General features: G+C 60.5%; 59 protein-coding genes (2 of these 59 only partly in view). 21 read left to right on the top strand and 38 right to left on the bottom strand.

The features are described from left to right. The 10 genes from hisC to INT12_RS07715 form a co-directional block, all read right to left on the bottom strand. Positions 1-981: the 5' portion of a histidinol-phosphate transaminase gene (gene hisC, locus INT12_RS07760; RefSeq protein ID WP_046384673.1), read on the bottom strand. 72 nt of this gene lie to the left of the window's left edge; only the first 981 of its 1,053 coding nucleotides appear in the window; it begins with the start codon at positions 979-981; its stop codon lies off the left edge, out of view. Positions 982-984: 3 nt separating this feature from the next. Then, a complete protein-coding gene (hisD, locus tag INT12_RS07755; protein WP_017845969.1) occupies positions 985-2,310 on the bottom strand; it encodes a histidinol dehydrogenase in 1,326 nt (441 codons plus the stop codon). 378 nt (positions 2,311-2,688) lie between these two features. Continuing rightward, positions 2,689-3,324, bottom strand: a complete 636-nt coding sequence (gene hisG, locus INT12_RS07750) for an ATP phosphoribosyltransferase (RefSeq protein ID WP_017845970.1) — start codon at positions 3,322-3,324, stop codon at positions 2,689-2,691. Positions 3,325-3,480: 156 nt separating this feature from the next. Further along, positions 3,481-4,746 (bottom strand): UDP-N-acetylglucosamine 1-carboxyvinyltransferase, encoded by a 1,266-nt coding sequence (gene murA / locus INT12_RS07745; protein ID WP_017845971.1) that lies wholly within the window; start codon positions 4,744-4,746, stop codon positions 3,481-3,483. Positions 4,747-4,769: 23 nt separating this feature from the next. Beyond that, positions 4,770-5,009 (bottom strand): BolA family protein, encoded by a 240-nt coding sequence (locus tag INT12_RS07740; protein WP_017845972.1) that lies wholly within the window; start codon positions 5,007-5,009, stop codon positions 4,770-4,772. Between the two features lie 114 nt (positions 5,010-5,123). Beyond that, on the bottom strand, positions 5,124-5,429 hold the full coding sequence (locus INT12_RS07735; protein ID WP_102617130.1) for a lipid asymmetry maintenance protein MlaB: 306 nt from the start codon (positions 5,427-5,429) through the stop codon (positions 5,124-5,126). Next, positions 5,426-6,073 carry a phospholipid-binding protein MlaC gene (locus INT12_RS07730; protein ID WP_046484638.1) on the bottom strand — a complete coding sequence of 216 codons (648 nt, stop codon included), beginning with the start codon at positions 6,071-6,073 and terminating at the stop codon, positions 5,426-5,428. Before INT12_RS07730 ends, INT12_RS07735 begins: the two co-directional genes overlap by 4 nt. Before the next feature lie 11 nt (positions 6,074-6,084). After that, positions 6,085-6,552: an outer membrane lipid asymmetry maintenance protein MlaD gene (gene mlaD, locus INT12_RS07725; protein ID WP_017845975.1), complete on the bottom strand. Its 468-nt coding sequence runs from the start codon at positions 6,550-6,552 to the stop codon at positions 6,085-6,087. Continuing rightward, a complete protein-coding gene (gene mlaE / locus INT12_RS07720) occupies positions 6,552-7,349 on the bottom strand; it encodes a lipid asymmetry maintenance ABC transporter permease subunit MlaE (protein WP_017845976.1) in 798 nt (265 codons plus the stop codon). The genes mlaD and mlaE overlap by 1 nt, the downstream gene beginning before the upstream one ends. Next, on the bottom strand, positions 7,349-8,158 hold the full coding sequence (locus INT12_RS07715) for an ATP-binding cassette domain-containing protein (RefSeq protein WP_003171811.1): 810 nt from the start codon (positions 8,156-8,158) through the stop codon (positions 7,349-7,351). Before INT12_RS07715 ends, mlaE begins: the two co-directional genes overlap by 1 nt. Positions 8,159-8,473: 315 nt before the next feature. On the opposite strand from INT12_RS07715, the gene INT12_RS07710 reads away from it, so the two are divergent. From INT12_RS07710 to INT12_RS07665, 10 genes are all read left to right on the top strand, one after another. After that, the gene (locus INT12_RS07710) at positions 8,474-9,448 is read left to right on the top strand and encodes a KpsF/GutQ family sugar-phosphate isomerase (RefSeq protein WP_017845977.1); all 975 of its coding nucleotides are present in this window, start codon (positions 8,474-8,476) and stop codon (positions 9,446-9,448) included. After that, on the top strand, positions 9,449-9,973 hold the full coding sequence (locus INT12_RS07705) for a KdsC family phosphatase (protein ID WP_017845978.1): 525 nt from the start codon (positions 9,449-9,451) through the stop codon (positions 9,971-9,973). 8 nt (positions 9,974-9,981) lie between these two features. Beyond that, complete coding sequence (gene lptC, locus INT12_RS07700; RefSeq protein ID WP_017845979.1) at positions 9,982-10,554, top strand: LPS export ABC transporter periplasmic protein LptC; 573 nt, start codon at positions 9,982-9,984, stop codon at positions 10,552-10,554. Next, positions 10,541-11,074, top strand: coding sequence for a lipopolysaccharide transport periplasmic protein LptA (gene lptA / locus INT12_RS07695; RefSeq protein ID WP_026139901.1), 534 nt, complete (start codon positions 10,541-10,543; stop codon positions 11,072-11,074). Before lptC ends, lptA begins: the two co-directional genes overlap by 14 nt. Continuing rightward, the gene (lptB, locus tag INT12_RS07690) at positions 11,074-11,799 is read left to right on the top strand and encodes an LPS export ABC transporter ATP-binding protein (RefSeq protein WP_017845981.1); all 726 of its coding nucleotides are present in this window, start codon (positions 11,074-11,076) and stop codon (positions 11,797-11,799) included. The genes lptA and lptB overlap by 1 nt, the downstream gene beginning before the upstream one ends. Before the next feature lie 197 nt (positions 11,800-11,996). Continuing rightward, positions 11,997-13,490 (top strand): RNA polymerase factor sigma-54, encoded by a 1,494-nt coding sequence (locus tag INT12_RS07685; protein WP_193058808.1) that lies wholly within the window; start codon positions 11,997-11,999, stop codon positions 13,488-13,490. Between the two features lie 75 nt (positions 13,491-13,565). Next, the gene (gene hpf / locus INT12_RS07680) at positions 13,566-13,871 is read left to right on the top strand and encodes a ribosome hibernation-promoting factor, HPF/YfiA family (RefSeq protein WP_017845983.1); all 306 of its coding nucleotides are present in this window, start codon (positions 13,566-13,568) and stop codon (positions 13,869-13,871) included. A 12-nt stretch (positions 13,872-13,883) separates the two neighbouring features. Beyond that, a complete protein-coding gene (gene ptsN, locus INT12_RS07675; RefSeq protein WP_026139903.1) occupies positions 13,884-14,348 on the top strand; it encodes a PTS IIA-like nitrogen regulatory protein PtsN in 465 nt (154 codons plus the stop codon). Between the two features lie 2 nt (positions 14,349-14,350). Next, positions 14,351-15,208, top strand: coding sequence for an RNase adapter RapZ (rapZ, locus tag INT12_RS07670; protein WP_017845985.1), 858 nt, complete (start codon positions 14,351-14,353; stop codon positions 15,206-15,208). Between the two features lie 16 nt (positions 15,209-15,224). Continuing rightward, positions 15,225-15,497: an HPr family phosphocarrier protein gene (locus INT12_RS07665; protein WP_017845986.1), complete on the top strand. Its 273-nt coding sequence runs from the start codon at positions 15,225-15,227 to the stop codon at positions 15,495-15,497. 38 nt (positions 15,498-15,535) lie between these two features. On the opposite strand, the gene INT12_RS07660 is transcribed toward INT12_RS07665, so the two are convergent. The 6 genes from INT12_RS07660 to pmbA all read right to left on the bottom strand — a co-directional run bounded on the left by INT12_RS07660 (position 15,536) and on the right by pmbA (position 20,791). Beyond that, positions 15,536-16,429, bottom strand: a complete 894-nt coding sequence (locus tag INT12_RS07660) for a ZIP family metal transporter (protein WP_046384678.1) — start codon at positions 16,427-16,429, stop codon at positions 15,536-15,538. A 33-nt stretch (positions 16,430-16,462) separates the two neighbouring features. Then, the gene (locus INT12_RS07655) at positions 16,463-17,074 is read right to left on the bottom strand and encodes a superoxide dismutase (RefSeq protein ID WP_193039762.1); all 612 of its coding nucleotides are present in this window, start codon (positions 17,072-17,074) and stop codon (positions 16,463-16,465) included. A gap of 1 nt (position 17,075) precedes the next feature. Continuing rightward, positions 17,076-17,504, bottom strand: coding sequence for a hypothetical protein (locus INT12_RS07650; protein ID WP_017845989.1), 429 nt, complete (start codon positions 17,502-17,504; stop codon positions 17,076-17,078). Between the two features lie 27 nt (positions 17,505-17,531). Then, a complete protein-coding gene (locus INT12_RS07645) occupies positions 17,532-18,908 on the bottom strand; it encodes a class II fumarate hydratase (protein ID WP_193058807.1) in 1,377 nt (458 codons plus the stop codon). Beyond that, positions 18,901-19,296, bottom strand: a complete 396-nt coding sequence (locus tag INT12_RS07640) for a FagA protein (protein WP_104903938.1) — start codon at positions 19,294-19,296, stop codon at positions 18,901-18,903. The genes INT12_RS07645 and INT12_RS07640 overlap by 8 nt, the downstream gene beginning before the upstream one ends. A 148-nt stretch (positions 19,297-19,444) precedes the next feature. Next, positions 19,445-20,791 (bottom strand): metalloprotease PmbA, encoded by a 1,347-nt coding sequence (gene pmbA / locus INT12_RS07635; protein ID WP_017845992.1) that lies wholly within the window; start codon positions 20,789-20,791, stop codon positions 19,445-19,447. A gap of 108 nt (positions 20,792-20,899) precedes the next feature. Here pmbA and yjgA point away from each other — a divergent pair, with 108 nt between their 5' ends. Continuing rightward, positions 20,900-21,421 carry a ribosome biogenesis factor YjgA gene (gene yjgA / locus INT12_RS07630; protein ID WP_010567685.1) on the top strand — a complete coding sequence of 174 codons (522 nt, stop codon included), beginning with the start codon at positions 20,900-20,902 and terminating at the stop codon, positions 21,419-21,421. A 45-nt stretch (positions 21,422-21,466) separates the two neighbouring features. On the opposite strand, the gene tldD is transcribed toward yjgA, so the two are convergent. From tldD to mreB, 8 genes are all read right to left on the bottom strand, one after another. Beyond that, positions 21,467-22,909 carry a metalloprotease TldD gene (tldD, locus tag INT12_RS07625; protein ID WP_046384681.1) on the bottom strand — a complete coding sequence of 481 codons (1,443 nt, stop codon included), beginning with the start codon at positions 22,907-22,909 and terminating at the stop codon, positions 21,467-21,469. Between the two features lie 16 nt (positions 22,910-22,925). Next, a complete protein-coding gene (locus tag INT12_RS07620; protein ID WP_046484651.1) occupies positions 22,926-23,774 on the bottom strand; it encodes a carbon-nitrogen hydrolase family protein in 849 nt (282 codons plus the stop codon). 48 nt (positions 23,775-23,822) lie between these two features. Continuing rightward, entirely contained in the window at positions 23,823-27,638 is a 3,816-nt protein-coding gene (locus tag INT12_RS07615) for a YhdP family protein (RefSeq protein ID WP_046484653.1), read from the bottom strand. 75 nt (positions 27,639-27,713) lie between these two features. Then, complete coding sequence (gene rng / locus INT12_RS07610; protein WP_010567681.1) at positions 27,714-29,171, bottom strand: ribonuclease G; 1,458 nt, start codon at positions 29,169-29,171, stop codon at positions 27,714-27,716. A gap of 70 nt (positions 29,172-29,241) precedes the next feature. Next, positions 29,242-29,838 carry a Maf family protein gene (locus INT12_RS07605; RefSeq protein ID WP_126585796.1) on the bottom strand — a complete coding sequence of 199 codons (597 nt, stop codon included), beginning with the start codon at positions 29,836-29,838 and terminating at the stop codon, positions 29,242-29,244. Between the two features lie 51 nt (positions 29,839-29,889). After that, the gene (gene mreD, locus INT12_RS07600) at positions 29,890-30,378 is read right to left on the bottom strand and encodes a rod shape-determining protein MreD (RefSeq protein ID WP_026139904.1); all 489 of its coding nucleotides are present in this window, start codon (positions 30,376-30,378) and stop codon (positions 29,890-29,892) included. Then, the gene (gene mreC / locus INT12_RS07595; protein ID WP_079442865.1) at positions 30,378-31,475 is read right to left on the bottom strand and encodes a rod shape-determining protein MreC; all 1,098 of its coding nucleotides are present in this window, start codon (positions 31,473-31,475) and stop codon (positions 30,378-30,380) included. The genes mreD and mreC overlap by 1 nt, the downstream gene beginning before the upstream one ends. Positions 31,476-31,615: 140 nt before the next feature. Then, a complete protein-coding gene (mreB, locus tag INT12_RS07590; RefSeq protein WP_002555108.1) occupies positions 31,616-32,653 on the bottom strand; it encodes a rod shape-determining protein MreB in 1,038 nt (345 codons plus the stop codon). A gap of 210 nt (positions 32,654-32,863) precedes the next feature. On the opposite strand from mreB, the gene gatC reads away from it, so the two are divergent. From gatC to INT12_RS07560, 6 genes are all read left to right on the top strand, one after another. After that, positions 32,864-33,151: an Asp-tRNA(Asn)/Glu-tRNA(Gln) amidotransferase subunit GatC gene (gene gatC / locus INT12_RS07585; RefSeq protein WP_017845404.1), complete on the top strand. Its 288-nt coding sequence runs from the start codon at positions 32,864-32,866 to the stop codon at positions 33,149-33,151. A gap of 16 nt (positions 33,152-33,167) precedes the next feature. Continuing rightward, positions 33,168-34,619 (top strand): Asp-tRNA(Asn)/Glu-tRNA(Gln) amidotransferase subunit GatA, encoded by a 1,452-nt coding sequence (gene gatA / locus INT12_RS07580; RefSeq protein WP_017845405.1) that lies wholly within the window; start codon positions 33,168-33,170, stop codon positions 34,617-34,619. A 10-nt stretch (positions 34,620-34,629) separates the two neighbouring features. Next, on the top strand, positions 34,630-36,075 hold the full coding sequence (gatB, locus tag INT12_RS07575; RefSeq protein WP_017845406.1) for an Asp-tRNA(Asn)/Glu-tRNA(Gln) amidotransferase subunit GatB: 1,446 nt from the start codon (positions 34,630-34,632) through the stop codon (positions 36,073-36,075). Positions 36,076-36,232: 157 nt separating this feature from the next. Next, positions 36,233-36,604: a septal ring lytic transglycosylase RlpA family protein gene (locus INT12_RS07570; protein ID WP_026139824.1), complete on the top strand. Its 372-nt coding sequence runs from the start codon at positions 36,233-36,235 to the stop codon at positions 36,602-36,604. A 58-nt stretch (positions 36,605-36,662) separates the two neighbouring features. After that, positions 36,663-37,709, top strand: coding sequence for a calcium/sodium antiporter (locus INT12_RS07565; protein WP_017845408.1), 1,047 nt, complete (start codon positions 36,663-36,665; stop codon positions 37,707-37,709). Further along, a complete protein-coding gene (locus INT12_RS07560) occupies positions 37,706-38,089 on the top strand; it encodes a carboxymuconolactone decarboxylase family protein (RefSeq protein WP_017845409.1) in 384 nt (127 codons plus the stop codon). Before INT12_RS07565 ends, INT12_RS07560 begins: the two co-directional genes overlap by 4 nt. A gap of 27 nt (positions 38,090-38,116) precedes the next feature. Here the strand turns inward: INT12_RS07560 and INT12_RS07555 are convergent, their stop codons facing one another. The 5 genes from INT12_RS07555 to kdgD all read right to left on the bottom strand — a co-directional run bounded on the left by INT12_RS07555 (position 38,117) and on the right by kdgD (position 44,953). Beyond that, positions 38,117-39,058, bottom strand: coding sequence for an AEC family transporter (locus INT12_RS07555; RefSeq protein ID WP_193040871.1), 942 nt, complete (start codon positions 39,056-39,058; stop codon positions 38,117-38,119). A gap of 237 nt (positions 39,059-39,295) precedes the next feature. Next, positions 39,296-40,849, bottom strand: coding sequence for a galactarate dehydratase (gene garD, locus INT12_RS07550; protein ID WP_193040872.1), 1,554 nt, complete (start codon positions 40,847-40,849; stop codon positions 39,296-39,298). 12 nt (positions 40,850-40,861) lie between these two features. Beyond that, the gene (locus tag INT12_RS07545) at positions 40,862-42,226 is read right to left on the bottom strand and encodes an MFS transporter (protein WP_046384693.1); all 1,365 of its coding nucleotides are present in this window, start codon (positions 42,224-42,226) and stop codon (positions 40,862-40,864) included. Positions 42,227-42,541: 315 nt separating this feature from the next. Further along, on the bottom strand, positions 42,542-43,987 hold the full coding sequence (locus INT12_RS07540; protein WP_193058806.1) for an aldehyde dehydrogenase family protein: 1,446 nt from the start codon (positions 43,985-43,987) through the stop codon (positions 42,542-42,544). A 54-nt stretch (positions 43,988-44,041) separates the two neighbouring features. Further along, positions 44,042-44,953, bottom strand: a complete 912-nt coding sequence (gene kdgD / locus INT12_RS07535; protein ID WP_017845414.1) for a 5-dehydro-4-deoxyglucarate dehydratase — start codon at positions 44,951-44,953, stop codon at positions 44,042-44,044. 223 nt (positions 44,954-45,176) lie between these two features. On the opposite strand from kdgD, the gene INT12_RS07530 reads away from it, so the two are divergent. From INT12_RS07530 to INT12_RS07520, 3 genes are all read left to right on the top strand, one after another. Continuing rightward, positions 45,177-46,349, top strand: a complete 1,173-nt coding sequence (locus tag INT12_RS07530; protein WP_193040874.1) for a phospholipase — start codon at positions 45,177-45,179, stop codon at positions 46,347-46,349. A 114-nt stretch (positions 46,350-46,463) separates the two neighbouring features. Further along, positions 46,464-46,826, top strand: a complete 363-nt coding sequence (locus tag INT12_RS07525) for a hypothetical protein (RefSeq protein ID WP_193040875.1) — start codon at positions 46,464-46,466, stop codon at positions 46,824-46,826. Between the two features lie 139 nt (positions 46,827-46,965). Further along, positions 46,966-47,160 carry a hypothetical protein gene (locus tag INT12_RS07520; RefSeq protein ID WP_032804233.1) on the top strand — a complete coding sequence of 65 codons (195 nt, stop codon included), beginning with the start codon at positions 46,966-46,968 and terminating at the stop codon, positions 47,158-47,160. On the opposite strand, the gene INT12_RS07515 is transcribed toward INT12_RS07520, so the two are convergent. The 9 genes from INT12_RS07515 to rplM form a co-directional block, all read right to left on the bottom strand. Continuing rightward, positions 47,157-47,906, bottom strand: a complete 750-nt coding sequence (locus tag INT12_RS07515) for a FadR/GntR family transcriptional regulator (protein WP_017845418.1) — start codon at positions 47,904-47,906, stop codon at positions 47,157-47,159. The two genes, INT12_RS07520 and INT12_RS07515, sit on opposite strands and share 4 nt — an antisense overlap. A gap of 112 nt (positions 47,907-48,018) precedes the next feature. Beyond that, positions 48,019-49,224 carry an ISL3 family transposase gene (locus INT12_RS07510; protein ID WP_026139890.1) on the bottom strand — a complete coding sequence of 402 codons (1,206 nt, stop codon included), beginning with the start codon at positions 49,222-49,224 and terminating at the stop codon, positions 48,019-48,021. 156 nt (positions 49,225-49,380) lie between these two features. Continuing rightward, positions 49,381-49,800 (bottom strand): ClpXP protease specificity-enhancing factor, encoded by a 420-nt coding sequence (locus INT12_RS07505; protein ID WP_017845419.1) that lies wholly within the window; start codon positions 49,798-49,800, stop codon positions 49,381-49,383. A gap of 17 nt (positions 49,801-49,817) precedes the next feature. Continuing rightward, positions 49,818-50,435 carry a glutathione S-transferase N-terminal domain-containing protein gene (locus tag INT12_RS07500; RefSeq protein WP_010568030.1) on the bottom strand — a complete coding sequence of 206 codons (618 nt, stop codon included), beginning with the start codon at positions 50,433-50,435 and terminating at the stop codon, positions 49,818-49,820. A gap of 146 nt (positions 50,436-50,581) precedes the next feature. After that, entirely contained in the window at positions 50,582-51,361 is a 780-nt protein-coding gene (locus tag INT12_RS07495) for a cytochrome c1 (RefSeq protein ID WP_017845420.1), read from the bottom strand. Further along, the gene (locus tag INT12_RS07490; RefSeq protein WP_017845421.1) at positions 51,361-52,572 is read right to left on the bottom strand and encodes a cytochrome b; all 1,212 of its coding nucleotides are present in this window, start codon (positions 52,570-52,572) and stop codon (positions 51,361-51,363) included. The genes INT12_RS07495 and INT12_RS07490 overlap by 1 nt, the downstream gene beginning before the upstream one ends. Continuing rightward, on the bottom strand, positions 52,572-53,165 hold the full coding sequence (gene petA / locus INT12_RS07485; RefSeq protein WP_026139825.1) for a ubiquinol-cytochrome c reductase iron-sulfur subunit: 594 nt from the start codon (positions 53,163-53,165) through the stop codon (positions 52,572-52,574). The genes INT12_RS07490 and petA overlap by 1 nt, the downstream gene beginning before the upstream one ends. A 266-nt stretch (positions 53,166-53,431) precedes the next feature. Continuing rightward, the gene (gene rpsI / locus INT12_RS07480) at positions 53,432-53,824 is read right to left on the bottom strand and encodes a 30S ribosomal protein S9 (RefSeq protein ID WP_003171743.1); all 393 of its coding nucleotides are present in this window, start codon (positions 53,822-53,824) and stop codon (positions 53,432-53,434) included. 14 nt (positions 53,825-53,838) lie between these two features. After that, positions 53,839-54,267, bottom strand: coding sequence for a 50S ribosomal protein L13 (gene rplM, locus INT12_RS07475; RefSeq protein WP_010568039.1), 429 nt, complete (start codon positions 54,265-54,267; stop codon positions 53,839-53,841). Positions 54,268-54,515: 248 nt separating this feature from the next. On the opposite strand from rplM, the gene INT12_RS07470 reads away from it, so the two are divergent. Continuing rightward, positions 54,516-55,279, top strand: the 5' portion of a protein-coding gene (locus tag INT12_RS07470; protein ID WP_046484718.1) for an NADP(H)-dependent aldo-keto reductase. It continues 277 nt past the right edge of the window; the window shows 764 of its 1,041 coding nt (coding positions 1-764); its start codon is at positions 54,516-54,518; its stop codon lies beyond the right edge, outside the window.

Genomic DNA, 55,279 nt, shown 5'->3' with positions numbered 1-55,279 from the left:
ATCAATCCGCGCCTGCTTGAAGTGCCGCACGATCACGCCCTGCTCACGCAACTTGGCCGCCAGGCCGGCGGCGTCGTGCCGTGGGTGGCGGGCGAAGATGAAGTTCGCAGCCGATGGCAACACTTCAAAGCCCTTGCCTTCCAATTGCGCGACCACCTTGTTGCGGCTGTCGATCACCCACCGGCAGGTCTTCTCGAAGTACTCGCGGTCGTCGAACGCCGCCGCTGCGCCGACAATCGCCAGGCGATCGAGCGGATAGGAGTTGAAGCTGTTCTTGACCCGCTCCAGCGCCTCGATCAGGTCCGGGTGGCCCACGGCCAGGCCCACGCGCAAACCGGCCAGTGAGCGCGATTTGGACAAGGTCTGGGTGACCAGCAGGTTCGGGTAGCGATCCACCAGGCTGATGGCGGTTTCGCCACCGAAGTCGACGTAGGCTTCATCCACCACCACCACCGAATCCGGGCTGGCCTTGAGGATCTGCTCCACCGCGTCCAGGGCCAGCACGCAGCCGGTCGGCGCGTTCGGGTTGGGGAAGATGATCCCGCCGTTCGGCCTGGCGTAGTCCGCCGCGCGGATCTGGAACTGCTCATCCAGCGGCACCGCGTCGAATTTGATGCCATAGAGGCCGCAGTACACCGGATAAAAGCTGTAGCTGATATCCGGGAACAGCAGCGGCAAGTCGTGCTGGAACAGCGCGTGGAAGATGTGTGCCAGGACTTCGTCGGAACCGTTGCCGAGGAACACTTTGCCGGCGTCGATCCCGTAATAGCGGGCCACGGCCTGCTTGAGCAGGTCGCTGTTGGGGTCCGGGTACAGGCGCAGATTGTCGCTCAACTCGACCTGCATGGCCGCCAGCGCCTTGGGCGACGGGCCGTAGGGGTTTTCGTTGGTGTTGAGCTTGACCAGCTTGGTCAACTTGGGCTGTTCACCGGGTACGTAAGGCACCAGTTCCTTGACGAAGGGGCTCCAGAATTTGCTCATGTCTCAGTTCCCCTTATTGTCTTCAAGGATGCGGTATTCGGCGCTCCGGGCGTGGGCGCTCAAGGATTCGCCACGGGCCAGTACCGAGGCGGTCTTGCCCAACTCGGAAGCACCTTGTGGCGAGCAGAAGATGATCGACGAACGCTTCTGGAAGTCGTACACCCCCAGCGGCGAGGAGAAGCGCGCGGTGCCGGAGGTCGGCAACACGTGGTTGGGGCCCGCGCAGTAGTCGCCCAGGGCTTCGCTGGTGTGACGGCCCATGAAGATCGCGCCCGCGTGACGAATCGACGGCAGCCAGGCCTGTGGGTCGGCCACGGACAATTCCAGGTGTTCCGGTGCGATGCGGTTGGCCACTTCGATGGCCTGCTCCATGTCGCGCACCAGGATCAGCGCACCACGGCCATTGATCGACTTCTCGATGATCTCGGCGCGGTCCATGGTCGGCAGCAGCTTGTTGATGCTGGCGGCGACTTTGTCGAGGAACTCGGCATCTGGGCTGACCAGAATCGCCTGGGCGTCTTCGTCGTGCTCGGCCTGGGAAAACAGGTCCATGGCGATCCAGTCCGGGTCGGTCTGGCCATCACACACCACGAGGATTTCCGAAGGACCGGCGATCATGTCGATACCGACCTGGCCAAATACATGGCGCTTGGCGGTGGCGACATAGATGTTGCCGGGGCCGACCACTTTGTCGACCATCGGCACGCTTTCGGTGCCGTAGGCCAACGCCGCGACAGCCTGGGCGCCGCCGATGGTGAACACGCGGTCGACCCCGGCGATGCAGGCGGCCGCGAGGACCAGCTCGTTGATCTCACCGCGCGGGGTCGGCACCACCATGACCACTTCGGTCACACCGGCCACCTTGGCGGGAATCGCGTTCATCAATACCGACGACGGGTACGAGGCTTTACCGCCCGGCACGTACAGGCCGGCGCGGTCCAGCGGCGTGACCTTCTGGCCCAATACGGTGCCGTCGGCCTCGGTGTAGCTCCAGGAATCCTGTTTCTGTTTTTCGTGGTAGCTGCGCACCCGCGCCGCCGCGAGTTCCAGGGCTTCGCGCTGCGGCGCGGTGATGCGCGTCAGGGCCAGTTCCAAGCGTTCGCGCGGCAGGATCAGGTCTGACATGGACTTGACGTCCAAGCCGTCGAACTGGCGGGTGAAATCCACCAGCGCGGCGTCACCGCGCTCGCGCACGGCCTTGATGATATCGAGCACCCGCTGGTTGACCGAGTCGTCGGACACGCTTTCCCAACTCAGCAGATGATCCAGATGATGGGCGAAATCCGGGTCGGCAGCGTTGAGTCGGGCAATTGCAGTGGACGTGGTCATAGCGAGGGCCTCATAGGATTGGCAAAAACTCAGGCGCCCGAAGGTGCGCTGACGTTCAATAACGAATCGCGTTGGTGCTGTGGCCGTGCCAGGCAAGGCGCGGGACGCCGGTAAGGGTTGCTTCCTTACCAAGTCCCGCAACGCGGCATGGCGCGGCCACAGTACCAACCCGTAGGGCCTTGCCTAAAACGGCAGGCTGCTACGTGTCGCTAGGTATTGAAAAAAAATCTTCTACTAACATAACTTGCCTTTTGGGGTAAGGCGCGATTCGTTATTGAACGTCAGCGCACCTTCCCAGCAGTCGTTTCCGCTTGGGCACCTGAGAATTCTGGCTATGAAGCGGATAGACGGGCGCAGCCGTTTGGCTACGCGGGTGAGTCAACCGCGGTGTCGAGACTCCACTGCGTTGCGCAGGGTGTCGATCAACGCCTGGATACGCGCGTGCTGCATCTTCATCGATGCCTTGTTGACGATCAGCCGGGAGCTGATGTCAGCAATGAAATCCTGGGGCTCCAGGCCGTTGGCGCGCAGGGTGTTGCCGGTGTCGACCACGTCGATGATCTTGTCGGCCAGGCCAATCAGCGGCGCCAGCTCCATCGAGCCGTACAGCTTGATGATATCGACCTGACGGCCTTGCTCGGCGTAGTAACGCTTGGCGATATTGACGAACTTGGTGGCCACCCGCAGGCGACCTTTAGGCTCGACATCACCGACACGGCCGGCGGTCATCAGCTTGCACAGGGCAATACGCAGGTCCAACGGCTCGTACAGGCCCTGGCCGCCGTATTCCATCAATACGTCTTTACCGGCGACACCCAGGTCGGCGGCACCGTGTTCAACATAGGTCGGCACATCGGTAGCCCGCACGATCAGCAGACGAACGTCGTCCTGGGTCGTAGGGATGATCAGCTTGCGGCTCTTGTCCGGATTCTCGGTCGGCACGATGCCCGCTTCAGCCAGAAGCGGCAAAGTGTCGTCAAGGATGCGGCCCTTGGACAGTGCGATGGTCAACATGGGAAACGTCAGTCCTTCATCAGGCTATTGCGGTCTGGTCGCAAACGGCGCCAGACACAGATCGAGGCCATTACAGCCTCGATTTGAAACACATTCAGCCGGAATACGCAATTGCACACCCCGGGCGGGCGCATCCCTGTGCCCGTGCAGCGGGGACTAGCCCGGTACGCGGCGGATCTTCGCGCCGAGCATCTGCAGTTTTTCTTCGATGCACTCGTAGCCACGGTCAATGTGGTAGATGCGGTCGATCAGGGTGTCGCCCTCTGCGCACAGCGCGGAGATCACCAGGCTGGCCGAAGCCCGCAGGTCGGTGGCCATGACGGGCGCGCCCTTGAGCTTGTCGATGCCGGTCACGATGGCCGTGTTGCCTTCGACCTGGATTTTGGCGCCCATGCGGTGCAGTTCGTACACGTGCATGAAGCGGTTTTCGAAAATGGTCTCGATCACAGCGCCGGTGCCTTCGGCAATCGCGTTCAGGGAGATGAACTGCGCTTGCATGTCGGTCGGGAACGCCGGGTACGGAGCGGTCCGCACGTTGACGGCTTTTGGCCGCTTGCCGTGCATGTTCAGCTCGATCCAATCTTCACCGGTGGTGATTTCAGCGCCGGCTTCCTTGAGCTTTTCCAGCACGGACTCAAGGATGGTCGGATCAGTGTCCTTGACCTTGACGCGGCCACCGGTGACGGCGGCGGCAACCAGGTAGGTCCCGGTCTCGATGCGGTCCGGCATCACCTTGTAGGTGGCCGAATGCAGGCGTTTTACACCTTCGACGGTGATGGTGTCGGTGCCGGCGCCGCTGATATTGGCGCCCATGGCGATCAGGAAGTTGGCCAGGTCGACCACTTCCGGCTCGCGCGCGGCGTTTTGCAAGACGCTGCGGCCGTTGGCCAGGGCAGCGGCCATCATGATGTTCTCGGTACCGGTCACGCTGACGGTATCAAAGAAGAAGTTGGCGCCACGCAGGCCGCCTTCCGGCGCCTTGGCCTTGATGTAGCCGCCTTCGACGTCGATGGTGGCGCCCATGGCTTCAAGGCCACGGATGTGCAGGTCGACCGGACGCGAACCGATCGCGCAACCGCCAGGCAAGGCCACTTCGGCTTCGCCGAAACGGGCAACCATCGGGCCGAGCACCAGGATCGACGCACGCATGGTTTTCACCAGCTCATACGGGGCGATCAGGGTCTTGATGGTGCGCGGGTCGATTTCAACCGACAGTTTTTCGTCGATCACCGGCTCAATGCCCATGCGACCGAACAGTTCGATCATGGTGGTGATGTCGTGCAGGTGCGGCAGGTTGGCCACGGTCACAGGGCCATCGCACAGCAAGGTCGCTGCCAGGATCGGCAAGGCGGAGTTTTTCGCACCGGAAATGCGGATCTCGCCATCAAGGCGGGCACCACCGGTAATAATCAATTTATCCATAAGAATCTCGACGCCTTGGGGGCTCAGGTGCGCTCGGCCCAGGCCGCGCGGCTGAAAAATTTCATAGTGACCGCATGGATGCTGCCATCGGTGATCCACGGGTTCAAATGGGCATAGACCTGCTGTTGCCGCTTGACCGGGCTCAATGCCGCCAGTTCATCGCTAATCACATTCAGCTGGAAGTTGCAGCCTTCGCCTTCAACTTCTACGTTCGTTTCCGGCAGCTTTCCTTCAAGGAAGCTCTTAACTTCTAGGGCCTGCATGCTCAACCTCTATCGGCGCCCAGTGCGCGCGGGTCGCACATCATACAAAAAAGCCCCGCGCCTGCGAACCCCGCATAGCAGGACTCTGACGGGGGGCTTTCTTGAATATGTGTATTAAGGATGCGCCAACAGCTCGGTCAGACCGGAAACGTCGGCAATTTCACGCATGTCGTCGGGCAACGCACGAATGCTCACCGGCTTTTTGGCCGCCTCGGCGTCGCGCATGAAGCACAGCAGCAACGACAAGCCGACGCTGCTGGACTTGGTCACCGCAGAGCAATCGAGCACCAGCGACGGTGCGGTGCTCGCCTGGATCAGCGCCTGCCCCTGCTTGCGCAGGTCGGGCCCGGTGCGGTAATCCAGCACGCCGCTGAGGAACAACTGGCCGGCATCGCCGATACGAACAGCCGCCTCGGTCATTGCGCGGGCTTCCCGGCGGCTTTATCGGTCTCTTCCTTGGCCTTGGCCACTTCACCGGCCCAACCATTGATGGTCTTGTCGAGGTCGTTGCCATTGCGCTGCATCGCGTCGGCGAACTGATCACGGAACAGTTTGCCAATGTTGATGCCGTTGATGATCACGTTACGCAGCTTCCACTCACCGCTGACCTTCTCCAGAGTGTATTGCACTGGATAGATGGCGCCGTTGCTGCCCTTGACGGTCATGCCGACGCTGGTGCGATCGCCCGACTCATCCTTGGCAGGGTCGACAGTGATCCCCTGGTTGTTGTACTCGAGCAGGGCGTTGCCGTAGAACTGAAACAGGCCCTTCTTGAAGTTTTCCTGGAATGTCTGCATCTGCGCAGGCGTCGCCTTGCGCGAATACTTCACCGTCATGATGCTGCGCGAAATGCCTTCGGCATCCACGACCGGGCCGACAATGGTGTTGAGCGAGTCATAGAACTTGGTAGGGTCTTGCTTGTACTGTTCTTTATTGGCTTTCAGGTCAGCCAGCATTTTGCTGGTCGTGTCCTGCACCAGTTCGTGCGCAGAACCTGCCGCGTTGGCCATCAACGGCAGTGCTGCAAGCAGTACCAGCAGACCACGTCGCAAGGTAGAGATCATGAACAGATTCCTCATTTAGCGTCTTTATTGACCGTATTGAGCAGGAATTTACCGATCAGGTCCTCGAGCACCAGCGACGACTGTGTGTCGTGGATGGTCGAACCATCCTTGAGCAGAGCGGTTTCCCCGCCTACGCTGATACCGATGTATTTCTCGCCCAGCAAACCTGCGGTGAGGATCGATGCCGTGGAGTCAGTCGGCAGATTATCGACCTTCTTGTCCAGTTGCATCGTCACACGCCCGGTGAAGCTGTCGCGATCCAGATCGATCGCCGTGACCTTGCCGATGGTTACACCGGCCATGGTCACTTTAGCTCTGACAGTCAAACCCGCGATATTGTCGAAGTACGCGTAAAGTTTATAGGTATCGGCGGTGGGGCTGGCCGAAAGGCCGCTGACTCGCAGGGCCAGCAACAGTAAAGCCAGGATGCCAGCCAGCAAGAAAAGGCCGACACCGATTTCCACAGTGCGGTTTTGCATCAGAAATCTCCAAACATCAAGGCGGTCAAAATAAAGTCAAGGCCCAGTACCGCCAGCGAGGCGTACACAACGGTCTTGGTGGTGGCGCGACTGATCCCTTCTGAAGTGGGCTCACAGTCATAGCCTTGGAATACGGCGATCCAGGTCACGACAAAGGCGAAGACAATGCTCTTAATGATGCCATTGAACACATCGCCGCTGAAGTTCACGCTGTTTTGCATGTTGGACCAGTAGGAGCCTTCATAGACCCCCAGCCAGTCCACCGCCACCCACGAACCGCCCCAGATACCCACCACGCTGAAGATCATCGCCAGCAGCGGCAGGGAAATGAAGCCGGCCCACAGGCGCGGGGCAACAATGTACTTGAGCGGGTCCACGCCGATCATCTCGAGGCTGGACAACTGCTCGGTGGACTTCATGTTGCCGATTTCGGCGGTCAGCGCGGAACCGGCGCGCCCGGCGAACAACAGGGCCGTGACGACCGGGCCGAGCTCACGCAACAGCGTCAGGGCGACCATCTGCCCCACCGCCTGCTCCGAGCCGTAGCTGGAGAGGATATTGAAGCCCTGCAACGCCAGCACCATGCCGATGAAAACCCCGGAAACCACGATGATCACCAGGGACATCACACCAACGGAGTGCAGTTGCTTGATCAGCAGGCCGAAGCTGCCGCCAATGCCGCCACGGCCGAGCAAGGCGTGAAACAGGAATATCGTCGAACGTCCGAGCACTTCGATGATGTCGATGCCGGAACGCCCGAAAAGGCGCACCTTTTCGATAAGAGATGTCTTGCGCATCAGCGCTTCCCCAGAAGATCTGAGCGGTAGTCCGCTGCCGGAAAATGAAAAGGCACCGGGCCATCGGGATCGCCGGTCATGAATTGGCGAATGCGCGGGTTGTCAGCGTTCATCAGTTCTTCCGGCGTACCCTGCCCCAGCACCTGGCCATCACCGACTACATAGAGGTAGTCGGCGATGCTCGCGGTTTCGGCCAGGTCGTGGGAGACCACGATACTGGTGATCCCCAACGCATCGTTGAGCAGGCGGATCAGGCGCACCAACACGCCCATGGCGATCGGGTCCTGGCCCACGAAGGGTTCGTCATACATGAGAATCTGCGGATCGAGGGCAATGGCACGCGCCAGGGCGACGCGACGCTTCATGCCGCCGGACAGCTCATCCGGCATCAGGTCGATGGCGCCGCGAAGGCCCACGGCCTGCAGCTTCAGCAACACAATGTCACGAATCATCTCGTCGGACAGTTGGGTATGTACCCGCAGCGGAAACGCTACGTTCTCGAACACATCGAGGTCGGTGAACAACGCACCGCTCTGGAACAGCACCCCCATGTGCTTGCGCGCATCGAACAGATCGCTGCGCGACAACGTCGGCAGGTTCTGGCCGTTGACCCACACTTCGCCGGCACTGGGGCGCAATTGCATGCCCATCAGACGCAACAGGGTGGTCTTGCCGCAACCGGAAGGCCCCATAATGCCGGTGACCTTGCCGCGGGGAATGCGAATATCGACGTTATTGAAGATGCTGCGCGTCCCGCGCTTGAAGGTAAGGCCCTTCAGCTCGACCGCGTAGGCGTTATCGGCACTCATCTAAACTCCTTGGGATGCAGCCTCTCACTCAGACACCACGCTTGTGACAAACGTTTGCAACGGTTGCCCAACATATAGTTAGCCACATGGGCTGGGTGGACCGAACTGGCGGCGAACTATATCACTGCTGGTACAGCGCCCCCAAGGCCGGAACAGCGCTTGTTCAGATTGGAGACAGGGAAAAACCGTTGCTGGCTATGTTACCGAGGAATGAATCTGAAGCGCCTGACGACTAAAGACTGACGAACTTGCGTGAGGGAATTGATCATTATCGTTATAATCGTCGACTTTTCGTCAGGCTATACGATTTCAGACATGAGCCAATCCAGCGATCTTATCCAATCCGCACAACGCACCATCCGCCTCGAGCTTGAAGCCGTAGAAGGCTTGCTGGCCCATATCGACGTGGATTTCGTACGCGCCTGCGAGATGATTCTGGCCAGCAAAGGCCGCGTGGTCGTGGTCGGCATGGGCAAGTCCGGTCACGTCGGCAACAAGATCGCCGCCACCCTGGCAAGCACCGGGACCACGGCGTTTTTCGTCCACCCGGCCGAAGCCAGCCACGGCGACATGGGCATGATCACCAAGGATGACATCATCCTCGCACTGTCCAACTCCGGCACCACCAACGAAATCGTGACCTTGCTGCCGTTGATCAAGCGCCTGGGCATCCAGATGATCAGCATCACCGGCAACCCGGAGTCGACGCTGGCCAAGGCCGCCGAAGTGAACCTGAATGTTCATGTGACCGCTGAGGCCTGCCCGCTGAACCTGGCGCCAACCTCCTCCACCACCGCCGCGCTGGTCATGGGCGATGCCCTGGCCGTGGCGCTGCTGGAAGCACGTGGGTTTACGGCGGAAGACTTCGCGTTTTCCCATCCGGGCGGCGCACTGGGCCGACGCCTGCTGCTGAAAGTGGAAAACGTCATGCATTCCGGCGATGAACTGCCCCACGTACAGCGCGGCACTCTGCTGAAGGACGCACTCATGGAGATGACCCGCAAGGGCCTCGGCATGACCGTGATCCTGGAAGCCGACGGGCGCCTGGCCGGCGTATTCACCGACGGTGACCTGCGCCGCACCCTGGACCGCACTATCGATATCCACACCGCCACCATCGATGCGGTGATGACTCCCCACGGCAAGACCGCACGCGCAGAAATGCTGGCGGCCGAAGCCCTGAAGATCATGGAAGACCATAAGATCGGCGCGCTGGTGGTGGTCGATGGCAATGACCGCCCGATTGGCGCCCTGAACATGCACGACTTGCTGCGTGCGGGAGTGATGTAAATGACCAGCGACCTGTTGCAACGCGGCAAGCACATCAAATTGGCGATTTTCGACGTTGACGGCGTGCTGACCGATGGCCGCCTGTACTTCCTCGAGGACGGCAGCGAATTCAAGTCGTTCAACACCCTCGACGGCCAGGGCATCAAGATGCTCATGGCGGCGGGCGTGCAAACCGCGATTATCAGCGGTCGGAAAACCCCGGTTGTGGAACGCCGCGCACAAAACCTGGGGATTCCTCACCTGTATCAGGGCAGGGAGGATAAACTAGTCGTCCTGGACGAGCTTCTTGGCCAACTCAACCTAAGCTATGAGCAGGTTGCCTATCTGGGCGACGACCTGCCCGACCTGCCGGTGATCCGCCGGGTGGGCCTGGGCATGGCTGTCGCCAATGCGGCGGCATTTGTTCGCGAGCATGCCCACGGCATCACCACGGCCCGTGGCGGCGAAGGCGCCGCCCGCGAGTTCTGCGAGTTGATCCTGCGTGCCCAGGGCAGCCTTGAAGCGGCCCACGCCGCCTACCTATAGAGCGTTTTATGCTGAGCAAAAAGATTCGCAACTTCCTGCTATTCGGGGTCATCGCCGCGCTGCTCCTGGCGGTTGGCTACTGGAATATCAGCCCGGAGCGCTTTCTCGACCAGCCTGTGGCGCAGGTTGACCAAGGCGCTATCGACTATTACGCCACCAATGCCTACAGCGTGCAGTTCCTGCCCGATGGCAAGGTGCAGTATGAAATGACCTCGGACAAGGTCGAGCACCTGAAAGCGTCCGAAGTCACCCTGCTGACCAACCCCGATTTGAATCTGTATCGCGGCACCGAATTCCCTTGGCACGTCACCAGCAAGCGTGGCGAAGTCAACCCGGACGGCACCGAAGTGGAACTGATCGACTCGGTGCGCGTCGCACGGACCGACGCACAGAACCGCGACACCATCATCACCAGCAGTCGCATGACCGTATTCCCACAGAAGCAATATGCGCAGACCGAGCAAGACGTTAGAATCGACGGCGCTGGCGGTGTATCGACTGGCAAGGGAATGAAAGCGTATTTGAAAGAAAGCAGGATACACCTGCTATCGAACGTAAGAGGACAGTATGAGGCTCGTTAAAACCCTCCCTATTTTGCTCAGTCTGGGCGCAGCACTGGGAAGCGTGAGCGCCTGGGCTCTGCCGAACGATAGCCAGCAACCGATCCACATTTCGGCCGACGATGCACAGCTCGATGACAAGCAAGGCGTCGCAACCTACACCGGCGGTGTGATCATTACCCAGGGTTCGATGAAGATCACCGGCAACACGGTGACGCTGACTCGCACCCCTGCTGGCGACATTGACGTCGTGACCTCGGTGGGCAACCTGGCCTACTTCGAACAGAAGCAGTCTGCCACCGACACCGCCCCGATGAAGGGCTACGGTAAAACCATCCAGTATCACGCCCAGCAAAATCGCATCGTGCTGATCGACCAGGCCAAGGTACTCAGCCCCGACGGCAACTCCACGGAAGGTGAAAAAATCACCTATGACACCGTGAAGCAGGTTGCCAACGCCGGTCGCGCCAACGGCACCAAGGTGACTGCACCGCGTCCACGTATCGACATGGTTATCCAGCCGAAGAAGAAGGCCGAGTAATGGCAACCCTGAAAGCCCAGCATCTGGCCAAGGCCTATAAAGGCCGTCAGGTCGTGCGCGACGTCAGCTTGTCGATCGACAGCGGCCAGATCGTCGGCCTGCTTGGCCCCAACGGTGCCGGCAAGACCACCTGTTTCTATATGATCGTCGGCCTGGTCCAGGCGGACCAAGGTCGCATCCTGATCGACGACCTCGACGTCAGCCACCAGCCGATGCACGGCCGTGCGCGCGCCGGTATCGGCTATCTTCCCCAGGAAGCGTCGATCTTCCGCAAACTGTCGGTTGCCGATAACATCATGGCGATCCTCGAGACCCGCAAGGAACTCGACCGCGACGGCCGCCGCAAGGAGCTGGAAAGCCTGCTGCAGGAATTCCACATCAACCACATTCGCGACAACCTCGGCATGAGTTTGTCCGGCGGTGAACGCCGCCGCGTGGAGATTGCCCGCGCCCTGGCCACTGCACCGAAGTTCATCCTGCTGGACGAACCGTTTGCCGGTGTCGACCCGATCTCGGTCGGCGACATCAAGCAGATCATCCATCACCTCAAGGCCAAGGGCATCGGTGTACTGATCACCGACCACAACGTCCGCGAGACCCTCGATATCTGCGAAACCGCGTATATCGTCAACGATGGGCAACTGATTGCCGAAGGCGATTCGGCCACGATCCTGGCCAACGAACTGGTCAAGGAAGTGTATCTGGGCCACGAGTTCCGCCTGTAGGCCTGCCTGGAAAAAAAGGCGGTGGCAGGCCGTTCGCCAAGGTGCGCGGGAGTCAATGAAAACCTCCGGATTTTTATTGTTACCGCGCTCTAGGCAAAGCCTCCAATATCAGGCATATAATTTGCTTATGTTTGGCGCTCACGCGCCCTGTCGTGGATGGCGCATTGCGCCGGCGAATAAGGTGTTAAGCCCCTGCCATGAAACCATCGCTAGTCCTGAGAATGGGCCAGCAGCTGACGATGACACCGCAGCTGCAACAGGCCATCCGCCTGCTCCAATTGTCGACACTGGACCTGCAACAGGAAATCCAGGAAGCCCTGGAGTCCAATCCGATGCTCGAACGCCAGGAAGAAGGCGACGACTTCGATAATGCAGACCCGCTGGCCGACAACATCGAGCAAAAACCCAATTCCGACGTGCAGGAACCCTCTTACCAGGAAACCGCCCCTACGGTGGACAACCTGGAGGAAGGCGAATGGAACGAACGCATTCCCAACGAACTTCCCGTGGACACCGCCTGGGAAGACGTCTACCAGACCAGCGCCAGCAGCCTGCCCAGCAATGATGACGACGAGTGGGACTTCACCACCCGCACCTCCGCCGGCGAGAGCCTGCAGAGCCACTTGCTGTGGCAATTGAACCTGGCGCCGATGTCCGACACAGATCGCCTGATCGCTGTGACCCTGATCGACTGCATCAACAACCAGGGCTATCTGGACGAGACCCTCGAAGAGATTCTTGAAGCCTTCGACCCGGAACTGGACATCGAACTGGACGAGATCGAAGCCGTCCTGCACCGCATCCAGCAGTTCGAGCCCGCCGACATTGGCGCGCGCAACCTCAGCGAGTGCCTGCTGCTGCAATTGCGCCAGCTGCCCGCCAAGACCCCTTGGCTCGTTGAAGCCCAACGCCTGGTCACCGACTACATCGACCTGCTGGGCAGCCGCGACTACAGCCAGCTGATGCGCCGCATGAAGCTCAAGGAAGACGACCTGCGCCACATCATCGAGCTGGTGCAGAGCCTCAACCCGCGTCCGGGCTCGCAGATCGAGTCCAGCGAAGCCGAATACGTCGTCCCCGATGTGATCGTGCGCAAAGACAACGAACGCTGGCTGGTGGAGCTGAACCAGGAATCGGTGCCGCGCCTGCGGGTCAACCCGCAATATGCCGGTTTCGTCCGTCGCGCCGACACCAGCGCCGACAACACCTTCATGCGCAACCAGTTGCAGGAAGCGCGCTGGTTCATCAAGAGCCTGCAAAGCCGCAACGAAACCCTGATGAAAGTGGCCACGCAAATCGTCGAGCACCAGCGCGGCTTCCTTGAGTACGGCGACGAAGCGATGAAACCGCTGGTCCTGCACGACATCGCAGAAGCGGTGGGCATGCACGAATCAACGATTTCCCGGGTAACGACGCAAAAATTCATGCATACCCCACGGGGTATATATGAGCTGAAATACTTTTTCTCCAGCCATGTCAGCACCTCCGAAGGCGGCGAATGCTCGTCCACGGCGATCCGCGCAATCATCAAAAAACTGGTTGCCGCGGAAAATCAGAAAAAGCCGTTGAGTGACAGCAAGATCGCTGGTTTACTGGAGGCACAAGGCATTCAGGTCGCCCGTCGAACCGTCGCCAAGTACCGCGAGTCCCTTGGGATCGCGCCTTCCAGCGAGCGTAAGCGTTTGATGTGACGGGCAGGCCACAGCGTTCCAGTGGCAGGCATCTCTGCCTGCCGCTTTATGCACTGGCAACGAAGGAGAAGCTGTATGCAAGTCAATATCAGTGGACACCAACTGGAAGTGACCGACGCGCTGCGCACCTATATCGGCGAAAAACTCAAACGAATTGAGGGGCATTTCGACAAGATCACCAACGTGCAAGTCATTATGACTGTCGAAAAGCTGAAGCAGAAAATCGAAGCCACCTTGCGTATACCCGGCGGAGAAGTCGTCGCCAATGCTGAGCATTCTGATATGTATGCCGCCATTGACGACCTGACCGACAAGCTGGATCGCCAAATCAAAAAGCATAAGGAAAAGCAGCAGAGCCTCCTACAGGGCACCGGCCGCTAACACTCCCCACCCATGATCCGACTTGAAACCATCCTGACTCCCGGCCGTTCCCTTGTGAACGCGCCGGGGGGCAGCAAGAAGAAAGCCCTCGAACAGATTGCCAACCTGATCAGCAAACAAGTGCCTGAGCTGGAGATGCAAGATGTCTACGAGGCTCTGATTGCCCGTGAAAAACTCGGCTCGACCGGTTTTGGTAACGGCATCGCCATTCCTCACTGCCGCCTCAAAGGCTGCGAGACACCTGTCAGCGCCCTGCTGCACCTGGACGCTCCCATCGATTTCGACGCCATCGACGGTGCCCCGGTCGACCTGCTGTTCGTGTTGCTGGTCCCGCAAGCCGCCACCGATGCACACCTGGAACTGCTCCGGCAGATCGCCAGCATGCTTGACCGCAAGGAAGTACGCGACAAACTGCGCAGTGCCAGCAGCAATGAGGCGTTGTATCAGGTTGTCCTGGCTGAACAAGACGAGCAGTAATCATGCGTTTGATCATCGTCAGTGGCCGCTCCGGCTCAGGTAAAAGCACCGCCCTCAATGTTCTTGAGGACAACGGCTTCTATTGCATCGACAACCTGCCCGCCGGCCTGCTGCCGGAGTTGGCGGAGCGCGCGCTGATCCACACCGAACTGGCACAGCCGCTGGTCGCCGTGTCGATCGACGCCCGCAACCTGCCCAGCCACCTCTCGCGGTTCCCGGCACTGCTTGAGGAAGTGCGCGCCAAGCACATTCACTGTGATGTGCTGTACCTGGACGCAGACGAAGAAACCCTGCTCAAACGCTTCTCCGAGACCCGTCGACGTCACCCCCTCAGCAGCCCGCATCGTTCGCTGGCCGAAGCCATCGAGGACGAGACCAAGCTGTTGGGGCCGATCATTGACCTCGCCGACCTCAAGATCAACACCACCAGCCTCAACCTGTACCAACTGCGCGATGCCATCAAGCTCCGCCTGCTGAACCAGCCCGAGCCCGGCACGGCCTTTCTGGTCGAGTCGTTTGGCTTCAAGCGTGGCATGCCGGTGGACGCCGATCTGGTATTCGATGTGCGCTGCCTGCCCAATCCTTACTGGAAGCCGGAGTTGCGGGACCAGTCGGGGCTGGATCAGCCGGTGGCGGACTACCTGGCCGCGCAACCGGATGTCGAGGAGATGTTCCAGGACATCTCCAGCTACCTGCTCAAATGGCTACCGCGCTTTGCCGCCAGCAACCGGGCCTATGTCACCATTGCCATCGGCTGCACCGGCGGCCACCACCGTTCCGTCTACCTGACCGAACGCCTGGGCCAGATGCTGCAACAAACCCTCAAGAACGTCCAGGTTCGCCACCGCGACCTTAGCTGAAAGGAACACCCCCGCGATGCCCGTTCTGGAAATTGAAATCATCAACAAGCTGGGCCTGCACGCCCGCGCCTCAGCCAAGTTCGTCGGCATTGCCGGGCAGTTCCCCTGCCAGGTTCGCGCTGGACGCACTCCGGAAACCATGGTCGACGGCAAGAGCATCATGGCGATGATGATGCTCGCCGCCGGCAAGGGCACCAAGATTCATTTGAAGACCGAAGGCGAGCAAGAGCAGGAAGCGATGGACGCCTTGACCAAGCTGATCAATAACTTCTTTGATGAGGGTGAATAAACCCACCCGACGAGACAGAGGCTGAAGCCGCAACAGCTTCAGCCCAATGCAGTATCCATCACCATCATCAAGCAAAACCCGATGCACAGTCCCAGGCTGGCGAGCTTTTCATGGCCATTGCGCCGCGATTCGGGGATCACCTCGTGAGTGACCACCAGCAGCATCGCGCCAGCAGCCAACGCCAAGCCTAACGGCAGCAGCACCTGCGCCAGACTCACCAACCAGGCACAAAGCACTGCGAATATCGGCTCGACCAAGCCCGAAGCCGCACCGATCAGGAACGCCTTGAACCGCGACATCCCTGCCCCGGCCAGCACCAACGCAATCACCAGGCCTTCGGGCACATCCTGCAAAGCGATGCCCATGGCCAGGCTGTCGGCATCCGGCATGCCGCCGCCCGCCGACACGCCAACTGCCATACCCTCCGGGATGTTGTGCGCGATGATGGCAAACACGAACAGCCAGATACGTGGCGGGATCACCGGATGCTCCGGCGTACCGACCAGCATTTCCGGGCTGGCCCCGGAGACCTTGCGATCGACCAGGTACAAGCCGAACGCTCCCAGCATGATGCCAATGCTGATCAAGCCACTCGCGCCCCAAGGGCTGAGCCCCAGGCCTTCAGCGGCGGCAATGCCCGGCACGACCAACGAAAACGCCGTGGCCGCGAGCATCACGCCGGCACCAAAGCCCAGCAAGGTATCGCTCACTGCTGCTGGCATGCGCCGGATAACCAACACCGGTACGGCGCCCAACGCGGTGCCGAGCGCACAGATCGCCCCACCTTGCAGGGCCCGCAGGATGCGCGGCTCCAGGTCCAGCCAGGCGAATCCTTGAGCCACCAGCAATGCAATACCTGCCAATAGCAGCAGCGAGCCAAATGCGTAACGAAACATTCGCACGCTGCTGATCGCCAGTGTTTCAGTACCCATGGTCGGCCTTAGGTCGTGTTATACGGCGTGACATCAGGCCAGGGCGGCCTGGTAGCGGGCGGCGACTTCCGGCCAGTTGATGACACTGTAGAAGGCATTGATGTATTCAGGACGCCGGTTCTGGTACAGCAGGTAGTAGGCGTGTTCCCACACATCCAGGCCGAGGATCGGTGTGTTGCCGCTCATCAGCGGGCTGTCCTGATTGCCGCTGCTCTCCACCACCAGGGTCTTCTGCGGGGTCACGCTCAACCAGGCCCAGCCGCTGCCGAAGCGGCTCAATGCGGCCTTGGTGAAGGCCTCCTTGAAGCTGTCGAAACCGCCCAGTTGCTCATCGATCGCCTGGCCCAGCGCGCCATCGGGTTTGCCGCCGCCTTTGGGTGACATCACCGCCCAGAACAACGAGTGGTTGGCATGCCCACCGCCCTGATTGATCACCGCGGCGCGCAGTTGCTCGGGCAGTTGCTGGACGCTCGACACCAGCTTCTCTACCGGCCAGCCCGCAAACTCGGTGCCCTCCACGGCGGCATTGAGGTTGTTGATGTAAGTCTGGTGGTGCTTGGTGTAGTGAATTTGCATGGTTTGCGCATCGATATGCGGTTCCAGGGCATCGTAGGCGTAAGGCAAGGCAGGCAAGGTGTAGGGCATATCAGTGTGCTCCGTATTGAGGAGGGGTCGGTTGCGCCGCAGTACCGCCCAGCAAGCGATGGGTACGGGGGTATTCGCCGTGATCGCTGATGAAATTCAACAGTTCGACGTAGGTCTTGCTGCTCTGGCGCAACGCCGCGTCGCGCAGTTGCGGGCTGAGGCGCTGGTCCTGCAGCGCCTGTAACAGCCGTTGGTGGATGGCACAAAGGTATTCCGCGCTTTCTTCCGGCTGGTTCAGGCGCAGGTGCAGGTCCGCCAGGTTGTGATGGGAAATGACGCAAGCCGCCACTGCTTCGTCGGCGTTCGCCCAGCGCTCGAACAACACTTGAGCCAGGGCCAGGGCTTGTAAATAGGCTTCGCGAGCGTCGACCAACTCGCCCTGCATAAAGCAGCGATTGGCCCGTTCGATCGTGCGTTTCCAATGCTCCATGGTCAGCCTCCAAAGCAGGGTCGGTGATTACACGCCGCCGGCGGTGAGCTTTTCCGGGTCCAGCAGGACTTCCAGTTGGCTGCGCGGCAAGTCGGTGTGCTCGAGGGCGACATCAATCACCGGGCGACCTTGCTGATAGGCTTGCTTGGCGATTTCAGCGGCCTTTTGGTAACCAATGATCGGGTTGAGTGCGGTCACCAGGATCGGATTGCGCGACAACGCTTCCTTGAGCTTGGCCTCGTTGACCTTGAAACTGGCAATGGCCTTGTCCGCCAGCAGGCGGCTGGAATTGGCCAGCAGTTCGAGGCTGCCGAGCAGGTTCTTGGCGATGATCGGCAGCATCACGTTCAGCTCGAAGTTGCCGGATTGCCCGGCAATGGTGATCACCGTGTCATTGCCGATGACCTGTGCGGCGACCATGGCGGTCGCTTCCGGAATCACTGGGTTGACCTTGCCCGGCATGATCGAAGAACCGGGCTGTAACCCTTCCAGTTCGATTTCGCCCAAACCAGCCAGGGGCCCGGAATTCATCCAGCGCAAGTCGTTGGCGATTTTCATCAATGACACAGCGATCGCTTTCAACTGGCCGGAGACGGCGACGGCGGTGTCCTGGGAGCCGATCAACGCGAAGAGGTTCTTGCCCGGGGTGAATTGCACACCGGTCAGGCTGCTCAGCTGCTGGCTGAAACGCAGCGCAAACTCCGGATGCGCGTTGATCCCGGTACCGACAGCCGTGCCGCCCTGGGCCAGGGCTTGCAGGCTGGGCAACAGGTCCTGCAGGTGCGCAATATTGGCCTTGAGCTGCTGCGCCCAGCCATTGAGCACCTGGCTCATACGCACGGGCATGGCGTCCATCAGGTGCGTGCGACCGGTCTTGATGAAGGGGTGGACCTCTTCGGCCTTCCGTTCGATGACCTGCACCAGATGCAGCAACGCAGGCAGCGTTTGCTCATGCAGCACCAACGCCGCACTGACGTGGATGGTGGTCGGGATGATGTCGTTGCTGCTTTGGCCGCAGTTCACGTGATCGTTGGGGTTGACCGCCTCACCGAGCAAACGGCTGGCCAGGGTCGCGATCACTTCGTTGGCGTTCATATTGGAACTGGTGCCGGAACCGGTCTGAAAGATATCCACCGGAAAGTGCGGCATGAAGTCACCGTCCAGCAAGCCCAGGGCAGCATCGACAATGGCCTTGCCCTGCCCTTCGCTGATCTGCTTGAGATCGACGTTGACCTTGGCCGCTGCCACTTTGGCCAGGATCAGCGCACGAATGAACGGCGCCGGCATGCGCTGGTGGCTGATCGGAAAGTTGTTCACCGCGCGCTGGGTTTGCGCGCCGTACAAGGCCTCGGCAGGGACTTGCAGTTCACCCATACTGTCGCGTTCGATACGGTTATTACTCATCGGAAGATCCTTGCACCCAGTCAGAAACGGAAATCGAAGGCAGCAATTCGCACGTCGCCAATTGCCAGGCAAAGGCCTGCCAGCGCTTGAGGCGGCAGGCACAGTGGGAGAGTGTTTCCAGATCGTGCAGCGGGCGCCAGGCCTGGTCCAGGCACTGGGATCGCCAATGCCACGGCAAGGCAATGTCCGTGGCGGTGTCGATCAGCAGGCGGAAAGCCGTTTCAGCGATCGTCCACGGATGAGTCGCGGTGCAACAGGCGAGGTATCGACCTTCATTGAGGTAATGTTCGATCAGGCGCGGTTCATTGGGATCGAGGCAGCAGCGAATCTGACGACTCATCCAACGCCAGCTTTCCAGGTAGGGGTCCTCATGCAGGACAGCATTCATGATCCGCACTCATTCGATAATGATATTTATTATTAAATGATATTGATAATCAACACAAGAGTGACAAGCCAATCAACCTGGAATGCAGCCACAAAAAAAGGCGCGCCATCCTGCAGATGGCGCGCCTTTTGGTGAAGCGTCGGAAGGATTAACTACCGGCGACCGTCATCCGCTCGATCAGGACCGAACCTGTGCGGATATTGCTGCGCAGTTCCAGGTCGTTACCCACGGCAACGATCTGCTTGAACATGTCGCGCATATTGCCGGCGATGGTCACTTCCTGGACAGCAAACTGAATCTCACCGTTTTCTACCCAGAAACCCGCCGCGCCACGGGAATAATCACCGGTGACCATGTTCAAGCCCTGGCCCATCAATTCAGTCACCAGCAGGCCACGCCCCATGCGTCGCAACAGCGCCGCCTGGTCTTCCTCGCCGTGGGTCACGAACAGGTTATGCACGCCACCAGCGTTCGCGGTGCTCGGCAGGCCCAGTTTGCGCCCGGCATACGTGCCCAGCACGTAGGAGACCAACTCACCGTTTTCGACGAACGGCTTGGCATAGGTCGCCAGGCCATCGCCGTCGAACGACGAACTGCCCATGGCCCGCATCAGGTGTGGACGCTCGTCGATGGTCAGCCACTGCGGAAACAGCTTCTGGCCAATCGCACCTTCGAGGAACGACGATTTGCGGTACAGGTTGCCGCCGGAAATCGCCCCCAGGAAACTGCCGAACAGACCGCCGGCCAGCTCCGCCGAAAACAGCACCGGCACTTCACAGGTCGGCACCGGGCGGGCGCCCAGGCGGCTCGCGGCACGTTGCGCGGCACGCCGGCCAATGCTGACCGGATCGGCCAGCAACTCGCCCTGACGGTTCACGTCGTACCAGTAATCGCGCTGCATCTGGCCGTTGGCTTCGGCGATCATCACGCAACTCAGGCTGTGACGCGTCGACGCATAACCGCCGATAAAACCATGGCTGTTGCCGTACACGCGGCAGCCCTGGTGGGTGCTCAAGGTGGTGCCGTCGGCATTCTTGATCCGCGGGTCGGCATCGAACGCCGCCGCTTCGCAGGTCAGCGCTTGTTCGATGGCTTGTTCCGGGGTGATGTCCCAGGCATGGAACAGGTCGAAATCCTGCAGATCCTTGGCCATCAACGCCTTGTCGGCCAGGCCCGAGCTTTCATCCTCGGACGTGTGCTTGGCAATCGCCAATGCGGCGGCCACCGTCTCGCGAATCGCTTCCGGCCCACTCGCCGAGGTGCTGGCCGAGCCTTTGCGCTGGCCGACGTACAAGGTGATACCAAACCCCTGGTCGCGGTTGAATTCGACGGTTTCGACTTCCCGCTGACGTACCGACGTCGACAGCCCCTGCTCCAGGGACACAGCCACCTCGCAGGCACTGGCCCCCTGGCGCTTGGCCTCGGCAAGGATCTGCTCGACTTGTTCCTGCAGTGCCGGTAACGCTTGCGGACCGACGCTTTGGGCTGCACTCATGGTTTTCTCCACTCAAATTCTGCTTTCGGTTAAGGCCATCGAGCGACCGGGCCGGACAAGCGGCCCCCGACTGGTTATCATGGCGGCGTTTCTTTGCGGACTGCCACCATGGTTGATTCTTACGACGACTCCCTCGATGGGGAGAAAAGCAAAACCCAGGTCAAACGCGAGCTGCATGCTCTGGTTGACCTCGGCGAGCGCCTTACAACGCTCAAGCCGGACTTGATTGCAAAACTGCCTCTGACCGACGAAATGCGCCGGGCTCTGGCGGATGCACCCAAGCACACCGCGAATATCGCGCGTAAACGGCACATCATGTTCATCGGCAAGCTGATGCGCGATCAGGACACTGACGCGATTCTGACCCTGCTCGATCAACTCGATGCCTCCACTCGCCAGTACAACGAACGCTTCCACAACCTGGAACGTTGGCGTGACCGCCTGATCTCGGGCGATGACGCGGTGCTGGAGAAATTCGTACTGGACTACCCGGACGCGGACCGCCAGCAACTGCGCTCCCTGATCCGTCAGGCCCAGCACGAACTGGCGCAAAACAAGGCGCCGGCCACCAGCCGTAAAATCTTCAAGTACATCCGTGAGCTGGACGAGACTCAACGCGGCCTGCGTTGATCCTCTTCCCCGGGTGGCGGTCTTCGCCACCCGAAGCTCCCGCTCTTACGACCCCGTGCCACCCACGGTGATCGCATCAATTTTCAAGGTTGGCTGACCCACGCCCACCGGCACCGACTGCCCATCCTTGCCGCACGTACCCACGCCGCTGTCCAATGCCAGGTCGTTACCGACCATCGACACCTTGCTCATCGCTTCCGGCCCGTTGCCAATCAACGTCGCGCCTTTGACCGGCACGGTAATCTTGCCGTCTTCGATCAGGTACGCCTCGCTGGTGGAGAACACGAACTTGCCGCTGGTGATGTCCACCTGGCCGCCGCCGAGGTTGGCGCAGTAGATCCCGCGTTTGACCGAGGCGATGATTTCCGCCGGGTCACTTTCGCCGGCGAGCATGTAAGTGTTGGTCATGCGCGGCATCGGCAGGTGCGCGTAGGATTCGCGACGGCCGTTACCGGTACGCGCCACGCCCATCAGGCGGGCGTTGAGCTTGTCTTGCATGTAACCCTTGAGCACGCCGTTTTCGATCAGCGTGGTGCATTCGGTCGGCGTGCCTTCGTCATCGATGTTCAACGAGCCACGGCGACCGGCCAGGGTGCCGTCATCGACAATGGTGCACAGCTTGGAGGCGACCATCTCGCCCATGCGCCCGCTGTAGGCCGAACTGCCCTTGCGGTTGAAGTCGCCTTCCAGGCCATGGCCCACGGCTTCGTGGAGCAGTACGCCGGACCAGCCCGAACCCAACACCACCGGCAAGGTGCCAGCCGGTGCGGGGATGGCTTCCAGGTTGACCAGCGCCTGGCGCAGCGCTTCACGGGCATAGCCCATGGCGCGGTCCTCGGCGAGGAAATAACGGTAGTCGGTACGCCCGCCGCCGCCGTGCCCACCGCGCTCGCGGCGGCCGTTCTGTTCGACGATCACGCTGACGTTGAAACGCACCAGCGGCCGCACATCCGCCGCCAGGCCGCCGTCGGTGGACGCCACCAGGATGCGTTCCCACACCCCGGCCATGCTCACCGTGACTTGCTGGATACGCGGGTCGAGGGCGCGGGTCGCGGCATCGATACGCTTGAGCAGATCGACTTTTTCTGCGCGGCTGATCACTTCCAGGGGGTTATCCGGCGCGTACAACTGGGCCACGTCCTGGGTGCTGAATGCCTGCACCGTACCGTTCTGGCCGGCGCGGGAAATCGAACGGGCAGCCCGGGCGGCCAGGCCCAAGGCTTCCAGGGTGATCGCGTTGCTGTAGGCGAAACCGGTTTTTTCACCGGATTGCGCGCGCACGCCGACACCCTGGTCGAGGTTGAAACTGCCTTCCTTGACGATCCCGTCTTCCAAAGCCCACGACTCGGAAATCTGCCCCTGGAAATACAGGTCGGCCGCGTCGATGCCCGGCCCGGCCAGATCGCCCAGCACGGTTTGCAGGCTTTCGATGGTCACGCCACCGGGTGCCAGGAGGTGTTCGCTGACTGAGGACAACAACTCGCTCATAGGTTTGGCCTTAAATTCATCGTTCTGAAGCAGGCCGCTGCGCGCCCTGCGAGAAAAAGCGCCGGTGGTTGACCACCGGCATGCGCGCCCGTATCGACGCCTGTTCACTGCTGTCGCGTTCGGCCAGCAACACCGCTTCGCCTTGATCCTGTTGCGTCAGTACGCGCCCCCAGGGGTCGACAATCGCCGCGTGGCCATAAGTCTCCCGTGGCCCCGGATGCACCCCGCCCTGGGCGGCCGCCAGCAGATAGCACTGGGTCTCGATGGCCCGCGCGCGAATCAGCACATCCCAATGGGCGGCACCGGTGACCGCGGTGAAGGCCGAGGGCGCGGTAATCAGTTCAGCCCCCGCCGCACGCAACTCGCCGTACAACTCCGGGAAGCGCAGGTCGTAACACACCGTCAGGCCCAAGCGGCCGACCGGCGTATCCGCCACCACAACGTTGCTCCCGAAAGCATAGTCATCGGATTCACGATAGCGACCGCGCGCGTCCGCCACGTCGACATCGAACAAATGCAGCTTGTCGTAGCGGGCGACGATCTCGCCATGCTCATCGATCAGCAACGAGCAGGCGTTGGCCTTGGCGTTCGGTTGATCCTTGGGCGGCAGCGGCAAAGTGCCAGCCACTATCCATAAGGTGAGGTCGCGGGCGGTCTGTTTCAACCATGGCAGGATCGGTCCTTCACCCAACGCCTCGGCGCGGCCGATGTCGGCCACATCGCGGCGGCCCATGGCGGCGAAGTTTTCCGGCAGCACCGCCAGCCGCGCACCCTTTGCCGCCGCTTGCTCCAGCAGGCGCCGGGCCTGGGCCAGGTTGGCCAGCACATCGCTCTGGCTGACCATTTGAATTACCGCAAAGGACATGGGCCGACACTCCATAAATGGCATGCAGCCATGCTACTCCACAGGCTCTCAGTTTGGTTTTTCAAATGGCTTGTCGAAGCTGATTTTCGGGTCTTTCCATGGTCCTTCGACTTTGTACTGCACGCTGGCAAACCGCGAAACCCGGTCGCCGATCAGCTTGTCGATCAGGAACAGCGCGCCACCAATGGCCGGCGCGCCGACAATCAGCGCGGCGATCGGCAGGTTGTTGGTCACCGGCAATGTCACCAGCAGCTTGGCATCCACGCGATCAGCCACCAGGTCCAGGGTGCCATTAAGCTCCAGGTTGCTCGACGGCCCCGTCAGGGTGATCGGCTCTCGGGTCACAAACACCCCGTTGCTGGCCGCGAGTAAGCCTTTGACCCGGTCATAACTCAAGCCTTTGCCGAGCAGGTCGGAGAAGTCCAGGCGCAACCGACGGCCGATGGAGTTGAAGTTAAGCAGGCCGAACACCCGCAGCGCCTGGGCGCCACCTTCCACTTCAACGAACTGGCCTTTGCGGAATGTTGCATCCAGGCTGCCGGAAAAACGCTTGGGCCCGACCCAGGCGGGGGAGCCCGGCCAACGACCGTCCACGTCCAGGTGGAAATCTTCACTGGTCACGGTAGGCGCAAAGCCCCAGCCCTTGAGGACATCGGCAATGTTCTTGCCATCCAGGCGCCCTTTGTACCAACTGCTGCTGTCGCCCGGCGCGCCTTCCCAACCACCAGCGCCCTTGAGCAGCATGCCCTTGAGGCCCAGGTCCAGGTTGTTGAAGGCCAGGCCCTTGGCGGTCGGTCGGATCTTCAGCGACCACGCGCCGATCAGGTCCGGCCCCTGGAACAGTTGATCAATGCTGATGTCCAGCGCTGGAATATCCTTGGGATCGATGTCGGCCAATGGGTCCGGCGCATTTTCATCCGCCTGTACCGTCGGGTCCACCGCCGGCAGTTTCACGTACTGCAGGTTGACCGCGATGGGTGCGCCCTTGGCGTCCGACAGGTTGACCGTGCCCTTGGCCTGCTGGCTGTCGAACTGCAGGCCCCATGCCGAGGGTTTACGGTCAAGCTGGAGGTTGACCTGGTCGAACTGCTGCCCAAAACCAGTCAACTTGCCCACCTTGAAGTCGGCGCCGCTCAACAGCTGTTTCGCGCTGCCTCCCGGGTCGTTGCCCGCGTAGCGATCGATGAGTTTCTTCCACGGGTCGATGTCCAGTTCCGACAGCACACCGCGAATGCGAAGGCCCTTGCCACCGGGCAGCAGCGCATCGCCATCGCCGAGAAACAACTCGCCGCGGCCGTCGCTGAATTTATCCGGCGGCGCAGCAAAGGTGAAGTTCGCCAGGTCGCCGTAATCGAACCAGTAGCGGCGTTCGGCGCCCTGCAAGGTCATGCGGAACACGCTGTCACGGCCCTGGCTGGCCGCCATGCCGAACGGCGCTGGCAGGTCCACTGCCACGCCTTTGAGGTTGGAGCTGACCCTCAACTGGCTGTCGGCACCGTCCAGATTGAGCTGCAACTGGTACGGAATATCACCAGACACCGGCAGCGGCTGGCTGATTTTCAACCAGTCCGTCAGACGCTTGACCGTGACCTGGCCTTTGGCGGTAACGCGGGTGCTGATACTGCCCGGCTTGCCATCCGCGAAGATCTGCGCGGTGATCGGCCGATCGAAGGCTTGCGCCGTGATGTTCTGCCCACTCAGGCCCTTGGCGCTGTCGAAGCGGAAATCCCCCTTGAGCTGGCTCAGGTCCAGTGGCGGTTCAGCCAATTGCAGGCGCGCCTTGTCGGTCTGGAAATCCACCACGATCTTCGGTTCGGTGCCCTTGGCCAGCGGGATATCCAGGTCCAGCTTGCCCTGTAGATCGCCCTCGCCTTTCCAACCGGCAAAGGTCGAAGCGGTGCCTATCGGCGCTTCCTGGAGGATTTTCACGCCATCACCCAGGCCACCGGCAAACTCACCGGTGAGCAGCAAGTGGCTGTCCTTGCCCGCGGGCGCGTGGGGGATATTGACGTAGATGTCCTTGACGCCGGTATCGAGCAGTTGGCCCTTGCTGGCCAGGATGCGGACACCGCTCTCCTCGACAAACACTTCGCCGTTGACCTTGCTCACATGGGGCCAGCCCGGCTGGAACGCCAACTCAGCGTCATGCACCTTGAAAAACAGGCTGATATTGCGCGAAGCCGGCAACGCGCCGTGATTCAGCGAGCCTTGGTACTGGAAGAAGCCTTCATCGACCGCGCCTTTGAGAATCGCGGTACGCAGCCATTCATCCAGCGCCGGGCTCAGCACCGCCGGCAGGTATTTAGGCGTGAAACGTCCATCGCCATCGACCATGCCGACCCGCAGGTCCATGTAGTCTTCCTGGCTATTGTCGAAATGCAGGCGAATCAGGAAGTCGGCGGCGACCTTGCCTTCCTCGCCCAGCACCTTGATATACGGCGCGATCAGGGTGAAACCTTGCTGATCGAGCTTCCAGGTCAGGCGCGCATTGGCCTGGATGTACTGCCAGGGCTTGGCGAAGATCGGGTCGAGGTGCAAGGAAAAGTCCTTGCTGTCCATGCGCAGCTCGCCCTGCCCCAGGTCGCCGCTGATGCTACCGGAAACGTTGCGTGCGGCAGGGGCGCCGAAGTAGGCGTCGAAGCCTACCCGCTCGAGGTTGGCGGCAAAGCTGACTTTCTGATCGGTCGTGTCCTGCGGACGAAAATCCACCAGCACATTGCGCAGCAGACCGGTGGCCTTGAGGTGTTCGATCGTCTTGGCGAAACCTTCCGGCAACGGCGCCAAGGCATTGAGCAACGGGGTGATCGGGGTCAGGTCGAGGCGATCGGCCTGCAGGTTCCAGACTTCCTGCGCCTTGTCGGTGGCCAGGCGTTGCTGCAATTGCAGACGCGATTCCCAACGGCTATCGCCGATGTTCATCGCCAACGAATCGAACAGCACCTTGAGGCCGCTCTCACTGCGTTGCAGGTAGGCGGTCAGGGCGAGGTTTTCAATGTGGACCGGCTTGCGGTCAGCGTAGCTGCCCTTCACTTGCGGCGAGTTGAGGCGCACCACCGCGCTTTGCACGGTGCCTTTGGCCCAGGTCAGCCAGAATTCACCGCCAGCCTTGAACTGCGTGAGTTTCCACTGCTGGGTCAACCGGGCCGGAACCCATTTGGCCCAATCGCTCTGGGGCAGGCTCAGGTAGGCCTGGACCTCAGCGTCTTTCCAGGCACTGGCGCGGATCTGCGTGCGCAGGCTCAGGGCCAGGGGTTGGCCATCCGGCAGGGTCAGGCGGGCGTCCAGGCGTTGGCGGGTCGCGCCCGTTTGCAAGCTCAGGCCCACATACGTGAAGGTCAGCGGAGCCTGGTCGAACGGCTGCAACGTGACCTGGCTATCCAGCAACGACACGCGCTGGACACTCTGCATGCGCTTGAGCAACTGCTCCGGGTCCAGCGGCTGGTCGTCCTGCACCGGCAGGCCTTGCAGCGCCCAGTGGCCATCCTTGTCTTCCCTGGCGCTCAGTTGCAGGCCGCTGACTTCCAGGTGGGCAATACGCACGTCGCGCGCCATCAGGCTGGCCCAGATGTCCGGCACCACCTGCACCTGGTCCAGGCGCAAGGCATTGCTGCCCTCGCCCACCATCACGTCATGGGCCAGCAACACAGGGGCAAAACCGCTCCAGCGGCCTTCAAGGCGACCGATCTGCAGCGGCATATCCACCGCGGCCTGGGCCTTGGCTTCGATTTCTGCACGGTATTCGGCGACCAGCGGGGTCAATTCACGCCCCAGGCTCACGTACAGCGCCGCCAATACCAGCAGCAGGGCGCACAGGCCCAGGCCCCAGCGGGTCAAAGCGGCAAAAAAGCGTGTCAGACGCTCCATGTCAAGCGACCCTCAGGCAGTAGTCGGACCGCAGATCCAGGTCTGTCGGGTTCAGGGAAAGCCAATGAATGAAAATCAGAGCAGCACCACGTCGTATTGTTCCTGGGAGTACATGGTTTCGACCTGAAAACGAATGGTGCGCCCGATAAAACCTTCCAGTTCAGCCACGTTACCGGACTCTTCATCCAGCAAGCGGTCGACCACTTTCTGGTTGGCAAGCACTCTATAACCTTCAGCCTGGTAGGCTCGTGCCTCTCGTAGGATTTCCCGGAAAATCTCGTAGCAAACCGTTTCAGGGGTCTTCAATTTACCGCGCCCCTGGCAACTGCTGCACGGCTCGCACAGCACTTGCTCGAGACTTTCGCGGGTGCGCTTGCGGGTCATCTGCACCAGGCCCAGCTCGGTGATGCCGATAATGTTGGTCTTGGCGTGATCACGTTCCAGCTGCTTCTCGAGGGTGCGCAGCACCTGACGCTGGTGTTCTTCATCTTCCATGTCGATGAAGTCGATAATGATAATCCCGCCCAGGTTGCGCAGGCGCAATTGGCGGGCAATCGCAGTGGCCGCTTCGAGGTTGGTCTTGAAGATGGTCTCTTCAAGGTTGCGGTGCCCCACGAACGCACCGGTGTTGACGTCGATGGTGGTCATGGCTTCGGCCGGGTCCACCACCAGGTAGCCACCGGACTTGAGCGGCACTTTGCGTTCGAGGGCTTTCTGGATTTCGTCTTCGACGCCATACAGGTCGAAGATCGGCCGCTCGCCAGGGTAATGCTCCAGGCGGTCAGCAATTTCCGGCATCAGTTCGGCAACAAATTGCGTGGTGCGCTGGAAGGTTTCCCGCGAGTCGATGCGAATTTTCTCGATCTTGGGGCTGACCAAATCACGCAAGGTGCGCAGGGCCAGGCCCAGGTCTTCATAGATCACGCTGGGGGCGCCGACGGTCTTGATCTGTGCGCCGATCTGGTCCCACAGGCGCCGCAGATAGCGGATATCCATGAGGATTTCATCGGCACCGGCGCCTTCGGCGGCGGTGCGCAGGATAAACCCACCCGCTTCCTTGATGCCCTCGGCGGCAACGCAGTCGCTGACCACTTTTTTCAGACGCTCGCGCTCGGCTTCGTCTTCAATCTTCAGGGAAATGCCGACATGGGCGGTGCGCGGCATGTACACCAGGTAGCGCGAAGGAATCGACAGTTGCGTGGTCAGCCGCGCACCTTTGGAGCCAATGGGGTCCTTGGTGACTTGCACCACCAGGCTCTGCCCTTCATGCACCAGGGCGCTGATGCTTTCCACCGCCGGGCCTTCACGCAGGGAAATTTCCGAGGCATGGATAAACGCGGCGCGGTCCAGGCCGATATCGACGAAGGCGGCCTGCATGCCGGGCAATACGCGCACGACCTTGCCTTTATAGATGTTGCCGACGATCCCGCGCTTCTGGGTGCGCTCGACGTGAACTTCCTGCAGAACACCGTTCTCTACCACCGCCACGCGCGATTCCATCGGCGTGATATTGATCAGAATCTCTTCACTCATGGCTGGGTCTCGTTCAGGCGTTTTCACAATAGTGGCCGATCGCTTAAGGCTGGGCGCTGGTGTACGGCGTTCAGCGCGCGGTAAGGTTTTGCCAACAGGGTATGCCGAATTGGCCAAGCAACTGCGCGGTTTCGCACACCGGCAAGCCGACCACGGCGGAATAACTGCCATTGAGCCCGGCCACGAACACCGAGCCCAGCCCCTGGATAGCATAACCCCCGGCCTTGTCCTGAGGTTCGCCACTGTGCCAGTAGCTTGTAGCCTCCTCGACAGAAATCCCACGAAAAAGTACGCGACTGCTTACACATCGGGTGTCACAGCGCTGACCGTCCGTGAGAGCAACTGCCGTCAGCACTTCATGTTCACGCCCTGCCAGCGCCAGCAACATGGCCAGGCCGTCGGCCTGATCCAGCGGTTTGCCAAGGATCTGGCCGTCGACGATCACCGCCGTGTCGGCGCCCAGCACACAGGCCCCGGAGATTTCCCCGAGGGCAGCGAAACCCGCCGCGGCCTTGGCGCACGCCAGACGCTCGACGTAGGAAACAGGAGATTCGTTGGTAAGAGGCGTTTCATCAATCGCGGCGCTGACCACGGTGAACGGCACACCGATCTGGGTCAGCAGTTCACGCCGCCTTGGGGAGCCCGAGGCCAGATAAAGCGAATTCATTGCAGACTCTCCCTGTGGGGTTCGATAACCAGGCAGAGCCTCGCAATCCATTCAATTGATTTTATAGCGACGACATAACCCGCGCAGACCGAAACTGACCCACGGCCACAGCAACGCGCTGACCAGGGCCGGCAACACCAGTGCCAAGGTCGGCTGTCGGTTGCCGGTCAAGGCACTGAGCCACAGCTGCACCAACTGCGCCAGGCCGAAGATCACCAGGATCACCAGGCACTGTTGCCACATCGGGAACATGCGCAGGCGCTGCTGCAATGAGAGCACCAGGAAGGTGATCAAGGTCAGGATCAACGCGTTCTGCCCCAGCAAGGTGCCATAGAGCACATCTTCCGCCAAGCCCAGAAACATTGCCGTGACCATGCCCACTTGGTGCGGCAGGTTCAGCGACCAGAATGCGAGCAGCAGGGCCAGCCAGAGCGGACGCAGGATTTCCATGAACTGCGGCAGCGGCGAAACACTGAGCAGCAAGCCGAGAGCAAAGGTCAGCCAGACGATCCAGCCATTGTGCGAATGAGTACCGGCCATTATTCCTCCCTCTGCCGCGTGGTTGCCCGGGCGGCGGGCGTCGCGGGCGCAGGCGCGGCGGCCGGCGGTTTGGTCGCCGCCGGTTTCACCGGGCGAGCGCTGTGAGCGGCCGGCTTGGCTGGCGTGGCCACGGGCGCAGTCACCGCCGGCGCTGTTGCAGGCGGTGTGGCTGGCGCGGGTTTGGGTACGGTCGCCGGGATGATCGGCGCGGTGCCATTGCGTTTGTCTTCCGCTTCCTGGGCCTGAGCGGCGTCGTTGGCGCGCTCTTCCGGGGTGCGGTTGTCGCTGAAGACCAGCAACAGGTAGCGGCTGCGGTTCAGCGCGGCCGTCGGCACGGCGCGGACAATCGCGAAAGGCTGGCCGGAGTCGTGGATCACTTCCTTGACCGTCGCCACCGGATAACCCGCCGGGAAGCGCTGACCCAGGCCGGAACTGACCAGCAGGTCGCCTTCCTTGATATCCGCGGTGTCGGCCACATGACGCAGTTCCAGCCGCTCCGGGTTACCCGTACCGCTGGCAATCGCGCGCAGGCCGTTGCGGTTGACCTGCACCGGAATGCTGTGGGTGGTGTCTGTCAGCAGCAATACCCGCGATGTGTAGGGCATCAACTCGACCACCTGCCCCATCAGGCCACGGGCATCGAGTACCGGCTGGCCGAGGACCACACCGTCGCGCTCACCCTTGTTGATGATGATGCGATGGGTAAAGGGGTTGGGGTCCATGCCGATCAACTCGGCGACTTCGACCTTCTCGTTGACCAGAGCGGAGGAGTTGAGCAACTCGCGCAGCCGAACGTTCTGCTCGGTGAGGGCCGCCAGCTTTTGCATGCGCCCCTGCAGCAGCAGGTTTTCAGTCTTGAGTTTTTCGTTCTCGGCGACCAGCTCGGTGCGGCTGCCGAATTGGCTGGCCACGCCCTGGTAGAGACGTTGTGGCAGGTCGGTGATCCAGTAAGTCTGCATCAACACCAGCGACATCTGGCTACGCACAGGCTTGAGCAGTGCAAAGCGAGCATCGACCACCATCAGCGCGACCGAAAGCACGACCAGCACCAATAAGCGCACGCCCAATGAGGGGCCTTTGGCGAAAAGCGGTTTAATAGGCCGCTCCTCCCAGGCAAATGTTCTCTCTATTCATACGGCATCTAACCGGCCTGGATGCAGATTGAAGAAGATAAACGCCAACAGGCAGCACTGCAAAGTGCTGCCTGCGGGCGAAACATGGGCTTACCAGCAATCACTTATTCGCTGGAGAGCAGGTCCATGGTGTGTTTATCCATCATTTCCAGTGCACGGCCACCGCCACGGGCGACGCAGGTCAGCGGGTCTTCGGCGACGATCACCGGCAGGCCGGTTTCCTGGGCCAGCAACTTATCGAGGTCGCGCAGCAAGGCGCCACCACCGGTCAGTACCAGGCCACGCTCGGCGATATCGGAAGCCAGCTCCGGCGGCGATTGCTCCAGCGCGCTCTTCACCGCCTGAACGATGGTGGCCAGGGACTCTTGCAAAGCCTCGAGCACTTCATTGGAGTTCAGGGTGAAGGCACGTGGCACGCCTTCGGCCAGATTGCGACCGCGCACATCGACTTCGCGCACTTCGCCACCCGGATAAGCGGTGCCGATTTCCTGCTTGATACGCTCGGCAGTGGATTCGCCGATCAGGCTGCCGTAGTTGCGACGCACATAAGTGATGATCGCTTCGTCGAAGCGGTCGCCGCCCACACGGACGGATTCGGCATACACCACACCGTTCAGGGAAATCAGGGCGATTTCAGTGGTACCACCACCGATATCCACCACCATCGAACCGCGCGCTTCTTCAACCGGCAGGCCGGCACCGATCGCAGCAGCCATCGGCTCTTCGATCAGGAACACTTCACGGGCACCGGCACCAAGGGCCGATTCACGGATGGCACGACGCTCCACCTGGGTGGACTTGCACGGTACGCAGATCAGCACACGAGGGCTGGGCTGCAGAAAACTGTTTTCGTGAACCTTGTTGATGAAGTACTGCAACATCTTCTCGCAGACACTGAAGTCGGCGATCACGCCGTCTTTCATCGGACGAATGGCCGCGATATTGCCTGGTGTTCGGCCGAGCATGCGCTTGGCCTCGGTGCCGACGGCAACGACACTTTTCTGATTACCATGGGTCCGAATAGCCACAACCGATGGCTCATTCAGGACGATACCGCGCTCGCGCACGTAAATAAGGGTGTTGGCAGTGCCCAGGTCAATGGAAAGATCGCTGGAAAACATGCCACGCAGTTTCTTGAACATGGGGAAAGGACCCTAGGCAACGCGTGGGTAAAAAAGTGCGGCAAACTCTAACAACGACAGGGATTTTGGGCAAGGCGCCAATGTGCTAAATTGGCCGACTTTCTACGCACCAACCCCCACAATCGCGGCCATATGACCGTAGAAATGCGGTAGTGTTCCGACAATCTAACACACGGACGCCCTCCGTTCTGTTTTCCACTGGAGAATCCCATGGCGCTTGAACGCTCCGACGTGGAAAAAATCGCACATCTGGCCTCGCTTGGCCTGAATGATGCCGATCTTCCACAGACCACCGCAGCCCTGAACAGCATTCTCGGGCTGGTTGACCAAATGCAGGCCGTGAATACCGACGGCATCGAGCCCCTGGCTCACCCGCTGGAAGCCACCCAGCGCCTGCGTGCAGACGTCGTGACCGAAGTCAATCATCGCGAGGCCTACCAGTCCATCGCGCCAGCGGTCGAAAACGGCCTGTATCTGGTTCCGAAAGTCATCGACTAAAGGGAAAGAGCCTTTCATGCATCACATGACTCTGGCCGAGATCGCCCGCGGTCTCGCCGACAAAAAGTTTTCTTCCGAAGAGCTGACCAAGACCTTGCTGGCGCGTATCGCCGAGCTCGACCCCAAGGTCAACAGCTTCATCAGCATCACCGAGGAGCTGGCCTTGAGCCAGGCCAAGGCCGCCGACGCACGTCGCGCCAACGGTGAGAACGGCGCGCTGCTGGGCGCACCGATCGCCCACAAGGACTTGTTCTGCACCCAGGGCATTCGCACCAGCTGCGGCTCGAAGATGCTCGACAACTTCAAGGCGCCCTACGACGCCACCGTGGTGTCCAAGCTGGCCGCCGCCGGGGCCGTGACCCTGGGCAAGACCAACATGGACGAATTCGCCATGGGCTCGGCCAACGAGTCGAGCTACTACGGCGCGGTGAAAAACCCGTGGAACCTGGACTGCGTGCCAGGCGGCTCGTCCGGTGGTTCGGCGGCGGCGGTTGCCGCGCGCTTCCTGCCGGCGGCCACGGCCACCGACACCGGCGGCTCGATCCGCCAGCCCGCCGCGTTCACCAACCTCACCGGGCTGAAGCCGACCTACGGTCGCGTGTCCCGCTGGGGCATGATCGCCTATGCCTCCAGCCTTGATCAGGGCGGTACCCTGGCACGCACTGCCGAAGACTGCGCAATATTGTTACAAGGTATGGCAGGCTTCGACGCACAGGACTCCACCAGCGTCGACGAGCCGGTGCCGGACTACAGCGCCAGCCTCAATACCTCGCTCAAAGGCCTGCGCATCGGCGTACCGAACGAATATTTCAGCGCCGGCCTCGACCCGCGTATCGCCGAACTGGTCCACAACAGCGTCAAGGAGCTGGAAAAGCTCGGCGCCGTGATCAAGCCAATCAGCCTGCCGAACAACCAGCACGCGATTCCGGCGTACTACGTGATCGCGCCGGCCGAAGCGTCTTCCAACCTGTCGCGGTTCGACGGCGTGCGTTTCGGTTACCGCTGCGAAAACCCGAAAGACCTCAACGACCTGTACAAACGTTCCCGTGGCGAAGGCTTCGGTGCCGAAGTGCAGCGCCGGATCATGGTCGGTGCCTACGCCCTGTCGGCCGGTTACTACGACGCGTACTACCTCAAGGCGCAAAAAATCCGTCGCCTGATCAAGAACGACTTCATGGCGGCGTTCGAAGAAGTCGACGTGATCCTCGGCCCAACCACGCCGAACCCGGCCTGGAAGATCGGCGCCAAGACCGGCGACCCGATCGCCGAGTACCTGGAAGACCTGTACACCATCACCGCCAACCTCGCGGGCTTGCCGGGCTTGTCCATGCCTGCCGGTTTCGTCGATGGCCTGCCGGTCGGCGTGCAATTGCTTGCCCCGTATTTCCAGGAAGGCCGCCTGCTCAATGTGGCGCACCAGTACCAGTTGAACACCGACTGGCACACTCGCACCCCTACCGGCTTCTGAGGAGAACACTATGCAATGGGAAGTCGTGATCGGGCTGGAGATTCATACCCAGCTCGCCACCCAATCGAAGATTTTCTCCGGTAGCGCCACCACGTTCGGCGCAGAACCCAACACCCAGGCGAGCCTGGTAGACCTGGGCATGCCCGGTGTGTTGCCGGTGCTGAACCAGGAAGCGGTACGCATGGCGGTGATGTTCGGCCTGGCGATTGACGCCGAGATCGGCCAGCACAGCGTGTTCGCGCGCAAGAACTACTTCTACCCGGACCTGCCCAAGGGCTATCAGATCAGCCAGATGGAGTTGCCGATTGTCGGCAAAGGCTACCTGGATATCCCGCTGGAAGACGGCACCATCAAGCGTGTCGGCGTAACCCGCGCGCACCTGGAAGAAGACGCCGGCAAGAGCCTGCATGAAGAGTTCAACGGTGCCACCGGCATCGACCTGAACCGCGCCGGCACGCCGCTGCTGGAGATCGTGTCCGAGCCGGACATGCGCAGCGCCAAGGAAGCCGTGGCCTACGTCAAGACGATCCACGCGCTGGTGCGCTACCTGGGCATCTGCGACGGCAACATGGCCGAAGGCTCGCTGCGCTGCGACTGCAACGTGTCGGTCCGGCCAAAGGGCCAGGTCGAGTACGGCACTCGCTGCGAGATCAAGAACGTCAACTCGTTCCGTTTCATCGAGAAGGCGATCAACACCGAAGTGCGTCGCCAGATCGAACTGATCGAAGACGGCGGCAAGGTGATCCAGCAAACCCGCTTGTACGACCCGAACAAAGACGAAACCCGCGCCATGCGCAGCAAAGAGGAAGCCAACGACTACCGTTACTTCCCCGATCCGGACCTGTTGCCAGTGGTCATCGAAGACTCGTTCCTCAATGACGTGCGCGCCACCCTGCCGGAATTGCCGCCGCAGAAACGCGAGCGCTTCCAGGCGCAGTTCGGCCTGTCGGTCTACGACGCCAGCGTCCTGGCGTCGAGCCGTGAGCAAGCCGACTACTTTGAAAAAGTCGTGAGCATCGCCGGGGACGCCAAGCTGGCGGCCAACTGGGTGATGGTGGAATTGGGCAGCCTGCTGAACAAACAGGGCCTGGAAATCGACGAAGCACCGGTCTCGGCCGAGCAGTTGGGCGGCATGCTGCTGCGCATCAAAGACAACACCATCTCCGGAAAAATCGCCAAGACTGTGTTCGAAGCCATGGCCAGCGGTGAGGGCAGCAGCGACGAGATCATTGAGAAGCGCGGCCTCAAGCAAGTCACCGACAGCGGCGCCATCTCGGCGGTGCTCGATGAAATGCTCGCGGCCAACGCGGAGCAGGTCGAACAGTACCGCGCGGCAGACGAAGCCAAGCGCGGCAAGATGTTCGGCTTCTTTGTCGGCCAGGCCATGAAAGCCTCCAAGGGCAAGGCCAACCCGCAACAGGTGAACGAACTGCTGAAAAGCAAGCTCGAAGGCTGATCGCGATGAAAGGGCCGAGTGAGATTTCATGCTCGACTCGGACCTCCTGTGGGAGGGGGCTTGCTCCCGATAGCGGTGATTCAGTCAAGACATCAATGACTGACACACCACTATCGGGAGCAAGCCCCCTCCCACATTTGATAAGGGGATACCTTGAATGAAGCGCTTACTTGGCCTTTTAGCCGTGTTCTCTTTGCTGGCCGGTTGCGCCAGCAGCCTCATCGACCCCAACGGCTACGACGAAACCGGCACCGCGTCTTACTACGGCGCCAAGCACCATGGCAAAAAAACCGCCAGCGGTGAACCTTTCAACCAGAACGCCCTGACCGCCGCCCATCGGCGCCTGCCTTTCGGCACGCAGGTCAAGGTGACCAATCTCAATACCGACAAATCCGTGGTGGTACGCATCAACGATCGCGGCCCGCACACCCGTGGGCGGCTGATCGATCTGTCGCGCCAGGCCGCCGCGCAACTGGGCATGCTGAGCAGCGGCACCGCACGGGTTCGTGTGCAAGCCCTGAGCAATTGACGACGGAGCCCTGGCCATTTTCGGATTAACCGCCCTCTCGCCCTGGAGCCTGATCGAATTGATCAGCGGCCTGGTGCTGCTGATCGTTGGCGCCGAAATCCTGGTGCGCGCCGCGGTGCGCCTGGCTGCCAGCCTCAAGGTCCGCCCGCTGATCATCGGCCTGACGATCGTCGCCTTCGGCAGCAGTGCGCCGCAGATGACCGTCAGCCTGCAAGCCACCCTCGCCGGCAATACCGACATTGCCGTGGGCAGCGTGATCGGCAGCAGCATTTTCAACATCCTCGTCACCCTGGGCCTGTCGGCGCTGATCATTCCGCTGCGGGTCTCGCGGCAACTGGTGCGCCTGGATATCCCGGTGATGATCCTCGCCGGCCTGCTGGTGTTTACCCTGGCGGCCAATGAAGAACTGACACCACTCGACGGTTCGCTGCTGCTCGCGGCCCTGCTGGCCTACCTCGGCGTGCTGCACTACCAGACCCGCCATTCACGGCGCCCGCGCACGCTGGACACGGTGGCCAAGGCGCCCTGGTTGAGCAGCGTATTGCTGATGTTCGGCGGCTTGCTGGTGCTGGTGCTGGCCGGGCATTTATTGCTGGGTGCGGCGGTGGATGTGGCGAGCGACCTGGGCCTGTCGGAACGCATCATCGGCTTGACGCTGATCGGCGTCGGCACTTCACTGCCGTGCCTGGCCACCTCGCTGATCGCGGCCCTGCGCGGTCAGCGGGATATCGCCGTGGGTAACGTGATCGGCAGCAACCTGTTCAACCTGCTGGGCGTACTGGGGCTGACCGCCCTGCTCGCGCCCTCGCCGCTGTCGGTGTCGCCCAATGCCCTGGATTTCGACCTGCCGGTGATGCTCGGCGTGGTGGTGTTGTGCCTGCCGGTGTTTTATACCGGCTACCGCGTGACCCGTGCCGAAGGCCTGGTGCTGCTGGGCTTGTACCTGGCGTATGGGCTGCATGTGATGGCATTCACCACCGGCATGCGCCTGGCCAACAAACTTGAACAACTGATGCTGTATTACGTCCTGCCAGTGCTGGTGGCTTTCCTGTTGTTCAGCACGCTGCGAGCCTGGCGCCGCCAACACAAGAGGGAATCGCAATGACCGATCAGAAAAAGCCCGGAGTTGAAATGCGTCGTCAGGTGATGGGCGATGCGTTCGTCGACCGCGCCCTGGGCAACGCCACCGAATTCACCCAGCCGCTGCAGGACTTCGTCAACGAACATGCCTGGGGCAGCGTGTGGAACCGCGAAGGCTTGCCGCTGAAGACGCGCAGCTTGATCACCCTCGCCGCCCTCACCGCGCTCAAGTGCCCGCAGGAACTCAAAGGCCATGTACGCGGCGCACTGAACAATGGCTGCACCGTCGAAGAGATCCGCGAAGCGCTGCTGCATTGCGCGGTGTATGCCGGTGTGCCGGCGGCGATCGAGGCGTTTCGCGCGGCGCAGGAAGTGATTGAGGCGTATCAGGCGGACAAGCAGTGATGGTCAGGTAGCTATCACCGGCACAGCTCAGATCCACCCGCCCGCCTGCAACACAAAAATCCCGATATTCGTGGTCACCGCCGCCATCAAGGTGGTGATCACGATAATCGCCGCCGCCAGCTCATGATTCCCCTGCGCCGCCCTGGCCATCACGAAGCTCGCGGCTGCAGTCGGTGCGCCGAAGTACAGGAACAGAATCCCCAGTTCCGGCCCGCGAAACCCGAGCAACCACGCCCCCAGGGTGGCGACCACCGGCAGCCAGACCATCTTCATCAAGCTCGCGCTCAGCGCCATGTTGCCGCTCTTGCGCAACGCCGCCAGCGACAAGGTGCCGCCGATGCAGATCAGCGCCAACGGCAACGTCATGTCGGCCAGGTACTGCGCGGATTTTTCCAGCCAGCCCGGCAAGCCGATCTGGAAATAGGCGAACGGCGCGGCCGCAATCACGCTGATGATCAGCGGGTTGGCCAGCACACTTTTGCAGATGCTCCACGGGTCGGACTTGATCACCGGGCTGTACACCGCCAGCACAATGGTCGACAGCGTGTTGTAGAACAGGATCACCAGCGCCGCGAGGATCGCGCCGAGGGAGATGCCGTAATCACCGTACATACTGGCCGCCAGCGCCAGGCCGATCACCCCGTTGTTGCCGCGAAACGCACCCTGGGTGTAGATGCCCCGGTCTTCACGCTTGCAGCGCAAAATCGCCCAGCCCCAGGCCAGGGCAAAGCTCAACAGCGTGGCGACGGCGAAGTAGATCAGCAAACCCGGCTTGAGCGCCGAATGCAGGTCGGCATGCAGGACGCCGAGAAACAGCAGCGCCGGCATGGTGACGTTGAACACCAGGGACGATGCCGTGTGGATAAAGCTGTCGTTGATCCAGTTGATGCGCTTGAGCAGCACACCGAGGAACAACATGGCAAACACCGGCGCGGTGATGGTGAGGGTGGTGAGGAAGATAGCCAGCATGCCGGGGAGAACCTTGGTGGGCGTCGTTAGGGGGCTAATGATAAGCCATACGGCCCAATGGCGCCTGATAGACCGCTATCGGGGGCAAGCCCCCTCCCACATAGGGTCGCCGCTATCGGGGGCAAGTCGAGTCGTCGCACCGCCCCTCCCACACTGAATCTGCGTCAGACACACAACGGATGAACACCGCAGACCCTATGTGGGAGGGGGCTTGCCCCCGATAACGGCGACTCGGTCTCAAGTAATCGGCGCCGGGTTGAACAACGTAATGTCGTTATGCAGCTTGTGCTGCTCCGCCCACGTCTGCTTCCTGCCGCTGGCTACATCCAGGTAGAAGTGGAACAACTCCCACCCCAACTCCTCAATGGTCGCACGCCCGGTGGCGATGCGCCCGGCGTCGATATCGATCAGGTCCGGCCAGCGCTGCGCCAGCTCCGTGCGGGTCGAGACCTTCACCACCGGCGCCATCGCCAGTCCGTAAGGCGTGCCGCGCCCGGTGGTGAACACATGCAGGTTCATCCCCGCCGCCAGTTGCAAGGTGCCGCACACGAAGTCGCTGGCCGGAGTGGCGCAAAAGATCAGGCCTTTGCCCTTGAAGCGTTCACCCGGGCCGAGCACGCCGTTGATCGCGCTGCTGCCGGACTTGACGATGGAGCCCAGGGACTTCTCGACAATGTTCGACAACCCGCCCTTCTTGTTCCCAGGCGTGGTATTGGCGCTGCGATCCGCCTCGCCCTTGGCCAGATAACGGTCGTACCAGTCCATTTCCCGTACCAGTTCCTCGGCGATTTCCTTGGTTTGCGCACGAGAAGTCAGCAGGTAGATGGCATCACGCACCTCAGTGACTTCGGAAAACATCACCGTCGCCCCCGCTCGCAGCAACAAGTCCGAAGCGAACCCCAGCGCCGGGTTGGCGGTGATGCCGGAAAACGCATCACTGCCGCCGCACTGCATGCCCAGGATCAGCTCGGACGCCGGCACGGTTTCCCGGCGGCGCTGGTCGAGCTTCTTCAGGCGCACCTCGGCCAGGGCCATGATCTGCTCGATCATCTCGCTAAACCCGTGGCTGGAATCCTGCAGGCGATACAGCCACGGCTCGCTCAGGTCGACGGAACTGTCGTTGTCGTGCATCACCTGCCCGGCCTGCAATTTCTCGCAGCCCAGGCTGATCACCAGCGCTTCGCCCCCCAGGTTCGGGTTGCGCGCCAGGTTGCGCACGGTGCGGATCGGGATATACGCATCCGTCGCGGTGATCGCCACCCCGCAGCCGTAGCTGTGGGTCAGCGCCACCACGTCATCGACATGCGGGTACTTGGGCAGCAACTCGTCCTTGATGCGCTTGACCGCATGGTCCAGCACACCGGTGACGCACTGCACGGTGGTGGTGATGCCGAGGATATTGCGCGTGCCCACGGTGCCGTCCGCATTGCGATAGCCCTCGAAGGTAAAGCCTTCCAGCGGCGCCTGGGCCGCTGGCACCTCGGTGGACAGCGGCAAGCTGTCCAGCGGCGGCGCGGTGGGCATGCGCAGTTGATCTTCCTGCACCCAACTGCCGCGTGGAATCGGCGCCAGGGCGTAACCGATGGTTTGGCCGTAGCGAATGATCCGACCGCCTTCGGGGATATCTTCGAGGGTCACTTTGTGGCTTTGCGGAATGAAATCCACGGTCACCAGGCCGTCCGGGAACTCGGTCCCGGCCGGTACACCCTGGTCATTGACCACGATCACCACGTTGTCGCGCTCGTGCAAACGAATCGAGCGCGGCGAGTCAGCATGTTCAATCAACTGCATCACACGGCCCCTTCAGGAATGCGCTTGGGTAAGGTTGGTCAACTCAGGCCCTTGGCTTGGCGGCTCTTTGAGCACCACGCGTTTGATCGGGCCGACAATCACCAGGTAACTGAACACGGCCACCAGCGCGTTCGCGCCGACAAACACCAGCGCCCATTTGAACGAACCGGTGGTGCTGATGATGTAACCAATGACAATCGGCGTGGTGATCGACGCCAGGTTACCGAAGGTGTTGAACAGGCCGCCACTGAGCCCGGCGATCTGTTTCGGCGAGGTGTCGGACACCACCGCCCAACCCAGTGCGCCAACGCCTTTGCCGAAGAAGGCCAAGGCCATGAAGCCCACCACCATCCACTCGATATCCACGTAGTTGCAGGCCACGATGCTGCTGGAGATCAGCAGGCCGCCAATGATCGGCGCCTTGCGGGCGAAGGTCAGGGAATGGCCTTTGCGCAGCAGGTAGTCGGAGATCACCCCGCCCAACACACCGCCGATAAACCCGCAGATCGCCGGCAATGAGGCAATGAACCCGGCCTTGAGAATGGTCATGCCGCGGTCCTGCACCAGGTACACCGGGAACCAGGTCAGGAAGAAGTAGGTGATGCCGTTGATGCAGTACTGGCCCAGGTACACGCCGAGCATCATGCGGTTGGTCAGCAACTGGCGGATGTAATCCCACTTTGGACCGTCGGTTTTCTTACCCTTGCCCTTGTCCTGGTCCATATCGACCATCGCACCGTTGGCCGCGATGTGATTGAACTCGGCTTCGTTGATCAGCGGATGCTGGCGCGGGCTGTGGATAACTTTCAGCCAGACCAGCGAGAACAGGACGCCGATCACGCCCATCACGATAAACACGTGCTGCCAGCCGAAGCTGTAGACGATCCAGCCCATCAGCGGCGCGAACAGCACCGTGGCGAAGTACTGCGCCGAGTTGAAGATCGCCGAGGCCGTGCCGCGTTCGGCAGTGGGGAACCAGGCGGCCACGATGCGCGCGTTACCCGGGAAGGATGGCGCTTCGGCCAGGCCCACCATAAAGCGCAGCATGAACAGCGCCACGACTGCCGTGGAGACACCGAACTCACCGACATAGCCTTGCAATATGGTGAACAGTGACCAGGTGAAGATGCTCAGGGCATAGACTTTTTTCGAGCCGAACCGATCGAGCAGCCAGCCGCCGGGGATTTGCCCGGCCACGTAGGCCCAACCGAATGCAGAGAAGATGTAACCGAGGGTGACCGCGTCGATGCCGAGGTCTTTTTGCAGGCTGGAACCCGCAATTGCGATGGTGGCCCGGTCGGCATAGTTGATCGTGGTCACCAGGAACAGCATGAGCAGGATCAAATAGCGGACATGGGTCGGCTTGGTCGCTTGCATGTAGAAGTACTCCCACTAATTATTTTTTTTGCGGGTGATATTTATGTGTTGCTGGACGCCGCCCCTGTAGGAGCGAGCTTGCTCGCGAAAAACTCAAAGGCACCGCGTGCCCCCTGAATGTCTGCGTATTCGTTGAAATTTTTCGCGAGCAAGCTCGCTCCTACAGTGTTACGAACCGATGTAGCTGGTTTTCACCACGGTGTAGAACTCTTGCGCATAGCGACCTTGCTCACGAAAAACTCAAAGGCACCGCGTGCCCCCTGAATACCTGCGTATTCGTTGAAATTTTTCGCGAGCAAGCTCGCTCCTACAGTGTTACGAACCGATGTAGCTGGTTTTCACCACGGTGTAGAACTCTTGCGCATAGCGACCTTGCTCACGCGAACCATAGGATGAACCTTTACGGCCACCGAACGGAACGTGATAATCCACGCCGGCAGTCGGCAGGTTGACCATCACCATCCCGGCCTGGGAGTGGCGCTTGAAGTGGTTGGCGTATTTCAGCGAGGTGGTGGCGACGCCCGCCGACAAACCGAACTCGGTGTCGTTGGCCATGGCCAGCGCCGCCTCGTAGTCCGCCACGCGCACCACGTTGGCCACCGGGCCGAAGATCTCTTCGCGGCTGATCCGCATGGTCGCCTCGCTGTCGGCGAACAGCGTCGGCGCCAGGTAGTAGCCTTCGGTGTCGCAGGTCACCAGGCCGCCACCGCTCACCAGCCGCGCACCTTCGCTCTGGCCAATGTCGATGTATTTCAAGTCTTGGTCCAACTGGGCCTGGGAGACGACCGGGCCGATGTCGGTGCCGCTTTTCAACGCGTGGCCGACCTTGATCGACTTCATGCGCTCGGCCATGGCCGCGACGAACTGATCGTGAATACCGGCGGTGACGATCAAGCGGCTGGAGGCGGTGCAACGCTGGCCGGTGGAATAGAACGCGCTCTGTACCGACAGCTCGACGGCTTGCTTGAGGTCGGCGGCATCGAGAATGATCTGCGGGGTCTTGCCGCCCATTTCCAACTGCACCTTGGCCTGGCGCGAGACACAACTGACCGCGATCTGACGCCCGACGCCGACCGAACCGGTGAAGCTGATGCCGTCGACTTTCGGGCTGTTGACCAACACATCGCCCACTACCCGCCCGCTGCCCATCACCAGGTTGAACACACCGGCGGGGAAACCGGCGCGGGAGATGATTTCTGCCAGGGCCCAGGCACAGCCCGGCACCAGCTCCGCCGGCTTGATCACCACGCAGTTGCCGTAGGCCAGGGCCGGAGCGATTTTCCACGCGGGGATGGCAATCGGGAAGTTCCACGGGGTGATCAGGCCGACCACGCCGAGGGCTTCGCGGGTGACTTCGACATTGACGCCCGGTCGCACCGACGGCACGTAGTCGCCGGACAGGCGCAGGCACTCGCCGGCGAAGAACTTGAAGATATTACCGGCGCGGGTCACTTCGCCAATGGCTTCAGGCAGGGTCTTGCCCTCTTCCCGAGCCAGCAGCGTGCCGAGCTCTTCGCGTCGGGCGAGGATTTCGCTGCCGACTTTATCGAGTGCGTCGTGGCGAGCCTGGATACCGGACATCGACCAGGCCGGGAACGCAGCGCGGGCGGCATCGATGGCAGCGTTGACCTGGACGACATCCGCCTTGGCATATTCGCCAATGACATCGGACAACTCCGACGGGTTGAGGTTGACGCAATAATCAGCGCCAGCCACCCATTGGCCGTTGATGTAGTTTTCAAAACGTTTGGCTTGGGACACGAATCTTCTCCTGACGCAAAAGGCCGCTGATTGCTCAGCGGCCTTATAGATAAGTTATTGCGGGCCTTGCTTGTCGATCAGCGCGGCCAGGGCTTCGTATTCTTCCGGCAGCAGATCGGTCAGTGGCGTGCGAACCGGGCCGGCGTCATAGCCGACGATTTTGGCGCCCGCCTTGACGATGCTCACCGCGTAGCCGGCCTTGCGGTTACGGATGTCCAGGTACGGCAGGAAGAAGTCATCGATGATCTTGCCGACAGTGGCGTGATCGTCGCGGGCGATGGCGTGATAGAAATCCATCGCGGTTTTCGGGATGAAGTTGAACACCGCCGAGGAATACACCGGCACGCCCAGGGCCTTGTAGGCAGCGGCGTAAACCTCTGCAGTCGGCAGGCCGCCCAGGTAGCTGAAACGGTCGCCCAGACGACGGCGGATCGACACCATCAATTCAATGTCACCCAGGCCGTCCTTGTAGCCGATCAGGTTCGGGCAACGTTCGGCCAGGCGCTCCAGCAAAGGCGCAGTCAGGCGGCAGACGTTGCGGTTGTATACCACCACGCCGATCTTGACCGACTTGCACACCGCTTCCACGTGGGCGGCAACCCCGTCCTGGCTGGCTTCGGTCAAATAGTGCGGGAGCAGCAGCAAGCCTTTGGCACCGAGGCGCTCGGCTTCCTGAGCGTATTCGATGGCCTGGCGGGTCGAACCGCCGACACCGGCGAGGATCGGCACGCTGGTGGCGCAGGTATCCACCGCGGTCTTCACAACCTGGGAATATTCGCTGGCCGCGAGGGAGAAAAACTCACCGGTGCCGCCGGCGGCGAACAGCGCAGTGGCGCCGTAGGGGGCCAGCCACTCCAGACGTTTGATATAGCCGGCCTGGTGAAAATCACCCTGGGCGTTGAAATCGGTCACGGGAAAAGACAGCAGACCGTGAGAGAGGATGGACTTCAGTTCTTGTGGATTCATTATTCGAACACCCTGGGCAAAGACTTTCTGGCGAAAGGTTGTTGTTGGTTTTGCTTATGTCATACGTCATCGTACAACTATAAAATATTTCGTCAACTGCAATTCATCGAACCGCCTGTTGAGAGAGAGCGCATTGACGTAGGAGTTTTTTCCTCTATGCTCGAATAGCTGTATATACATACAGCAATAAAGGAAGATTCCTACGACATAGCAAGGAGCTAACATGTCCGGTCTTGAACTCGCAGCACCCGCAGCACCCGCAGCACCCGCAAAAAACCTACCCTCCCTGCGTTTCGAAGGCGGTGAACACACTGCCATCGGCGACGACACACTGTTGCGCTTCGCCAAAGACGCCCCGGCGATTGCCGCCCGACTCGTCGAGCTGCACCTGCCCAACGGCCTGGCGCTGACTTACGGGCAAGTGATTGCCCTGGGCGGTGACTTTTATGGCATCCCCGGCCAACCCATCAGCGATGGCGCCTCGCCTGCCGAACGCGTGCAACGCTTTAACGCCGCATTCAACTCACTGGCAGGACTGCCGGCGTCACGGGAGGAAGCACACAAGATCCTGGCGGTGATGCAAAAGGAGATCAACGCGGTCAACCAGCCGATCAAGGACGGCAAATCCGCCCACGACGCCTACGCTGTGCTCGGAGATACGTTGTCTGAAGAGTGGAACCGCATCACCGGCGGCGGCAGCGCGGTCTCGGCACTGTTCCCCCTGGGCCGTTACTTGAAGCTGGCGGCGGACAACGCCGACCACTTTGGCGAATGGGCGTTGTCGGCTTACCTGGCCGGGCATACGGCGGCGCTGCAACAAGCCGTCATCGCCCATCAAAGCGGCACCGACCAGGCGCTGGAGCTGGCCTACGCGATGAACAGTTTTGCCGATCACTTCTTGACCGATCTGTTTTCCGCCGGCCACCTGCGCGTGCCGCGCAAACAGCTGGCCGCCGTGGTGACGCCTGGGGAGCTGGGCTCGCTGATCAGCCGCTTCATGCACGATGAAGACAGCAAGTTCGGGCTCAAGGTGCGCAATGCAGTCGGTGACGAATGGCATGCCTACGGCGATAAACGCTATTTCGACGCCGGCGACGCGGCCAACCGGGCGCAGGTCAAACGCGCCGTGCAGGCGTCGGCCGATGAGGTCTTCGACGCGTTTATCAGCGGTGTCGCGCCCTCCCCGGCCACCTTCAAGGCGCCGCTGCATGTGCCGGACCTGAATGCAGCACAGAACCCGGCGAATAACTTTTCGCCGCTGTTCAAGATGGAAGGCGACAAGGTGCTGCGACGCAAGGACGTGAATGACCTGAACGACAAACACTGGACTGCTGATTGGTGGGGGTGGAGTACGTACTTGCTGCTGAAGGACTACACACCCAATACGCCGGCTTGAGCCGTACCGTTTGTCGTGACTGTGATTTCTAACAGTTACGCCGATTTTCAACGAGGGCGATAACCCCGCATAGGAGCCAGGCTCTCTGGCTTCTGTGCAAAGGAGCACTCAATCATGGCCATTAAAGCCCCGAGCCTTGTCGGCGGCGACGCTTCTTGCCCGGCTCAAGTGAGCCTGGCAAGCGGCGCACGCATAGAGGTTTCCATCCCCGAGCCCAATGAGGTTTCCGCAAGCGCCCAGGTATCTATCATCGTAGGACGGGACCCCGAGTCCCCGGAAGCCGAAGGGCAGGAAAAGAACGCCGGACAGTACGACCCCAACAAGGAAGATTACGTGAAGGAGTCGAATCTCAAGCTCGATATCGCTGCCGATGACTTGAAGACATTCGTCAACCAAACGGTGCAGGTGCGATACGCGATAAACAGCGAATCGGGAAGGTTCTATTCTAAGCCGTTGATGATAACGGTCTCGCAGTGACACAGCGCTTATCCGCACCGCATCGCTCTCGTCGCAGGCACCAGACCTGCCCTGGGGACGTATCTGGACCGGTATTCACGGCCGTTTGCGCATGCAGATAAAGCAACACTCCACCCTCCAACACTGGCGTGTGAAGACCATGAAATACGAGCTCAATATGCCGGACGGCAAAAAAAAGCAGATCACCTTTGATGGCGTGATTTACAAAGGAGATATTCTCGAATTTGAAGGTGCCGCTACCCAATACGAGGTAGTTAAACGATTCCTCACCGTCCCGTTCGATCTTAACGAGCCCATCACTGATGTGGCACTTGAGGTCGTGACCTACCCTTAACCCCGCTGCGCCTCTGCTTCTTCGTGAGCATGGCGCAGCCGCTCGCGACTGTTGGTCAAATGCAAGCGCATCGCCGCCCGCGCCGCATCCGAATCCTGGCGCGCGATCGCTTCGTAGATTTCTTCGTGCTCGCGGCTCAAGCGTTTCATGTAGTGCTGCTGGTCATCCTGGGCCAGGCGTGCCGAGTTCAGGCGGGTACGCGGAATGATGCTGGTGCCCAGGTGCGTCATGATGTCGGTGAAGTAGCGGTTGCCGGTGGACAGGGCAATCTGCAGGTGGAACTGGAAGTCCGACGCCACCGCATCGCCAGCATGGGCGGCGCTTTCATTCAAGGCGTCGAGGGCGGCACGCATGCCGGCCAGTTGTTCGTCGCTGCGGCGCAGCGCGGCCAGGCCCGCGGATTCCACTTCCAGGCTGATACGCAGTTCCAGGATCGCCAGCACATCGCGCAGGGTCACGATGGTGGCCGGGTCAATGCGGAAACCGCTGGGGCTTGGCGTATCCAAGACAAAAGTGCCGATACCGTGGCGGGTTTCCACTTGCCCCGCCGCCTGCAAGCGCGAGATGGCTTCACGCACCACCGTGCGGCTGACGCCATGGGCGTCCATGATCGCCGATTCGGTAGGCAGTTTGTCGCCACGCTTGAGTTGGCCGTCGCGGATCTGCTCGGACAACACCGTGACCAATTCCTGGGCAAGGCTGCGGCGCTTGCGGGGAAGACGAGGGGCGGTGTTGGTGTTTTCCATGTTGGGTCATCTTTCTTGGTGAACTGAACAGGCATCATAGCCCATGGCGGTTGTACGATCACCGTTCCAGGCATGACTTTCATCTACAACGGCCAGGCAAAAAAATGGTTCTTCACGGATTGCCGGGAAAGACGCTCTTGATCTTCATGAAAAAGAATTCGCTGTCCCGGTAACCGTACGCCATTCGTTTGATGACCTTTATTCGATTGTTTATTCCTTCCAACTGACCAGTGTGCATTGGCCAGCGTACCCGGCTCACGATGCCCCGCCAGTAGCCCTTTAGTCGCTTTGCGAACTGGATCAGTGCGGGTATTTCGCTTTCTTGAGCGTGACGCAGCCACTGCTTCCAGGCTGATCTCCAGTCCCAGGCATCGCTCGGCGCCCAGAGCATTTTGAGCTCGGCCTTCATCAAGTAGACCGTCATTAACGATTGGTTAGCGGCCAGCAGATCCTGTAAATGAACCTGCTGTTCCGGCTTTTTCAGGTTCTCCGGGTTACGCAATAGCAACCATCGCGCTTGCTTTATGATCTTTCGAGCGGGCTTGTCATGGCGCAATCGGTTCGCCTCGTCAACGCGAACACGATCAATCACTTCTCGGCCATATTTGGCGACCACATGGAAAAGGTCATAAATCACTCGTGCTTTTGGGCAGTGTTGGCGAACCTCCAGGTCATAAGCCGTGTTCATGTCCATCGCTACCGCTTCAATTCGGGCGCACCCTTCTGGCCCCAGCTCTTCGAAAAACGGTCTGACTGCCGCTCGGCTACGGCCTTCGCCGATCCAAAGCACTCGCCGAGTATCAGCGTCCAACACCACGCTGGCGTAGCGATGACCTTTGAATAACGCGAACTCGTCCATTATCAAGCGCCGTGGTTGGGCCTTGGGTAAGGCACTCAACGCCGCTTGCAGAGCGCGCCGCTCCAGCAACCGAACGGTGTCCCAGTGCAGCCCGAACATTTGCGCAACATGCAGTGTAGGAAGGCGTTCGCAGGCTTGAATAACGGCCTCTGCCAGCCGGCGCGTCATGCGGGCATAGCGATCCAGCCAACTGACGACCTCCATGCGCTTGCCACAATCACGGCAACTAACACGCCTGAGCTGCACGTTGAGGCGGACTGCGCGACCGAGAATCGGCAAGTCACGCACGACTCGATCGCAGTACTCATGAGTTGTTGAACAGAGCTTTTGGCAGCCACCACAGGTGGGAAATCGCGTGGCCTGGGGGATCAGATCGATTTGAAGGGCATCGCCGTCAGGTTTGATCGCAACGACAGAAAAGCCCTCCCAAAAAGGAAGGAAAGTATTAATATTGCGCATAAGAACGCCGGTTTTTTAGATGTGTTTGCTCGCACGAACATCATCCATCAAATCGGCGTTCTTGTTTCTGTGTTTCCCGGGATTCCGTGAAGAACCAAAAAAATGCCCCGGCAACCGCCGAGGCATTTTTCAGCCGCGCCCGAAGGCAAAAGCCGCTTACTTCACCACTTTCAGACTCGGCCGGCCGCTTGGACGCGGTGGCTCGGTATCCGGTGGCGGCACATCATCGCCATCTTCCCCGTCGATCGCTTCGTCATCCTCGAAAGGCGACTCCAGATCGAACACCATGCCTTGGCCATTTTCCCGGGCGTAGATCCCGAGGATGGCGCCAATCGGCACGTACAGCGTATGCGGCACACCGCCGAAACGCCCTTCGAAGCTGACTGCCTCGTTGTCCATGTGCAGGTGGCGCACTGCGCTGGGCGATACGTTCAGCACAATCTGCCCGTCGCTGGCAAAACCCTGCGGAACCTGAACCGCAGGAAACTCGGAATTGACCAGCATGTGCGGGGTGCAATCGTTGTCCACAATCCACTCATAGAGCGCGCGAACCAGGTAGGGTCGACTGGAGTTCATCAACGGCTCCTTAAGCCTTAGCGCATATCGCGTTCGACACCAGACAGACTCGCCTGGAAAGCCTCACGCGCAAACTGGCGCTCCATGTAATCAAGCAGCGGCTTGGCCGGCCGCGGCAGTTCAATGCCCATAATCGGCAAGCGCCAGAGTATGGGTAATAGGCAGCAATCCACCAGGCTTTGTTCCTCACTGAGGAAAAAAGGCTTGTCGGCGAACAATGGCGAAACGCCCGTCAGGCTCTCGCGCAATTCCTTGCGCGCCACGACACGGGCCGCCTCTTTGCTGCGCGAATCCAGAATCAAATCCACCAGCCCGCACCAGTCGCGCTGAATCCGATGGATCAGCAGGCGGCTGTTGGCACGCGCCACCGGGTACACCGGCAGCAAAGGCGGATGCGGGTAACGCTCATCCAGATATTCCATCACCACGGTTGACTCCCACAACGCCAGGTCACGATCGACCAGGGTGGGCAAGCTGCCGTAAGGGTTCACTTCGATCAGCTTCGGCGGGTGACGACCCACCTCCACACTGATGATCTCGGCGCTGACACCCTTCTCTGCGAGCACGATGCGTACTCGGTGGGAATAGTGGTCGGCGGGGTCGGAGTAACAGGCCAACCGATTGGTCACGCCCATGGCGGTCCTCCTCGCTTGTTGAAATTATCGAAAGCTCAAAAACGAGCGCGCCCAGAGAGCATCTCAGTAGTACCTGATGACCAGGTCGCTACGGGTTAGAGATGCCGCTGGGCGCGCAAGATTAACAGCAATTGCTTACGGTTGGATCAATGCACATCCTTCCAGTATTCGCGCTTGAGCAGATAAGCGAATACGAAGAAGAAAGCCAGGTACAGCAAGACATACGTACCAATGCGCTGGTGCTGCAGTTTGACCGGGTTGGCCGAGTAGGCCAGGAAGGTCACGAGATTCTTGACCTTCTCGTCGAACTGCTCTTCGTTCAGCGCGCCGGACTTGGGCACGATGGTCAGTTGATCGCACGCTTCATGTGTCAGCGGCGTGCCGGTCAACGGGTCAAATTGCTTCTTGCCGCCCTCGACTACCTGAACCTGCTTGCATCCTATCACTTGGCGACCCTGCAGGCCGACCAGAACGTTAGGCATACCGACGTTCGGGAACACCACGTTGTTCACGCCCCATGGACGCGCAGGGTCTTCGTAGAAGGATTTCAGGTAGCCGTAGAGCCAATCGGTACCGCGAACCCGCGCCACCAAAGTCAGGTCGGGCGGCGCAGCGCCGAACCAGTTCTTGGCGTCCGCTGGCTGCATGCCGATATTCATGTGGTCGCCAATCTTGGCGCCGGTGAACACCAGCTTGTCGAGCATCACCTCGTGCGGGATGCCCAGGTCATCGGCAACACGCTCGTAACGCTGGAACTTGGCGCTGTGGCAACCCATGCAATAGTTGGCGAACGTGCGTGCGCCGTCCTGCATGGCCGCTTTGTCAGACACGTCGATAGCGACTTTTTCCAACTCAGGGCCTTGCTCGGCAGCGAAGGACAGTAGCGGCAGCGCCGCAAGCATCAATGCAACGAATAATTTTTTCATCAGCCAGTCACCCTTTCCGGAACCGGTTTGGTCTTCTCTAGCCGGGTATAGAACGGCATCAGAATGAAGTAGGCGAAGTACAGGAAGGTGCAGACCTGCGACAGCAACGTGCGCTCAGGGGTTGGCGCCAGGACGCCCAGCACACCCAGGATCACGAACGCAATGCAGAACACCCACAGCCAGATCTTGCTCAGCCAGCCCTTGTAGCGCATGGACTTGACCGGGCTTCGGTCGAGCCAAGGCAGCACGAACAGCACCGCGATGGCCGCACCCATGGCGATTACGCCCATGAGCTTGTCGGGGATCGCCCGCAAGATCGCGTAGAACGGCGTGAAGTACCAGACCGGGGCAATATGCACAGGTGTCTTGAAGGCGTTGGCCTGTTCGAAGTTAGGTTTTTCCAGGAAATAACCACCCATCTCCGGGAAAAAGAACACGATCGAGCAGAACACGAACAGGAACACGACGACACCGACAATGTCTTTCACGGTGTAGTACGGGTGGAACGGGATGCCATCCAGCGGGATGCCGTTCTCGTCCTTGTGCTTCTTGATGTCCACACCGTCGGGGTTGTTGGAACCCACTTCGTGCAGCGCCAGGATGTGCAGCACCACCAGGCCGAGAATCACGATCGGCAAGGCCACTACGTGCAAGGCGAAGAAGCGGTTCAGGGTGATGCCCGAGATCAGGTAGTCACCACGGATCCACTGCGTCAGGTCGTTGCCGATCACCGGGATCGCACCGAACAGCGAGATGATCACCTGGGCGCCCCAGTACGACATCTGGCCCCACGGCAGCAGGTAGCCCATGAAGGCTTCAGCCATCAGCGCCAGGTAGATCAGCATGCCGAACACCCACACCAGCTCACGAGGCTTCTGGTACGAACCGTAGAGCAAACCACGGAACATATGCAGGTAGACCACGATGAAGAACGCCGAGGCGCCGGTGGAGTGCAACAGGCGCAGGATCGAGCCGTACTCGACGTCACGCATGATGTATTCGACGGAAGCGAATGCCTCCTCCGCCGAAGGGGTGTAGCTCATGGTCAGCCAGACGCCGGTGACGATCTGGTTGACCAGCACCAGCAGTGCCAGGGAGCCGAAGAAGTAGAAGAAGTTGAAGTTTTTTGGCGCGTAATACTTGCTGAGATGGTCTTCCCACATTTTGGTGGCGGGGAAGCGCGCATCCACCCAATCCATGAACTTACTCATCACGCGTTCTCCTTGTCGAGGCCAATGACAATGATGTCGTTAGATTCGTAGTTATGCGGAGGCACGGGTAGGTTCAGTGGAGCAGGTTGCGACTTGTAGACGCGTCCGGCCAGGTCGTAGTGCGAACCGTGGCAGGGGCAGAAATAGCCGCCGACCCAATCTTTGCCCAGGTCGACCGGCGCCACTTCAGGGCGGAAAGTAGGTGAGCATCCCAGGTGGGTACACAGCCCGACCAGCAGCAGAATCTCTGGCTTGATCGAACGTGCTTCGTTTTTGGCGTAGGCGGGTTGGTCGGAAAACTCAGATTTGGGGTCAGACAACTGGCCTTCGATCTTTTTCAGATTTCCCAGGATTTCCTCCGTTCGACGAACAATGAAGACCGGCTGACCGCGCCACTCAGCAATCATCTGCTGGCCTGGCTCGATCTTGCTGATATTCACCTTCACCGGTGCACCTGCGGCTTTCGCCTTGGCACTGGGAAACCATGACCCCACGAACGGGACCGCAGCCCCCACCGCTCCTGCAGCACCCACCACGGATGTGGCTGCTACCAAGAAGCGACGCCGGCCTGCATTCACGCCGTCATTGCTCATTCAGTCCTCTCCCATCAGCTTTTTGGCCTGTTAAATCAGGCGTCTACTAAGTATTAAATCTGAACTTATAAAAATTTTGCCGAATGGTAATGAAAAGCCCCACCCCTGACAAGGGAATTACCCGGAGCTCCAGCTCCAAGCCTTGTAGTATAGGGGGTCTACGGCTGTGGCAAGTTGTCACGCCGAAATTTATGCATAAATAGCAGGCAATAAAAAACGCCCAGCTCCGTAAGGAGGCTGGGCGTTTTTGTGCAACGTAAAGCGAATTAACGCTTCGAGTACTGCGGACGCTTACGCGCTTTACGCAGACCGACTTTCTTACGTTCAACTTCACGAGCATCACGAGTCACGAAGCCAGCTTTGCGCAGAGCGCCACGCAGGGTTTCGTCGTACTGCATCAGAGCGCGAGTGATACCGTGGCGGATTGCGCCAGCTTGACCACTTACACCGCCACCGATAACGGTGACGTAGATGTCGAACTTTTCAACAGTCTCGGTCAACTCCAGCGGCTGACGAACTACCATGCGGGCAGTTTCGCGGCCGAAGAAGTTGTCCAGAGTGCGGTTGTTGATCGAGATGTTACCAGTGCCCGGACGCAGGAAAACGCGTGCGGTTGCGGTTTTGCGACGGCCAGTGCCGTAATTTTGAGTCGCCGACATAATGAACTATTCCGTTAAAACTTCAGTTCTTGGGGCTGCTGAGCAGCATGAGGGTGAGCAGCGCCCGCATAGACTTTCAGCTTGCGAAACATATCGCGACCCAGTGGGCCCTTCGGCAGCATGCCTTTAACCGCGATTTCAATCGGGGCCTCAGGCTTCTTGGCGATCAGACCTTCGAAATTGGAAGACTTGATGCCGCCTGGGAAACCGGAGTGACGGTAGTACATTTTGTCTTGCGCTTTGTTGCCGGTAACACGTACCTGCTCAGCGTTGATGATCACGATGTAGTCACCGGTGTCAACGTGAGGGGTGTATTCAGGCTTGTGCTTGCCACGCAGACGGCTGGCGACTTCAGTGGCCAGACGACCCAGAGTCTGACCAGCGGCGTCGACGACAAACCAGTCGCGCTGAACTGTTTCCGGTTTTGCAGTAAAAGTTGTCATTCTTTAATAGCCTCAGGGGCCGCCCTGTAAATTAGACGGCGGATCTTACTGAATAGTGCGTACTTTGACAAGTCAAAGGCAGCCGGATACAGACGCTATCGGGGGCTCGGGTCGGCGCGTCCGTTCAACGGCAAGATTCTTCGGCAGGCGGCGCATCACTTCCACTGCAGAAAGAGGTGGGCAATTATGCAGATTGCGAAAAAAAATTCAACCTGCTTTTATGATTGTTTTCCCCGAAGGAGCACCCGATGGATTATCGACAGCTGGGCCGTACCGATCTGCACGTAAGCGCGATAGCCTTGGGCACCATGACCTGGGGCGAGCAGAACAGCGAGGCAGAGGCCTTCGCGCAGATCGAACGGGCCAAGGCCGCGGGGATCAACTTCCTCGACACGGCGGAAATGTACCCGGTGCCGCCCAAGGCCGACACCTATGCCACCACCGAGCGCTACATCGGGAATTACTTCAAAAGCCGCGGCGACCGCGGCGACTGGATTCTCGCCAGCAAGATCGCCGGCCCCGGCAACACCATCGACTATATCCGCGGCGGCCACCTGCGCCACAACCGCCAGCACATCGTCGACGCCCTGGATGCCAGCCTCAAGCGCCTGCAGACCGACTGGATCGACCTCTACCAGTTGCACTGGCCGGAGCGCAGCACCAACTTCTTCGGCCAGCTGGGCTACAAGCACAAGGACGAAGACGACCTGACGCCGCTGGAGGAAACCCTCGAAGCGCTGGACGCGCAGGTGAAGGCCGGCAAGATCCGCCACATCGGCCTGTCCAACGAAACGCCGTGGGGCACCATGAAGTTCCTCGCCCTGGCCGAAGCCCGCGGCTGGACCCGCGCGGTGTCGATCCAGAACCCCTACAACCTGCTCAACCGCAGCTTTGAAGTGGGCCTGGCGGAAATCGCCATTCGCGAACAGTGCGGTCTGCTGGCTTATTCGCCCCTGGCATTCGGCATGCTCAGCGGCAAATACGAAGGCGGTGCGCGCCCGGCAAAAGCCCG

The sequence above is a fragment of the Pseudomonas sp. K8 genome (assembly GCF_014889455.1).
Classification (GTDB): Bacteria; Pseudomonadota; Gammaproteobacteria; order Pseudomonadales; family Pseudomonadaceae; genus Aquipseudomonas; species Aquipseudomonas veronii.
Note: the sequence above shows the minus strand (reverse complement) of the source record. Positions and strands in the feature narration are given on the sequence as shown.

What these genes read in the sequence shown, in the direction of transcription:
- hisD (WP_017845969.1), bottom strand. Translation starts at nt 2,310, where the DNA reads ATGACCACGTCCACTGCAATTGCCCGACTCAACGCTGCCGACCCGGAT.
- hisG (WP_017845970.1), bottom strand. Translation starts at nt 3,324, where the DNA reads ATGTTGACCATCGCACTGTCCAAGGGCCGCATCCTTGACGACACTTTG.
- murA (WP_017845971.1), bottom strand. Translation starts at nt 4,746, where the DNA reads ATGGATAAATTGATTATTACCGGTGGTGCCCGCCTTGATGGCGAGATC.
- INT12_RS07740 (WP_017845972.1), bottom strand. Translation starts at nt 5,009, where the DNA reads ATGCAGGCCCTAGAAGTTAAGAGCTTCCTTGAAGGAAAGCTGCCGGAA.
- INT12_RS07735 (WP_102617130.1), bottom strand. Translation starts at nt 5,429, where the DNA reads ATGACCGAGGCGGCTGTTCGTATCGGCGATGCCGGCCAGTTGTTCCTC.
- INT12_RS07730 (WP_046484638.1), bottom strand. Translation starts at nt 6,073, where the DNA reads ATGATCTCTACCTTGCGACGTGGTCTGCTGGTACTGCTTGCAGCACTG.
- mlaD (WP_017845975.1), bottom strand. Translation starts at nt 6,552, where the DNA reads ATGCAAAACCGCACTGTGGAAATCGGTGTCGGCCTTTTCTTGCTGGCT.
- mlaE (WP_017845976.1), bottom strand. Translation starts at nt 7,349, where the DNA reads ATGCGCAAGACATCTCTTATCGAAAAGGTGCGCCTTTTCGGGCGTTCC.
- INT12_RS07715 (WP_003171811.1), bottom strand. Translation starts at nt 8,158, where the DNA reads ATGAGTGCCGATAACGCCTACGCGGTCGAGCTGAAGGGCCTTACCTTC.
- INT12_RS07710 (WP_017845977.1), top strand. Translation starts at nt 8,474, where the DNA reads ATGAGCCAATCCAGCGATCTTATCCAATCCGCACAACGCACCATCCGC.
- INT12_RS07705 (WP_017845978.1), top strand. Translation starts at nt 9,449, where the DNA reads ATGACCAGCGACCTGTTGCAACGCGGCAAGCACATCAAATTGGCGATT.
- lptC (WP_017845979.1), top strand. Translation starts at nt 9,982, where the DNA reads ATGCTGAGCAAAAAGATTCGCAACTTCCTGCTATTCGGGGTCATCGCC.
- lptA (WP_026139901.1), top strand. Translation starts at nt 10,541, where the DNA reads ATGAGGCTCGTTAAAACCCTCCCTATTTTGCTCAGTCTGGGCGCAGCA.
- lptB (WP_017845981.1), top strand. Translation starts at nt 11,074, where the DNA reads ATGGCAACCCTGAAAGCCCAGCATCTGGCCAAGGCCTATAAAGGCCGT.
- INT12_RS07685 (WP_193058808.1), top strand. Translation starts at nt 11,997, where the DNA reads ATGAAACCATCGCTAGTCCTGAGAATGGGCCAGCAGCTGACGATGACA.
- hpf (WP_017845983.1), top strand. Translation starts at nt 13,566, where the DNA reads ATGCAAGTCAATATCAGTGGACACCAACTGGAAGTGACCGACGCGCTG.
- ptsN (WP_026139903.1), top strand. Translation starts at nt 13,884, where the DNA reads ATGATCCGACTTGAAACCATCCTGACTCCCGGCCGTTCCCTTGTGAAC.
- rapZ (WP_017845985.1), top strand. Translation starts at nt 14,351, where the DNA reads ATGCGTTTGATCATCGTCAGTGGCCGCTCCGGCTCAGGTAAAAGCACC.
- INT12_RS07665 (WP_017845986.1), top strand. Translation starts at nt 15,225, where the DNA reads ATGCCCGTTCTGGAAATTGAAATCATCAACAAGCTGGGCCTGCACGCC.
- INT12_RS07660 (WP_046384678.1), bottom strand. Translation starts at nt 16,429, where the DNA reads ATGGGTACTGAAACACTGGCGATCAGCAGCGTGCGAATGTTTCGTTAC.
- INT12_RS07655 (WP_193039762.1), bottom strand. Translation starts at nt 17,074, where the DNA reads ATGCCCTACACCTTGCCTGCCTTGCCTTACGCCTACGATGCCCTGGAA.
- INT12_RS07650 (WP_017845989.1), bottom strand. Translation starts at nt 17,504, where the DNA reads ATGGAGCATTGGAAACGCACGATCGAACGGGCCAATCGCTGCTTTATG.
- INT12_RS07645 (WP_193058807.1), bottom strand. Translation starts at nt 18,908, where the DNA reads ATGAGTAATAACCGTATCGAACGCGACAGTATGGGTGAACTGCAAGTC.
- INT12_RS07640 (WP_104903938.1), bottom strand. Translation starts at nt 19,296, where the DNA reads ATGAATGCTGTCCTGCATGAGGACCCCTACCTGGAAAGCTGGCGTTGG.
- pmbA (WP_017845992.1), bottom strand. Translation starts at nt 20,791, where the DNA reads ATGAGTGCAGCCCAAAGCGTCGGTCCGCAAGCGTTACCGGCACTGCAG.
- yjgA (WP_010567685.1), top strand. Translation starts at nt 20,900, where the DNA reads ATGGTTGATTCTTACGACGACTCCCTCGATGGGGAGAAAAGCAAAACC.
- tldD (WP_046384681.1), bottom strand. Translation starts at nt 22,909, where the DNA reads ATGAGCGAGTTGTTGTCCTCAGTCAGCGAACACCTCCTGGCACCCGGT.
- INT12_RS07620 (WP_046484651.1), bottom strand. Translation starts at nt 23,774, where the DNA reads ATGTCCTTTGCGGTAATTCAAATGGTCAGCCAGAGCGATGTGCTGGCC.
- INT12_RS07615 (WP_046484653.1), bottom strand. Translation starts at nt 27,638, where the DNA reads ATGGAGCGTCTGACACGCTTTTTTGCCGCTTTGACCCGCTGGGGCCTG.
- rng (WP_010567681.1), bottom strand. Translation starts at nt 29,171, where the DNA reads ATGAGTGAAGAGATTCTGATCAATATCACGCCGATGGAATCGCGCGTG.
- INT12_RS07605 (WP_126585796.1), bottom strand. Translation starts at nt 29,838, where the DNA reads ATGAATTCGCTTTATCTGGCCTCGGGCTCCCCAAGGCGGCGTGAACTG.
- mreD (WP_026139904.1), bottom strand. Translation starts at nt 30,378, where the DNA reads ATGGCCGGTACTCATTCGCACAATGGCTGGATCGTCTGGCTGACCTTT.
- mreB (WP_002555108.1), bottom strand. Translation starts at nt 32,653, where the DNA reads ATGTTCAAGAAACTGCGTGGCATGTTTTCCAGCGATCTTTCCATTGAC.
- gatC (WP_017845404.1), top strand. Translation starts at nt 32,864, where the DNA reads ATGGCGCTTGAACGCTCCGACGTGGAAAAAATCGCACATCTGGCCTCG.
- gatA (WP_017845405.1), top strand. Translation starts at nt 33,168, where the DNA reads ATGCATCACATGACTCTGGCCGAGATCGCCCGCGGTCTCGCCGACAAA.
- gatB (WP_017845406.1), top strand. Translation starts at nt 34,630, where the DNA reads ATGCAATGGGAAGTCGTGATCGGGCTGGAGATTCATACCCAGCTCGCC.
- INT12_RS07570 (WP_026139824.1), top strand. Translation starts at nt 36,233, where the DNA reads ATGAAGCGCTTACTTGGCCTTTTAGCCGTGTTCTCTTTGCTGGCCGGT.
- INT12_RS07560 (WP_017845409.1), top strand. Translation starts at nt 37,706, where the DNA reads ATGACCGATCAGAAAAAGCCCGGAGTTGAAATGCGTCGTCAGGTGATG.
- INT12_RS07555 (WP_193040871.1), bottom strand. Translation starts at nt 39,058, where the DNA reads ATGCTGGCTATCTTCCTCACCACCCTCACCATCACCGCGCCGGTGTTT.
- garD (WP_193040872.1), bottom strand. Translation starts at nt 40,849, where the DNA reads ATGCAGTTGATTGAACATGCTGACTCGCCGCGCTCGATTCGTTTGCAC.
- INT12_RS07545 (WP_046384693.1), bottom strand. Translation starts at nt 42,226, where the DNA reads ATGCAAGCGACCAAGCCGACCCATGTCCGCTATTTGATCCTGCTCATG.
- kdgD (WP_017845414.1), bottom strand. Translation starts at nt 44,953, where the DNA reads ATGAATCCACAAGAACTGAAGTCCATCCTCTCTCACGGTCTGCTGTCT.
- INT12_RS07530 (WP_193040874.1), top strand. Translation starts at nt 45,177, where the DNA reads ATGTCCGGTCTTGAACTCGCAGCACCCGCAGCACCCGCAGCACCCGCA.
- INT12_RS07525 (WP_193040875.1), top strand. Translation starts at nt 46,464, where the DNA reads ATGGCCATTAAAGCCCCGAGCCTTGTCGGCGGCGACGCTTCTTGCCCG.
- INT12_RS07520 (WP_032804233.1), top strand. Translation starts at nt 46,966, where the DNA reads ATGAAATACGAGCTCAATATGCCGGACGGCAAAAAAAAGCAGATCACC.
- INT12_RS07515 (WP_017845418.1), bottom strand. Translation starts at nt 47,906, where the DNA reads ATGGAAAACACCAACACCGCCCCTCGTCTTCCCCGCAAGCGCCGCAGC.
- INT12_RS07510 (WP_026139890.1), bottom strand. Translation starts at nt 49,224, where the DNA reads ATGCGCAATATTAATACTTTCCTTCCTTTTTGGGAGGGCTTTTCTGTC.
- INT12_RS07505 (WP_017845419.1), bottom strand. Translation starts at nt 49,800, where the DNA reads ATGAACTCCAGTCGACCCTACCTGGTTCGCGCGCTCTATGAGTGGATT.
- INT12_RS07500 (WP_010568030.1), bottom strand. Translation starts at nt 50,435, where the DNA reads ATGGGCGTGACCAATCGGTTGGCCTGTTACTCCGACCCCGCCGACCAC.
- INT12_RS07495 (WP_017845420.1), bottom strand. Translation starts at nt 51,361, where the DNA reads ATGAAAAAATTATTCGTTGCATTGATGCTTGCGGCGCTGCCGCTACTG.
- INT12_RS07490 (WP_017845421.1), bottom strand. Translation starts at nt 52,572, where the DNA reads ATGAGTAAGTTCATGGATTGGGTGGATGCGCGCTTCCCCGCCACCAAA.
- petA (WP_026139825.1), bottom strand. Translation starts at nt 53,165, where the DNA reads ATGAGCAATGACGGCGTGAATGCAGGCCGGCGTCGCTTCTTGGTAGCA.
- rpsI (WP_003171743.1), bottom strand. Translation starts at nt 53,824, where the DNA reads ATGTCGGCGACTCAAAATTACGGCACTGGCCGTCGCAAAACCGCAACC.
- rplM (WP_010568039.1), bottom strand. Translation starts at nt 54,267, where the DNA reads ATGACAACTTTTACTGCAAAACCGGAAACAGTTCAGCGCGACTGGTTT.